This is a genomic window from Novosphingobium arvoryzae, from assembly GCF_014652615.1.
Classification (GTDB): Bacteria; Pseudomonadota; Alphaproteobacteria; order Sphingomonadales; family Sphingomonadaceae; genus Novosphingobium; species Novosphingobium arvoryzae.
Map to the genome: position 1 here is coordinate 56,908 of NZ_BMZD01000008.1, position 48,277 is coordinate 105,184.

Below are 48,277 nucleotides of genomic sequence, written 5' to 3' on the forward strand. Positions count from 1 at the left end.
CGCGCTCGATGCACTGGCAGTGCGGATCGCCTGGGCGCGGCGGGCTGGGCGGAATGTTGCCGCGCACTGCGTGACCGAAGCGGAGCTGGCGTTGTTCATCGCCGCGCTGGATGATGCGGGCGGCGCGCGCGCGGGCGACCGGATCGAGCATGGCGGGATGATTCCCGCCGTGTTCATCCCGGTGATTGCCCAGGCCGGGCTGACGGTGGTGACGAACCCGGCCTTCATCCACGACCGGGGGGATCGCTATCGCGCCGCGCTGGACGCGGGGCAGTGGGAAGATCTCTATCGTGCGGGCAGCCTGCTGGCGGCGGGCATTGCGCTGCGCGCCGGATCGGACGCGCCCTATGCCAGCATCGACCCATGGCTGGGAATGCGCACGGCGCGGGACCGGTTGACCCGCGCTGGCCTGTCGCTGGGGCGGGGAGAGGCGATTGGCGCGGCTGCCGCGCTAACGTTGTACGCACGAGGGGACATCGCGGTTGGCGCGCCCGCCGACCTGATCCTGTGTTCGGGCGAGTTGGCCGATGTGCTGGCCGACCTCAGCGCCGAGCGGGTGCGGGCAACGATCATCGGCGGAGCGGTGGCCTTCAATCGCGATTGAGCAGCATCGCCCCCGCGATGAACCCGCCGCCCATGCCGCAGACAGCGGTCTTGGCATTGGCCACCTGCCGCGCGCCGGTTTCGCCCCACAGTTGCTGGCAAGCCTCGTGCAGCAGGCCGAAACCGTGGAGCCGCCCGCCCGACAACTGCCCGCCGCCCGTGTTCGTCGGGAACCGCCCGCCGGGGCCGATATTACCGGCGGCGATGAAGTCCTTTGCCTCGCCGTGGCCGCAGAACCCCAGCGCTTCGAGCCACAGCGGCACAAAAATGCTGAACCCGTCATAAAGCGCCAGCACATCGACATCGGCGGGTTTGAAATCGGTCCGCGCCCACAGGTCCGCTGCGGCATCGTGCGCGCCCATGGTGGTTAGGTCAGGCCGCTGGTCCCAGGTTTCAGCCGAGCGCAGCGCCGATCCCAGCGCCTCGATCCGCAGCGGCGGACGGGCGCAGTCGCGGGCGGCGTCGGCGGCGGAAACGATCACCACCGCCGCGCCGTCAATCGGCACGTCGCAATCGAACAGCCCCAGCGGGGAGGAGATCATCCGCGCGTCGAGGTAGTCGGCCATGCTCAGCGGCTTTTGCATCACGGCGGCGGGGTTCATCAGCGCGAACTGGCGCTGGCCGATGGCGACCATGCCCAGATGCTCGCGCGTCATGCCGAATTCGTGGAAATAGCGCGTGGCCATCCAGCCCGCCCAGTTCGATGCCGACATCGCGCCGACCGGGACCAGCCAGCTGAGCCATCCGCCGATCTGCGGCTTGCCCGCCCCCGCGATGCTGGCGCGCCGCCCGGCGCTTTGCGAAGAGCTTTCGGTCAGCGCGCGAAAGCACAGCACGTGCCGGGCCTGTCCGGTCATCACCGCCATCGCCGCGACCATGATCGGGGCCATTTGCGCGGGGCCATCGGGCACGGCGCTGTGCCAGCGGGTCTTGAGGCCCAGTGCGCCGCGCACCTCGCCCGTGCCGAGCGGCGACATGCCGGGGGAATTGTCCGCCTTGCCGGGATAGGTGCAGATCCCGTCGATATCGTCGCGGGTCAGCCCGGCGCTGGTCATGGCCTGCTGGGCGGCCTCCAGCAGGTGATCCATCGCTGGGCGGCCGGTGTTGCGGCCGATGGTGGACATGCCGGTGCCGGTGATGGTGGCCTTGGTCATGGTCATGCGCCTGCTCCCAGCGGTTGCCAGTGGGGCAGCCAGACATCGCCCGCCGCCTCGAACCGGATCTGCATCCGCTGGCCGATACCAACGCTTTCGGGATCATCGGTCAGCACCGGGGCGGTGACTCGCACGCCGGGGGCGCCATCCACATCGACCACCGCCAGCGCGAACGGCACGGCCATATCGGGCATCCACGGCTGGTGGTTGACGGTGCAGGTATAGACCGTGCCGGTCCCCGCCATCGCTCGCGCCGCGACATTGCGCGACAGGCAGGCGGGGCAGACGATCTGCGGCGGATGGATCGCGGCGTTGCAATCGTCGCAGCAGGCGATCATCAGTTCGCCGCGCTCGCCTCCGGTCCAGAAAGCGGTATTCTCCGGCGTGAGTTCGGGCAGGGGGCGCAAGCGGAATCTCCCAATGATCGCTTTATTGACGTTTCGTCAGTTTTCTGCCCGAAAGCACGGTCAGGTCAAGCGCTAACTGCTGCTTTGGCCTTGCAACATATATAACTAGGTTTACCTTAAAGCGGTAAAGCTGACTGAGAGAGATTCCCGATGAGCGCGCCTGAAACCGATCCCTATGCCTTCAAGCCGGAAGACGATTGCTATCACCAGCTGTCGGACGATCCCTATGAAACGGAAACCAACTGGTGGTCGTTCAACATTCCGGCGCGCAAGATCGGGTGCTGGATTCACACGCCCTACTATCCCAACCGCAAGACGGTAACCTGGCGCATCTTCGTGTGGGACGATGCCGGGTACGATCCCACCCGCATGGCCTATTACAAGAAGGTCGAGGAGGCGCCGATGCCGGACAATCCGGACTTGCGCGACATCACTTTCCCCGGCGGCGGCTACACGCTGAAAATGCTGGAGCCGGGGATGAAGTACCATCTGCAATATGCCGATCCGGATCGGGATTTCGCGCTCGATTTCGTGTTCACCGGCGTGCATCCGCCGCGCCGGTTCGAACCGGGCGAGCCGCCGTTCATCCAGACCCCGCACTATGACCAGCTGGGCCGGGTGCAAGGCACGATGCGGCTGAACGGCGAGGATATCGCCTTCGATTCATGGAGCGTGCGCGACCGTACGTGGGGGCCGCGCGGCGGACCCTATGCGCAAAGCAAGAAGCAGAACTATGCCACCGATCTGGACCGGGTGAAGCACCCCGGCGGCGCGCGCTGGCGCGAGATCGAGCGGGAACGCGGGCGCGGACGCATCCAGTACATCTTTGGCCATGCCGATGGCGACAGCGGCTTCCTGGGCTTTGCCCGCCCGCAGGATGGCGATGCCGATGGCTGGAGCCCGATGAACGGAGGCTATCTGCTACGCGATGGCACGTTCGGCAACCTTGCCAAGGAAGGCAGCCGGATGCGCTCGTTCCGCAATCCCGAAACCGGCTGGTGCAGCCACATGCAGGTCGAACTGGTCGACACGCTGGGCCGGACGATGACCGTCGAAGGTACCGCGATCAGCCGGATGAGCGAGGCCGGTTACGGCACCAACCAGCTGATGCGCTGGGACTACGACGGCAAGATCGGCTGGGGCGAGGATCAGGACGTCTGGAACGGCCGCCATTTCCAGCGGATGCTGCAAGCGCTGCGGGCGTGGAAGTGACGCCTGGTTGTTGCCTGGCCGGGCTCTGCCCGGCCAATGAAAGGACGTAACAATGACGAGTTTGCAGCAACGCGTCGCCGTGATAACCGGCGGCGCGCGGGGGTTTGGCAAAGCCTTCGGGCACGCGCTGGCCGATCAGGGGATGAAAGTCATCCTGGTTGACCTCGATCTTGCGGCGGCCCGGCTGACCGCGGCAGAGATCGGGCCAAACGCCGAGGCGGCGGCCGGCGACGTCTCTGACGAGCAGGCCATGCATGACCTGATGCAGGATATCGCCAAGCGGTATGGCGGCATCGACATCCTGATCAACAATGCCGGAATACATTCGGCCGAGGCCAACAAGCCGATTGGCGAACTTGGCACGGCCCGGACGCGGCGGATGTTCGAGGTGAACATCTGGGGCGTGATCTATTGCACGCTTGCCGCGCGGCCATTCATGGCGGGCCGGGAAGGCGCGGCAATCGTCAACATCTCGTCGATGGCGGCATATGGCTCGCAAATGGCGTATGGCGTGTCGAAGCTGGCCGTGCGCGGGCTGACGGTCTCGTTTGCGCACGAACTGGGTGGGGACGGGATCCGGGTGAACGCACTCGCGCCGGGCCTGATCCTGACCGACACCATCCGCAACGAACTGTCCCCGGACGTCATGGCTCATGTCAAAGGGATGCAGATCGTGAAACGTGACGGCGCTGAACAGGACATTGTCAGCGCGATGCTATGGCTGGTTTCGCCGGGCGCTAGCTTCGTGACCGGAGAGACGATCCGGGTCAGCGGCGGGGCCACGTTGCAGGTCTGATCGGCGGCGGGCGCGGAAAGGCCGCGTCAGCCCGGCGCTTTCCGTCCCGGCAGTGCCAGCGATACCAGCACCGCGCCGAATGACAGCGCAGTGATCGCGTCCAGCGTCACCTGATAGGCGAACGGCGAGGGATAGGTTTCCCGGCCGTTCGTCACGCTGTCGATCGCCAGCAGGGTGGCGACCAGCTGCGATCCGATCCCCATGAACAGGCTGCGGATCACGCCCAGCATTCCGGTGACTTCGCTGGTGCGCTGCGGCGGGGCGGCGGCGGCGATGATCGTCGGCGCGACCGCGAACAGCATTGTCGTGCCGAACGAGATCACGATCAGTTCGGCGATGATGATGCCGACGCTGCTGGCGTCGATCAGCACCATGACCCAGCCCAGCGTGGTGATCAGTCCGCCTGTTACCATTGCAAACCGCCCGCCCCCGCGCCCGGTCAGCCAGCCGCCCAGCGGCCCGGCGAGGACCGAGGTGAGGTTGGACGGCAGCTTGGCAAAGCCCGCCACGGTGGCAGTGAGGCCCAGTCCGGCGACCGTCCAGGTGGGGGCTTGCAGCAGCAGCGAGAAGAACACTGTGATCTGCAAGGTTCCCATTGCGATCAGGGCGCTGGCCGCGCAGCACACGGCGATCGGGCGGCTCGCCAGCGCGCGGACGTCGATCAGCGGATTGGCGCTGCGCAGGCTGAGCTGCACCCACCACGCGCACAGCGCGATACCCGCCAGCAGCAGGCCCACGGCCTCGGCGCTGGCCCAGCCCCAGGCCTTGCCGCCCATCAGGTAGAGCAGGACCAGCGTCACGCCGGGTGCGAACAGCAGGCCCGACAGCCAGTCGATCGGCTCGCCCGAAACGCCGGTGGGCGAAACCGGCACCAGAACCCGCACGGCCAGCCAGGCCGCCGCGCAGAAGCTGGCACTGGCGGCGAAGATGCCGTGCCAGCTGAAGTGGTCAACAATCACGCCGCCCGCGATCAGTCCTGCCGCCGTGCCGACCGAAGCGCCCGAAATCATCAGGCCGATGCCGCTCGGCACGCGATCCGCGGGCAGGTTTTCGCGGACCAGCCCGATGCACAGCGGCAGGATCGTGGCCGTCACGCCTTGCAGCACCCGGCCTGCCAGCAGCATGGCGAACGAGTTGGACAGCGCGCTGATCAGCGATCCGATCGCGCCCCCGGTCAGCACGATCAGCAGCACGCGGCGGCGGCCATAAAGGTCGCCCAGCCGACCGACCACGGCCGACGCTGCCGCCCCGACAATCAGGAACCCCGTAACCAGCCAGCCGACCATCGCCGGATCGCGGAACTGCGCCACCAGCACTTTCAGCGCGGCAAGGATCATCGCGCTTTCGAACGCGCTGGCCATTTCGGCGACCCACAGCGCGGCGATCAGCCCCCAGGGCATACGCGCGGCGGTCAAGCGGAGGCCCCGGCAACGGCCTTTGCGCCTTCGGGCAGGCCTGCCTGCGCGGCGCGCACTTCGATCAGATCGACGCTGATGTCGCGCGGCAGCGCCAGCGCGGCGACCAGCGCGCGCGCCATCGATTCGGGCGTGGCGGGTGAGCCGCTCATCGCGGCGTGGCCGGTGCTGAGGATCTTGGTATAGAACGCGGCCTTGGTTTCATCGGACCAGCTAGCCCCGCCCGCTCCGCCGGAGACAGAGCCTGACCGCAGGATGCCCACGCGGATGCCGTCGCTGCGCAGTTCTTCGCGCAGCCCTTCAGACAGCGTCTCGACCGCCGCCTTGGTGGCGGCGTAGAGCGCCAGCATCGGGAAGGGCAGGCGCACCGATTCGCTGCTGATTGTGAAAATCTGGCCCTGCGCGGCGCGCAAGTGCGGGATTGCGGCGCGGATGATCCACGCGACGCCCAGCACATTCACATCGACGTGCGCGCGGATGATCTCGTCCGACCCGGTGTCGAACGCGAAGGGGTGATAGATCGCGGCGTTGTTCACCACCACGTCAATCCGGCCAAAGTGCGCGGCAGCAGCAGCGATGGCGGCGCTGGCCTGGTCTGACGAGGCGACATCGCAGGGGATGGCCAGCACCGCATCGCCCAGCTCGGCCGCCAGCGCGTCAAGCTCTGCCGAAGCCCGGGCAAGGCACGCAACCTTCATGCCTGCCGCCACCAGCGCCGTCACAAAGTGCCGCCCCATGCCCTTCGACGCACCGGTGACGATCGCGACTTTGCCTGCCAGTTCGTGCATTTCCCAATTCTCCCAAGTGGTCCGGCGGGGTTCGGCCCCGCTCGTCCAGTTATTGACGTTACGTCAATTCCTTGCCTTATGGCAAGCAATCGGCGAAGAGATTTCAACCGGGCCGGGCATTCCGGCCCCCGGAACAGCAACGACCATGACCGCACCTGCGCAAACCAAGTCCAGACCTGCGCCGCGTCCTCGGCCTGACGCCTACAACCATTACGGCCAGAAGATCGGCTCGAAGGGGGAGCGCACCCGCCAGCTGTTGATCGATGTGACGGTTGACCTGCTGGAAACGCACGGCTTGCGCGATGTGTCGGTGGTGGATGTGGCGCGCGCGGCCAATACCTCGCCCGCCACGTTCTATGTCTATTTTCGCGGCGTGCCAGAAGTGGTGCTGGCAGCGCTGGAAACCGCCTCGCAAACCTCGCCCGAACTGGAAGCGCTGCTGGGGCAGGACTGGCTTGCGCCGGGTGCAGCCCAGCACGCACTGCCGTTTGTGGAGGCTTATACGGCGCTGTGGAATCGCCACCGCACGATCTTTCGCGTCCGCAATCTGGCGGCGGAGGAGGGCGACGACCGGTTCTACAAGGCCCGGATGCAGGCGGCGACGCCGATGATGGGGGCGCTGACCGAGCAGATCGCGCGGGCACAGGCGGCTGGCCTTGCCCCGTCCGACCTGTCGGCGCGGGCCTGCGCCGGGACGATCCTGATGATGCTGGAGCGCCTCGCCGCGATCGGCCCTATCACGCATGAAGATCAGGGCATTGGTTACGCCGCGCTCAAGTCGGCGGCGGCCTATACCGTGGCGTTCATGCTGGGGGCGCGGGGCTGACGCTCAGCCCGCAGCAGCCTCGGCCAGCATTTGCTGCATATTGAGCGCGCCGGTGGCCAGCCCGCCGGACAGCCCGGCATCGACCGCCAGGCACACGCCCGATACAAAGCTGGCGGCATCGCTGTTGAGCAGGATCAGCGGCAGGGCCTGCTCCTCCGGCGTTGAAAAACGGCCCTTGGCCTTGGCAAAGGCGCCCAGCACGGCATCGCCCGCAACCTTGCGGAAATCGTCCAGCATCGGGGTGTCGATCGGGCTGGGCATGGTGCAGTTGATGCGGATGTTGCGCGCCATCAGGGCGGGGGCGCTCTGCTGGGTCCAGGTGTTCACCGCTTCCTTCGACAGGGTATAGGGATCGCCCGCCGTTGCGGCATTGGCCAGATACCAGGCGCGACCTGCGGCGATATCGGCATTGCCCATGAATTCGGCCAGCAGCGGCTGGCGGGCCAGATAGTTCATGCCGCCCAGCGACGATACGGTGACGATCGCGCCGCCCGCGCGGATGCGGGGCAGCCATGCATGGGTCCAGTGGCGGATACCCAGGAAGTTGACCGTGACGACATCTTCACCCGGAAACGTCTGCGGCAGGCCGGAAATGTTGAACAGCGCGTCGATTTCGCCGCCGATCCCGGCCACGCCCGCTTCGATGGAAGCCGCGTCTTTCAGATCGACTTGCGTGAACGAGGCGAGGCCTGCGACGGGGGAAGGGCGGATATCCGCGCCGTGCACTTCGGCGCCCAGCGCCACCAGCTGGCGGGCGCAAGCCTCGCCCGTGCCGGAAAAGCACCCCATCACCACCACACGTTTGCCCGCATAGCCCAGGATATCGGCGGCCATCTGTCTCTCCCAACTGTCGTCGTTGTCTCGGTTGGAACGGACGGTAACGCCGGAGGTCGCGTGGCTCAATCAAAAATTGACGTATAATCAATTTGTGTGGCGGTGCGCTTCTCGGCGTTGATCTGGGTCAAGGAAGCAGGCGCGGCGCCCAACCTATGCACAGGCATCCAGATACAAGGATGTATCCGAATGAACGTGCGTACCCAGCGCCTCAGCCGCAGCGAGAGCCAGGCGCAAACCCGCATCCGGCTGGCGCAGGCGGCGCGGCATGAATTCGCGCGCCGCGGGGTGGCAGCGGCCTCGATTGACCGGATCAGCGAAAGCGCCGGCTACTCGCGCGGGGCGTTCTATTCCAACTTTGCCGACAAGCATGAACTGCTGCTGGAATTGCAGGCGCAGCATCAGGCGGCGGAAATCGACGCGTGGCAGGCGCTGCTGGATGCGGAGGGTTCGCTCGCGGAAGTGCTGCCCGCGTTGCAGCGCCGGTTCGATGCCTTCGCGCGCAATGCAGATGACTTTCTGTTTCAGGCCGAGTTGCAGCTCGAAGCCTTGCGCAACCCGCAAGTGGCCGAACGCTACCGGGCATTTTCCGCCGAGATTGCTACGCGCACCCGCCAGCTGGCGCAGGCCTTCATTACCCGCGCGGGTGGCTGCCGGGTGTCGGCGGATGTGCTGGGCATATTGCTGCAATCGCTGGCGCACCAGCTGATTACCGAGGCGCGGCTTGGGGCTGGTGCAGCGGAACCGAGCGCCGGGGAACGGATGGTCGCGATCCTGACCGAACTTTTGGGAACCACGCCGGACGCCGCTTGAACGCGGGCCGGCAGGAGAGGAGCAGATACCATGACAAGTGCAGCACTGGACCATCCAGCCCACGTACCGGCTGACCGGGTGATCGATTTCGATCTTTATGACTTCCCGGTGGAGGGACTGGACTACCAGCGCTCGATGCGCGAAATCCTGCAATCGCGGCCTGCCGATGTGCTGTGGACCCCGCACAACGGCGGTCACTGGATCGCGCGGACGCACGATACCGTGGCCAAGGTGCTGGCGGACAGCGATCACTTTTCATCGCGCCGGATCATGGTCGGCCCTTACGATGACAGCCGCCCGCCCCTGGTGCCGCTGCAACTCGATCCGCCGCACCACGCGCCCTATCGCGCCCTGTTGCAAGCCGCGCTGTCGCCCAAGGCCGTGGGCAAGCTGGGCGAACGCGCGCGCGAGCTGTCGATCGAGTTGATCGACGGCTTCAAGCACGATGGCCACTGCGAGTTCATCGGCCAGTTCGCCCAGCATCTGCCGATTGCGATCTTCATGGAAATCGTCGGCCTGCCCGCGTCCGACCGGCCCTATCTGACCGAAGTCGCCGAAGCGGCAATGCGCGGCGGAACCGAGGCAGAGCGCAATGCGGCCGGGGCCAAGCTGATGGCTTACGGCATGGCCAAAGTGGCCGAGCGGCGCGCCAATCCCGGCACTGACCTGATCAGCACGATCGTGCAGGCCGAAGTCGATGGCCAGCCGATCGCGGACTTTCCCCTGACTGGCATGATTCTGCTGCTGCTGCTGGGCGGGCTCGATACGGTGGCATCGACGCTTGGGTTCTATGCCCAGTTCCTGGCCACGCACCCCGAACACCGCCGCCTGCTGGTGGAACAGCCGGAGCTGATCCCCAACGCCAACGAGGAACTGCTGCGGCGCTTTGCCATCGCGATCCTGGCGCGCGAGGTGAAGGCCGATGTGGAACTGGGCGGGGTCACGCTGAAGGCGGGCGACATGATCATGGCGCCGACCCCGATGGATGGGCTGGACGAACACAAGTTCGCCGATCCGCTGACCGTGGATTTCCACCGGGTCAAGCCGGGGGCCAACGCCACGTTCGGCGGCGGGGTGCACCGCTGCGTCGGGTCGGTGCTGGCCCGCACCGAACTGCGCATCTTTCTGGAGGAGTGGCTGAAGCGGATCCCCGATTTCGCTATCAAGCCCGGCACCAATCCCCGCGTCAGCGCGCGTTCGGTGGCGACGATCACCACCCTCGAACTGGTCTGGGACCCGGGGAGCGTCAAATGAGCGAGGCGGGAAAACGCCGCTACCTCTGTTTCTATTGCGGCACCGTCTATGACGAGGCGCTGGGCTGGCCGGACGAGGGCATTGCCCCCGGCACCTTGTGGGAGGACGTACCCGATGACTGGGTCTGCCCCGAATGCGCCGCGTCCAAGGCGGACTTCACGCTGGATGAGGACTACTGAGCTCTACCGGCGCTTGGCCTCGCCCAGCGGGACCAGCGGATAGAGCAGCTGTCGCGCCCAGTGATGCTCGCCGCCGGGCAGGCCATAGCGCCAGGGGCGGCCTTCCGGCACGTGCAGCGTGCCGAACAGGCGGTCGTAGAAGCTCAGCATGGTGCAGAAGTTGCGATAGGTCTTGCCGTCCTTGCCATAGCCGTGATGGGTATGGTGTATTCGCGGGGTGACGAAGATCAGTTCCATCGCCCGGGTCAGCCGCCCGCCGCCCGGCACACGGGCAATGATCGCATCATCCCAGCGCCAGTCGCTGTGGGTCAGCGCGTTCCACGCCATGATCGTCAGGTAGAACGCGGCTGTGGCAGCCGGCATGCCCAGGTAAAGCCCCAGCGCCGCGCACCAGGTGTAGCTGTGGATCAGCGGCCAGACCAGGTTGGTCCGGTACATCAGCGTAACATTGACATAAGGCGCGCTGTGATGGGTGCGGTGCATTCCGTGGAGCAGCGGATGGCGCTTTGAATCGTGCGCCCAGCGATGGATCCAGTACTGGCAGAATTCCGCCACCAGCAGCAGGCCGATGAACCCGGCCCAGACCGGCGCGCCGGCCAACAGGCCCTTGCCGGCCGGGATCAGCAGACCGATCACCGTCGCGGTCAGCCAGGCCATCCCCACCCGGGTGATTTGGCTGGAGGCAATGACCGACAGCATGATCGCGATGTCGCGCGGGCGGTGAACCTTGCGGTGCCGCCCGGTCAGCAGTTCGATCACGAAGATGCCGGCGACAAGGACCAGGATCCAGTGCTGTGGTTGCATGGCCATCAATCTCCCCGTTTTGTTGTCACGCGAACATCGCGCAACGACAATCATTCGTCTAATGCATAATTATAGACGATATCATGCAATTAGCGCATGATGCGGTCATGAATCTCAAGCATCTTCGCCACGCCGTCGGGCTTGCCGATTTCGGCAGCTTCACTGCTGCGGCCGATCGTCTCGCAATTTCCCAACCAGCACTCAGCCGGTCGATACAGGCACTCGAGCATTCACTTGGGCTTACCCTGTTCATCCGCGAGCCCGGCCGGATTGTGCTGACCGAGGCAGGTCAGGATGTGATTTCGCAGGCTCGAATGGTGTTGCGTCAGGCTTCGAACCTGGAACAGGCGGCCAGGCAGCTAGCCAGCGGTGAAGCCGGACGAGTCCGGATAGGGCTGGGTCCGATGTTCAGCCGACTGGCAGAACCGTTGCTGGTGGAGTGTTGGAAGCCCGGCCAAGAAGTTGATTTGCAGATCCACATATTGCCGGTGGAACGGCTGGTTTCAGGACTGCTGGCTGGAGAGATCGACTTCTTCGTTGCTGACGGGCGCGCGGCTGCGGGGCAGCCAGCTATTCAGATCGACAGGATTGGCAAGGCGCGGACCGGCTATTTTGTGCGATCCGGGCATCCGCTGGCCGGCTGTGCTGACTTGTTGGTTGAAGACTTGCGGCCCTTTGTCCGGGCTACTCCTAACTTGCCGCGCACCAGACTTGATTCCGATGACGCCATTCGCGCATCAACCGATGCCCAGACTGGCCGCCTCGCCTGCGAAAATCTGGACCTGTTGATCCGATTCGCGATTTCAAGCGATGCGGTACTCCTGGCGATCGAAGGTGCGATTGCCGAGGAGTTGCAGCGCGGCCAATTGGTGGCCCTGAACCTTCCGGAATTGCAGGACTGGCATGCCCAGATCGGACTTGCCAGTCTTGCCGGGCGCGATTGGTCCGCCCTGTCCATCCGATATACCAAAGCACTGCGGAAATTGCTGGATCGCAGCTGGCTTCAGAATTGACTGAATGCACACTAGCCGCGCATCACCCAGCCGCCATCGACGTTGAGCACCTGTCCGGTCATCCAGCGTCCGGCTTCGGACACCAGCAGCAGCAGCGCACCGCACAGCGCATCGGGCGTGTCGCGCAGCTGGATCGGCGCGCGCGAGGCGATGGCCTGGACCAGCGGGCTGTCTTCCGGGGTCAGGGCCAGGCCCGCATCGGTCTTGGTCATGCCCGGACCGATGGCGTTGACGCGAATGTTCTGGCGGCCAAGCTCGGTCGCCAGCGTGGTGGTCGCCCCGTGCAGCGCGATCTTGGTGACGCCGTAATAGGACTGCGCGGGATAGGCCCCGGCGGACACCTGGTTTACGATGGCCCCGCCGCCGCGTTCCGCCATGAACGGTGCGACCACCTGCGCGCAGTTGATCGCACCCCAGACGTTGACCGCCATGCCCTTGTCGAACCGGGCGCGATCGGTCTGCATCAGCGGCTTGTCGACGATTTCCACCATCAGTGCGGCGTTGTTGACCAGGATGTCGATCCCGCCAAACGCCGCCTTGGCTGCTGCCGCCATCGCTTCGACCGAAGCGGTGTCGGTTATGTCGACTTGCACGGCAATCGCCTTGCCGCCCAGGCCGGTGATCTCGTCCGCGACCTTTTGCGCGCCTTCGCCATTGAGGTCCGCGACGACCACGCTGGCGCCCGCGCTGGCGAGAGCAACCGCATAGGCCCGGCCGATGGAATTGCCGCGCCCGCCAGCTCCAGTGACGATCGCCACCTTGCCATCGACGCGGAAGTTTTCGTTGGTGAAGTCAGCCATGTTTCCGGCTCCTTACTTGGGGAAGATCGGCGCGCCGACGCCGATGGTGACGGTCTTGTAGTGCAGGAATTCGTCGATCCCGGCCTTACCGCCTTCCTTGCCGAAGCCGGAAATGCCGACCCCGCCAAACGGGGTGTGCGAATTGATCTGGAAGCCGCCGTTGATATAGACGCCGCCTGCATGCAGCCGTTCGGCCAGGCGGTGGGCGCGCTGGATGTCGTTGGTCTGGATATAGGCGGACAGGCCATATTCGCTGTTGTTGGCGATGGCGACTGCTTCGTCTTCGGTGTGGAACTTGAGGATCGCCACGGCTGGCCCGAAGATTTCGACCTGGGCGATTTCGTGGTCGGGATCGACATCGACCATGATCGTCGGTTCGATGAAGTTGCCCTTGGCGAGGGCGCCCCCGGCGCGCTTGCCGCCCATCAGGAACGTGCAGGCCTTGTCCGCCGTCGCGCGATCAAACATGCCGGTGATGCGCTCCACGGCGGCGGCGCTGATCACCGGGCCGACCATCACGCCGGGTTCCATTGGATCGCCGACTTTGAACTGCTGGGCAATGGCGACCATCTTTTCGACGAATTCGTCATAGACGTCGGCCTGGACGAGCTGCCGGGTGGGGAGGGCACAGCCTTGCCCCGCCAGACAGCCGATGGTCCAGAATACCGCGCGCTCGGCGGCGGCTTGCAGGTCGCAATCAGGGAACACCAGGCTGGCCGACTTGCCGCCCAGTTCCATCACGCTTGGCTTGATCTGCTCGGCTGCGGCGGTGAGGATCTTGCGCGCGGTGATCGGCCCGCCGGTGAAGCTGATCTTGCGCACGCGCGGGTGGCGCACGATGGCGTCCCCCGCTTCGCCCGTTCCCGGCAAGACCGAGATCACGCCATCGGGAATGCCCGCTTCCTTGCAGCACTGCGCGAACAACTCGGGCGCGAACGGGGTGATTTCGGCGGGCTTCAGGATCACGCAGTTACCAGCGGCGAGGGCGGGGGACACTTTCATCCCCATGCCGATCAGCGGGCCGTTCCAGGTGTTGATGATCCCGACGATCCCGATCGGTTCGGGTACGGAATAGGAAAATTCGCCGCGCGTATCGAACGTGCTCATCAGATCGCCGGTCAGCTTGTCGCACCAGCCCGCGTAGTAGCGCATCCAGCTTACGGCGGTTTCCACCCCGCGCGCGCCCTGCATCAGCGGGGTGCCGCCATCCAGCGCAGCCATTTCGGCGAACTGCTGCTGCTTTTCCATCAGCAGGTCGGCCAGCTTGTAGAGCATCGCCCTGCGCGCCTCGGGCGAGGTCCGGCGCCAGCCTTCACGCGCGGCTTCAGCCTTGGCGACTGCGGCTTCTACTTCAGCGGGACCGGCCAGCGGAACCTCCGCCAGTGCCTCGCCGCTGACCGGGTGGATGTGGGTGCGGGTGCCGCCTGAACCGCTGGTTCGCGTCTCGTGGCCAAGGTGAAGGTGGACGGTGGGAATGGCGATAGTCATTATTTCGGCTCCCATTCAAGGTGCAGGGCTTCAAGCGCCTGAACCGATCCGCCGCGAAAGCGCAGCGGGGCCTGTTCGGCGATGCGGAAGTGGCCGATCTTCTCGGCCCAGGTGCGGTAGAACGTGACCATTTCGAGCCGCGCGAGGTGGATGCCCAGGCACGTGTGAATGCCCGACCCAAATCCGGCGTGGCGGCAGTGCGGGCGGTCCAGCCGCACTTCGGCGGGACAACTGGTCAGCTTTTCGTCCCAGCCGACGACGTTAAGCGGCACCAGCACGGAGTCCCCGGCGTAGAACTGCACGCCGCTTACCACCGTATCCTGCGTGATGTAGCGGGGCGTGGACACGAAAGTGTAGCGGCGCATCAGTTCCTCGACGATGGCCGGGATCGCGTCATGGTCCTCGATCATCCGGGTGCGCAGCGCCGCATCATTCGCCAGGTGGCGCATGCCAAAGGCGAGCGCGTTGACCACCGTGTCTAGCCCCGCCAGGAACATCAGGAACCCGATCGAGATCAGCTCGTCCTGCGACAGCTTGCGGCCCTCGAAATCGACGTGGACGAGCGTGGACACCAGGTCGTCCTTCGGCTCCACCCGGCGCGCCTCGATCAGTTGAGTCAGCGCACCCAGAATCTGCATGGTCAGTTCCATGCGGCGCTGGTCATCGACCTGCGCGTCGAAGTATTCGACCACGGTGGCGCGGAAGAAATCGAACTGGTCCAGCGGGAACCCGAACATTTCCATGAACACCGACACCGGAAAGCGCGAACCCAGCGCGTCGACGAATTCGCAGCCGCCCTTGTCCGCGACATCGCCGATCAGCTTTTCCGCCCATTCGGTGATGCGCGGCTCCAGCGGTTCGATCGCCTTGCTTTCGAAGTACGGGCGCAGCAGCTGGCGATAGGGGCGATGCTCCGGCGGATCGAGCGATTCCGGGATCATGCGCGGCTGGTTGGGGTTGGGGGGGATGGACAGGAACTTGCTGGAAAACCGGTCGGGATGCCGCAGCACCTCAATCGCTGCGTCCGCACAGTTCACCACCCAGTGGCCGCCGTTGCACGGTGTCCAGAATACCGGCGGGGCCGTTTCCTTAAGGCGCCAGTATCCGGCGTGCACGTCGGCCAGAATGGCCGGATCACGCACATAGTCGAATTCGAAGACCGGTTCGCGTACCGGTCCGCCCACAGCTTCTCCCATCGAGTCGTTCTCCTGACTTGCGCTTAAGTAAACAGCGGTATACATATCATGTCAATGGCCGACGCCGATCCCCGCCCCCAACGCGATGCAGCGCGCACCCGCGCAGCAATTCTGCATGCTGCGCAGCAGGCATTCTCGACCAAGGGCTATACCGATACCGGCGTGCGCGAGATCACGGCCGCTGCCGGGGTCAATCCCGCACTGGTCAGCCGCTACTTCGGGTCGAAGGAAAAGCTGTATGAAGCGGCGCTTTCGGCACTGCTTGATGCGCGGGTGGTCCTGGGATTCCCGCGCGATCAATTTGGCGAAGCGGTGGTGCGGATGTTGCTGGCCCCCGCGCCGCAGCAACGCAATCCGCTGCCGATGATGCTGCTGGCCAGCGCCGATCCGACCGCGCGCGCTATTACCGACCGCCTGCTGACCGAACTGTTCCTGGAACCTCTGGCCGCTTGGTACGGGCCAGTGCGTGGCGCGGAAAAGGCGGCCTGCTTTTCGTTGCTGGCATCGGGGTTGACGCTCTACCGGCAGGTCTATCCGCTCGCCGCGCTGGACGGCGCGCTGTCGGATGAAACGCGCGCTTGGCTGGTGCAGGCATTCCAGTCGCTGATCGATTGAGAAAGAGTTATTGCACTAGGTGATATATCTCGGCACAATTGCCGCATGGGATATCTGGATGCATGGGCAGCGCGGCTTGCGGGCCGGCGGGGAACTGGCGGGGCCAAGGGCGCTGCGGCGGGGCGGACGCGCTGATGTCCGCGATGACCGATACGTTGCGCGCGATCATGGCGCTGGACCCGGACCGGGCCGAGATCGACTTTGAAGGCCGCGATTATTCGTGGGGCGATCTGGCCCGCACCGTGGCGGGAATCGAGGCCGCGCTGGCGGGCATGGACCTGCCGCCCGACGCGCGCGTGGGGGTGATGCTGCGCAACCGGCCCGGCCATATCGCGGCGATCCTGGCAGTGCTGGCGACGGACCGCTGCCTTGTCTCGCTCAACCCCGCACTGCCTGACGACAAGCTGTTCGCCGATGTCGAAACGCTGGGCCTGCCGGTGATCGTGGCAGACGAAGGCGATGCGGCGCGTCCCGGCATTGCCGCCAGCTTTGCCCGCGCGGGCACGGCCGTGATCGTGATTGGCGCGCGGCTGGAGGGGGTGCGCTTGCTGCCCGGGTGCGAGCGCCCAAGCGCCGCAGCGCAAACCTCGCCCGGCGTGGCGATCGAGATGCTGACGAGCGGCACCACTGGCGCGCCCAAGCGCGTGCCGCTGACCCGCGCCTCGTTCGAGGCCAGCTTTGCCGGGTTCACCAAGTACGAGCGGAACCGCGAATTTGCCGACCGACCGCAGCTTCGCTCTGGCGTGACGATGGTCAACAATCCGCTGACCCATATCGGCGGGATCTATGGCTGCATCGGCGCACTGCTGGCGGGCCGCAAGATCGGGCTGCTGGAAAAGTTCACGGTCGCAGGTTGGGTCGATGCGATCCGCCGCAACCGGCCCAAAGTGGCGGGCGCGGTGCCATCGGCGCTGCGCATGCTGCTGGAGGCCGACGTCGATCCTGCCGCGCTGTCCAGCCTGTCCGCGGTAATCAGCGGCACCGCGCCGCTGCCGCCCGAACTGGTCGATGCGGTGCTGGACAAGTACGGCATCCCGGTGCTGGCCAATTATGGCGCGACCGAATTTGCCGGGGCGATTGCCGGGTGGAGCCTCGACGATTTTCGCGCCCACTGGCAGGCAAAGCGCGGCGCGGCGGGCCGGGTCCACGCCAACGTGGCCGCTCGGATCGTCGACCCCGAAACGGGCGCGCCGCTGCCGCTCGGCAGCGAGGGCCTGCTGGAACTCAAAGGCGATCAGCTGGGGCCGGTCCACCGCATCGACGGCGGCGCATGGCTGCGCACGACCGACCGGGCCGTGCTGGATGCGGACAATTTCCTGTTCATCCGGGGCCGCGCCGACAACGCGATCATTCGCGGCGGGTTCAAGGTCCACCCCGACGACGTGGTGAAGGCACTGCACCAGCATCCGGCAGTGCGCGAGGCTGCCGTGGTCGGCGTAGCTGATGACCGGCTGGGTGCGGTTCCGGCCGCCGCGATCATCCTGCGCGACGGGGCCGAAGCGCCGGACCTGGACGCGCTGAAAGCCTTCCTGAAAGAGCGGCTGATTGCCTATCAGGTGCCGGTGCATTTCCGGTTCGTCGCGGATTTCCCGCGCACCCCGTCGATGAAGCCATCGGCGCCCGGCCTGCGGGCCTTGTTCGAGGAGCAGGCGGCATGAGCGAATTCGCGGGCAGGCGCGTGATCGTCACCGGCGCCGGACGCGGACTGGGGCGCGGCATTGCCGAAGCCTTTGCCGCTGCGGGCGCAAAAGTGATGATCGGCGCGCGCACCATGTCCTATGCCGAGGAAGCGCTCGCCGCGATCCTCGATGGGGGCGGCATGGCCGAACTGTTCCAGCTGGACGTCAAGGACCATGCGCAGTGCGACGCGCTGGTTGCGGCGACGGTGGCGGAGTTCGGCGGGGTGGACGTGATCGTCCACTGCGCGGCGGACATTCCCCACGGCGGGCTGGGCCACGTCAGCGATGACGCGATGGAAGCCGGGTTCGCCAGCATCGCCAAGGCGGCCTGGTGGCTGCTCCAGGCGGGACGCCCGCATTTGGCGCAGGCCCCCGGCGGCGGGCGGTTCATTGCGATCGGATCGGTCAACGGGACAGCCTCGGTCGTGCCGAACATGACCGCCTATGGCATGGCCAAGGCGGCGCTCGATGCGTTCGTGCGCGGTGCGGCCTGCGATGTGGTGGGCGAGGGGATCACGGTCAACGCGGTCAATCCCGGCCTTGTCGCCAGCGCCCGGGCGCGCGCCGTGCTGGGGGATGACGGGCTGGAGGCGTACGGCGCAACCGTCCCGGTCGGCCGCGCGGGCACGCCGGCGGACGTGGCGCGCGCGTGCCTGTTCCTGGCTTCGCCAGCGGCGGATTACATCACCGGCACCTCGATCAAGCTGGACGGCGGATCGACCATCGCCCCGGCGGGTAGCCGCAATGAACTGCTCCAGCAGCGGCTCAAAGCGCAGCAGGAGCATTAGGCGATGGACCTTGGCATCGCGGGCAAAGTGACGCTGGTGACCGGCGGGTCGCAGGGGATCGGCCTGGCCTGCGCGCAGCGCTTCGCCGCCGAAGGCTGCAAGGTGATGATCGCGGCGCGGACGCAGGCGAATATCGATCTGGCGGTCGCGGAAATCGGCCATGGCTGCGCGGGCATTTCAGCGGATTGCACCACGCAGGATGGCATCGCCCGTGCGGTGCAGGCCTGCATCGATGCGTTCGGCGCCGCGCCCGACATCGCGATCTTCAATGTCGATTCCGGCCCCAAGGGTGCGTTTCTGGACGTCGATGATGATACGTTCGCGGCGGCCAACACCAACAACGTCATGGCGTTTCGGTGGCTGGTGCAGGCGGTGTTTCCGCAGATGCGCGCGCAGGGCTGGGGGCGGATCCTGACCATCGGGACCAATTCGGTGAAGCAGCCCCACCGCAAGCTGCCGCGCGCCGCGCAGAATACCTACAGGGTTGGCGCGCTGGCGCTGTCGAAGACTCTGTCGGCGGAGCTGGGGCCGTTCGGCATCACCGTCAACACGTTGGGCACCGGGGCGATTGCCACGCCGCAGTTCCGGCAGGTTTTCACGAAAATCGCGGCTGACAAAGGCCAGACTTACGACCAGCATATCGCCGAGCGCGTGGCCGAATGGCCCGTGCGGCGGATGGGCACGCCCGAGGACATGGCCGATGCGGCCGCGTTCCTCTGTTCGGCCCGCGCCGGTTACATCACCGGGCAAGTGCTGGTGGTGGACGGCGGGAATATCGAGGCACTGCAATGAACCAGCACAGGAGTACCCCATGAAGCTTGATAACACCATCGCCGCCATCGTGACCGGCGGGGCATCCGGCCTTGGCCGCGCGAGCGCCGAAGCGCTGGCGGCGCTTGGCGTGAAAGTCGCCATTTTCGACGTCAACGAAGCTGGCGGCGAAGAAGTCGCCAAGGCCATCGGCGGCGTGTTCTGCAAGGTCGACATCACGTCCGAGGACAGCGTCGTGGCCGGGTATGAAAAGGCCCGCGCCGCTCACGGGCAGGAACGGATCGTGGTCCACTGCGCGGTGGTCACCGGCGGGGGCAAGACGATCTCGTTCGACAAGACCACCGGCGGCTACAAGCGCAACCCGACCGAAATGATCGCGCGTTCGGCGGAAGGCATCTTCACCGCCAGCTACCGCATTGCCAGCCACGCCGCGCTGGGCATGGCCAATTCCGACCCGCTGAACGAGGACGGTGAACGCGGCTGCATCATCATGACGTCGTCCGCTGCATCGCAGGATGGCCAGATCGGGCAGGTCGCCTATGGCGGCGGCAAGGGCGCGGTCAACGCGATGGTCCTGCCGATGGCGCGCGATCTGATGGACGTCGGCATCCGGGTCAACGCGATCCTGCCGGGCATTTTCGCCACCCCCCCGATGCTGGCGGTGCAGGATAAGGCCCCGGCGATCTTTGCGGGCCTTGAAGCATCGGTGCCGTTCCCCAAGCGCCTCGGCAAGCCGCCGGAATTCGGCTCGCTGGTGTGCGAGCTGGCGCGCAATACCTATTTCAACGGCCAGTGCATCCGCCTCGACGGCGCGATCCGCATGCCGCCGAAGTAAGGAGCCAGACCCATGGACCGGCCGCAGCAGTTTGCCTTTGCCCGCCAGTCAGCGGGCCATGCCCCGCTGCGGCGGCCGGGTTCGATCCGGCGCACGACCTCGATCGATTCGGATTGGCCAGACGGGTTCGGCCAGCCGTGGGACATGGTCGGCCGCGCGCGCGATCTGCTGACGCCCGGCGATGACGGCGAACCGCAAGTGCTGGCCAGCGCGGGCTTCCGCATCACGGCCTCTCCGATCCGCGAGATCCTGGCGATCGAGACGGTTCCCGCGCATCCGCGCGTGCCCGAGCTGGTCGGCGTGCGCGCGGGCGGGGCCAGTCGGCAGGTGCTGGCGGGCAAGCTGGGCGATGCGCGCGGGACGCCGCTGTTCCAGCTGCTGGATGACTATGCCGGGGCCAGCCTGGTGGCGGGCTGGATCTGGTCGCAGTGGCGCGGCGACTGGGCCAGTGCCCCGCAGCGCAGCGCCCAGCCATCCACCGCCGGGCGCAAGGGCGTGATGGACAACATCTGCACCGGGTTCACGGTCGGCGGCAGCAGCTTCAAGGCGGATGGCACGCCCGACAACGTCAACCAGTCGTTCACGGCGGTCGGCCCGCTGGAAAACCCCGACGATCCGCTGGGCTGGCATTCGATGCCGTTCCAGGAAGGCCCGCAAAAGCGCCGGGCGCGGCGAATCGACCTGTGGCGGGAAGGCGGGCTGATCAAGGTCGATGCGGGCTTTCAGGACAGCGGCAGCAATCCCGATGGCGGGCGCACCGCTATCCACGAATACCGCGTCTTTGCCGAGATTAACCCGGAAACCGGCCAGTTGCTGGCGCTTCAGGCGCTGCCGCTGATCCTGCCCTATCGCGAATGCCCCGGCGCATCGGTCAAGGCAACGCGCATGGTGGGGCGCAATGTCGCGGAATTCCGCGATGCCGTGCTGGAAACCCTGCCCGGAACGCTGGGCTGCACGCACCTCAACGATGTGCTGCGCGCGCTGGCCGATGTGCCCGCGCTGGCCCGACTGTTGCCGTAAAGCCATAGCGGCCTGCTTTTGGTTGTTCCCTCTTGTGTGTCCTAGTGGACCTAGTTATACAACTCGCACCCGAGTGGCGCGAACCGCTCCATGGGAGGAGAGCCTGAAGATGAAAACTGCCTCGAAGCGCCCCATCGCGCGTATGCTCGGCGGAGTTGCCGCTACGGCAATCGCCATTTCCAGCAGCACTGCGTTTGCCCAGTCGGCTGATGAAACAGCCGATGACAACAGCATCATAACTGTAATCGGCGTCACCAAGCAGGAATCCAACATTCAGGAAACGCCGATCGCGATCACCGCGTTTTCCGGCGAAAAGCTGGAAACGCAGGGCGTCCGCGAAGTAGGCGAAGTGGCGAAGTTTACCCCCGGCTTCAACATCCGCGCGGGCAGCAACAATGCCACCACCTTCGCGCTGGCAATGCGCGGCCAGGTCCAGAACGACGTGATCGCCTCGCTCGAGCCGTCGGTCGGCGTCTATATCGATGAAATGTACGTGGCCCGTGCCTATGGCCTGAACGTCGAAATGCTCGATGTCGGCAATGTCCAGGTGCTCAAGGGGCCGCAGGGCACCCTGTTTGGCCGCAACACCTCGGCCGGGGCGATGCTGATCCAGACCAACGATGCCAAGTTTGGTGAAACCAGCGGGCTGGTCAAGGCGACCTATGGCCGCTTCAACGAATGGAACGCCACCGGCGTCATCAACATGGGCCTGGGCGAGAATTTCGCCGTACGCGGCGCGATCAGCTATGGCGAACGCGACGGGTTCAAGCGCGACCTCAACACCGGCAAGAAGTGGAACGGCAAGAAGACGCTGCTGGGCCGCGTGAAAGTGGCGATGAAGCCGTCCGAAGCCGTCACCGTCAGTCTCTCGGGCGACTGGTACGACGGTTCGCTGGATGGTGAAGGGCGCCAGGGCCTGTTCCTGGGCCTCAACCCGCTGCTGTTCGCCGCCCAACTGGGCGTGGCCGGATCGCAGGCGCAAGTTGCCGCGTTGCAGGGCATTGCCGATGCGCAGCTGGCCGCGTTCAAGGGCAACCCCGATCTGGTGACCGTGACCCCGGCCAGCAGCACCCCCGGTGCGCCGACGCAGGGCGTGTTCCTGGATGTGAACACGCAGACCTATATCGGCAAGGTGTCGATCGAAACCGGCATTGGCGAGCTTAAGTGGATCAACGGCTATCGCCGGGTGCGGAGCGACAACCTGCTCGATCTGGATGGCTTCGTGCTGCCGCTGCACTTCACCGGCGGCACGCAGGACCTCAAGCAGTATTCCAGCGAGTTGCAGCTGACCGGTTCGCTGTTCGACGACACCATGAAGTTCGCCACCGGCATGACCTATTTCACCGAATCCGGCACCGACCGGTCGATGTCATCGGTGCTGGGCAACCCGGTCTGGGCGCGCTTCCTGGGCGATATCAAGAACAAGTCGTTCGGCATCTATGCGCAGGCCAGCTATGCCGTGACCGACGCGCTCAACCTGACGGGCGGGATGCGCTGGTCCTATGACAAGAAGGGCATCAAGACCTACTCCGGCAACGTCCAGAACCGCACCGGCACGCTGCTCTCGTGCTCGCCCGCCAGCGTTTCAGTGACCACGAACTGCGAGCGCGGCCGCGACGATAGCTGGCGCAACCTGTCCTACACCATCGGGCTGGACTACAAGGTCAACGACGATGTGATGATCTATGCCAAGCAGAGCCGCGGCTATCGTGCCGGGGCGCAGCAGCTGCGGTCGCTCACGCTGGCCGATACGGCCCCGGCCCAGCCGGAAATCGTCAACGAACAGGAACTGGGCATCAAGACCGAGTTCATGGACAAGAAGGTTCGCTTCAACATCGCGGGCTATCACAACCGGGTGAAGGACGCGCAGCGTTCGGTCATCCTGGCGGTGGGCGGCACCAGCCAGACGATCCTGGAAAATGCCGACATGGAAACCTGGGGCGTCGAGGCCGACCTGACCGTCCGCGTCGCGCCTGGGCTGGACCTGTTCGCCAACGGTTCGCTGACCGATCCGAAGTACACCAAGTACAACGGCTTCGTCGTGGTCGGCGGCGCGCTGACGCCGAACGACAAGAAGGACAGCCGGATCGTCAACGTCGTCAAGGAACAGTTCCTGCTGGGCATGAACTACAACGGCGATGTCGGGTTCGGGCGGCTCAAGCTGAACGCGACCTATGCCTGGCAGGGCGACATGGCGCAGGATGGCAACACCCTGGCCCGCTATACCGCTCCGGCCTCATCGCCCGGTGGGCAGGGCTTTACCGCTGCGCAGGCGGCGCAGCTGATGGAAGTCACGACCACCCGCAGCCACGGGATCGCCAATGCCCGCGCGGCGGTGGCGTTCGGTCCGGACGAAAACTATGAAATCGCCGTGTGGGGCCGCAACGTGTTCAACACGCGCCGGACCGGGTACGTCCTCTACCTTGGCGGGCTGAACTATGTCGGCGCATCGTGGAACGATCCGGCGACCTATGGCGTGACCGCGACGGTCAAGTTCTAAGCATCCGGGCAAGTCCAACAGGACTGCCAAACTGTGGGGGAGGGGCGAGGAATTGTCCTTCCCCTTTTTCTTTGGGGAGAACGGATTTGACCGGCATTGTCTCGCCCGCGCGGCGCAACTTGACGCTGGGCCTGCTGATTGTGGTGGCGATCCTCAGCTATGTCGACCGGCAGGTCTTCACGCTGTTTCAGGACGATATCAAGGCGGAACTGGGCCTGAGCGACGGGCAACTGGGCCTGCTGACAGGGATGTCGTTCGCGCTGTTCTATACCATCGCCTCATTCCCGATTGCGCGTTACGCGGATCGCGGCGACCGGCGCCTGACGATCGCGGTCTGCGTGATCGTGTGGAGTGCGGCTACGGCGCTGTGCGGGATGGCGCAGAATTTCTGGCAGATGGTGCTCGCCCGGATCGGGCTGGCCGCCGGGGAGGCCGGGGCTGGCCCGGCGGGCAACTCGCTGCTGACCGAGATTTTCCCGCTGGAGCGGCGCACGACCGTGATTTCGGTGATGTTGGCGGCGAACGCGGTTGGCATTTCGGGCGGACTGGCGCTGGGCGGCTGGCTGTCGCAATACTTTGGGTGGCGCGCGGTTTTCCTGATCCTGGGCCTGCCGGGCATTCTGATCGGCCTAGCCGTATGGGCATTTTGCGCGGAACCCCGGCGCGGGGTTGGCGCGGTAACGATCCCGCCGCAGCAGATCCCGATGCGGGAAGTGCTGCGGACGATGGCGGGCAATCCCTCGCTGCGCTGGGTTGCCCTGCTGCTGACGATGGTGCCGCTGACGGGCTTTGCATTTATCCTGTGGGGCGCGTCGTTCTTTCAGCGGGTCCACGGCATGGGCAAGGCTGAGACCGGGTTCTGGCTGGGCGGGGCGATGGCGGCGGGATTGGTGATCGGGAACCTGATCGCCGGATGGGTCAGCGACCGCTATGGCAAGGCCAACCCCCGCTTCAACGGCTGGTTCGCGGGACTGGGATTGATCGCATCATTTCCGTTCGGGGTGGGTTTTGCGCTGTCCGCCAATCCTTATGTCGCGCTGGCCTGTTTCGTGGTGGTCAAGTTCATGATGACGCTGCACCTGGGGCCGATCATCAGCCTGTGTTACGCGCAAGTGCCGGTGGCGATGCGGGCGATGATGTCGGCGACGATCGGGATGGTGATCGGGCTGTCTGGCATGGGGATCGGCGGCACGGTTGCCGGCTATGTCAGTCAGGCTTTTGCAGCGGACTATGGCGACAGATCACTGCAACCGGCGCTTGCGCTGATTTCGCTGTGCTTGCTGGTCGGTGGCTTTGCGGCAATCATGGCAGGACGCACGGCGAAGCCGCTGGCCGAGGATGCCTGACCCCCAAAAGAAGCCCCGCCTGCCAAAAAAAAGGCCCCGCCGAGAAGTGTTCCGGCGGGGCCAGGGTGGGAGAGAAGGTTAACCGGATCAGGCGGCGGCCGACAGTTCCGCGCGGCGCGCCTCGACCTTGGGCTGCAGGTTGGCGCGGCTGAACAGCCGGGCCGCATTGCCGCCCAGCACTGCCACCAGTTCATCGGTGGTGACATCGGGATTGGCGGCGACCAGACCATCGATCACCTGCTTCGAGAACGGGAACGTCCCTTCGGCATGGGGATAGTCGGTGGCGAACAACAGCGCGCCGATGCCCACGCCCTTGCGGATCGCCATCGATGAATTGCCGTCGTTTTGTAGCGCGCAGTGAACCTGATCGCGCACGATCTGGCTGGGCAGGCGCGACAACTTGGGTTCGATCGACGGCGCATGGCCGTTGTAAACCTCGTCCATCCGCTCGGCCAGGCCCCACAGCCAGCCCGCGCTGTGCTCGGCAAACAGGATGTGCGCGCCGGGATTGCGATCCAGCACGCCGCCCGCGACCAGCTGGGTGATTACGTCGACCGCGTCGTTCATCTGGCGGGTATAGTTGTACAGCGCGCCGCCCGGCCCCTTGAGCGCGCGGATGTTGATGTCGCCCACGCCGGTGTGGAATACCAGCGGAATGCCCAGTTCAGCGGCCAGCGCGAAGATCGGATCCCAGCGGGCATCGTTGTAGTTGTTCAGGCCTTCCCACAGGCAGAACGCGGCAAAACCCTTGTCCGCCGCACGCTGGCATTCGGCCAGGGCATCGTCGAAATCGATGCAGGGGATCATCGCGGCGGGGATCAGCCGGTCGCGCACCGGGGCGGTATAATCCCACGCCCAGTCATTCCAGATCTGGCAGGCGGTGCGCTGGCCTTCGCGGTCGGCGATGCGGGGCAGCATCAGGCCCAGTGAGGGGAACACCAGTTCGGCATCCACCCCGTCGCGGTCCATGTCGGCAAGGCGCAGTTGCAGATCGCGCGCGCCCCGGCGCTGGGTGTCGACCGCGCAATCGGACACGAAGTTTTCCCTGGCATCGGTGCATGAACGGTCCGCCGCCTGGGCGTTGAAGGCGGCATCGCCTTCGCCGGTCTTGTGCTGGTGAAAGTTGGTCCAGATCTTCAGGATCACCTGCTCGCCAATCCGGGTGATGCGCATATTGCCGTCGGCTTCGCTGTGGATCACGAACTGCTTCAGGTGTTCGGGCATCTTGCTGATGAACAGGTCCGGCGGTTCGGCCACGTGGGCGTCACAGCTGAACACGAACGGGCGAAGCTTCTCGGTCATGGCAATCCTCCTGCGGGTCGGGGCGACAGGCGCTCGCCCTTGCCTGAGCAGAATGTCAAAAGAGGTATCTATTTTATTTGATGAATGTCAAAAAACGTCCTGATTACACTATCAATTGTGCTTTTAAGGTATTTTTATCGACTTCGCGGAAGGCCCAGAGCTGTTTCCGCGATCACGCTGCGCTGCACTTCGCTGGTTCCGCCATAGATCGTTGCCTGAATGCCGCTGCGGGCCTCGGATTCCACCACTGCCAGCGCCGGGATCGCGGTGTCGAGCGAATGCGGGGCGAAACGCTCAACCAGTTCGGCGCAGCACCCGGCCCAGCTTTCGGTGCCGAACAGCTTGCACATCGGCCCGTACCAGCGCTGTGACTGGCCCGCATCGCCTGCCCAGATCGCGCGGAGCGACAAACATTCCAGCAGCGCGACATGGGCATCGAAGCGCCGCCGCGCATGGCGTATCGCGGGAAGGTTCTCCGGAATGCCAGGCAGCAGCACCAGCGTGTCGAACCCGGCACGCAGTTCTTCCTGCACCAGCCCCATCGCGCCGAGGTAGTAATCGCCCTGGTTGTGCTCCAGCGACATCGTCGCCGCCAGCACCTTGGTGCCTTTGCCCGCCTCGCCCAGCAGATAGCGGTCGGGAACGGGAAAATCGGAATAGAAGGTGATGTTGGTGCGTTCGCCCGCCAGGGTCTGGACCGGGGCCAGATCGAACCCGCCCGCATCCAGCGGCGCGACGAACAGCGTCAGCCCGGCATCGGTGCGGGTTAGCAGCAGGACGTAATCGGCAATGTGCGCGCTGGTGGTGAAGACTTTCTGGCCGTTCACGATCCACTGGCCGCCGTCGTGCGCCGCGCGGGTTTTCGCGCCGAACACGTCCGATCCGCCCGACGGTTCCGACAGGCCCAGGCACGCCAGCGCCTCACCCCGGGCCAGCCGGGGCAGGATTTCCGCCTTGGCCGCGTCCGTTCCGAACATCATCAGCAGCTTGCCGATCGAATCCGACACGACCAGCACCGAAATCGGCCAGCCAGCCCGGGTCAGCACGCGGTGGACGGCAGAGGTGGCGATGGCGCTCGCGCCCGATCCGCCCCATTCCACCGGCCAGTCGGGAAACAGCAGGCCCGCATCCGCCAGCTTGCGATGCAGGTCGGGCTGGTGGTTGTCGAGCGCGGCGGCGAAGGCGCGCTTGTGTTCGGCGGTGAAATTGTCCGCCAGGAACTCGCGGGTGCGTGCTTCCCAAGCATTGGCTTCGGCGTCCTTGGTGAAGCTCATCGATACCGGCCCGGTCGCGGCGGGCTGGGGCAGCGGTGCAGTCAGCACCCGGTCGGGATCGCCGCCGGCATAGAGCGCCGCGCGGGCACCGCGATAGAGCGCGGGCAGGGGGGAATCCTCGCTCACGCCGTAACCGCCGAACACGCGCATCGCGGTCTTGATCGCGGGCACGCAGGCGCGCGCTGCCCACCAGAACGCCTGCGTGTCAAGCCGGCCAGCCTCGGCCAGTCGCTCAGCCCTGGCGCAGATCGCGCGCCAGACCAGCAGGCGGGTGCCGTCCACTTCCGTCGCGGCATTGGCAAGCGGATGGGCCACGCCCTGATATTCACCGATGGCGCGACCGAACACCATGCGCTCCCTGGCATAGGCGGCGGCCTCGTCCAGCGCACGCTGGGCCATGCCGACGCAGGCGGCGGCAATCAGGATGCGCTCATCAGGAAAGGCGACAATTCCTTCGCGCCCGGCGGCCTCGGCAACCAGCGCCGCGTCGAGCAGCGAACCGCCTTCGTCCAGCAGCGCCTCGATCCCCAGTTCCCGCAGTACCGCATCGGCGGAGCGCTCGCCGCGATCGGCCAGCGCTCCGCCAACGGTGTCGATCATGGCCTGTTGTTCGCTGGATAGCGCAAGATTGACCATGATCGCTGTCTCGCAGGACTTCAGGCAGCCAGCGCGGCGCTGGTCTGGACGACCGGGTCGATCCGGAACAACCGCGCGGCGTTGAGGCCCAGCACATCGCGGCGGACAGCGTCCGGCACGTTCAGCCCAGCGAACAGATCGTCCACCACGCGGCGGCTGATCGGGAAGGTCCCTTCGGCGTGGGGATAGTCGGACCCCCACATCACGTTCTTCGCGCCCGGCAGGCCAGCGGCGGCGGCGGCGATGCACGAACGGTCATGCTGGAAGCTGGCCCAGACCTGATCGTCGATGATCTGGCTGCACAGGCGCGACAGCTTGGGGAACACGAAGTTCGAATGGGCCTCGGCCACTTCGTCCATCCGCTCGGCCAGTGCGACCAGCCAGCTGGCACCGCTTTCGATGAAGGCCACCTTGGCCCCCGGATTGCGGTCCAGCACCCCGCTTGCAACCAGGTACATCGCGCTTTGCTGCGCGTCGGTCATCTGGTTGGTGTAGTTGATGATCCCCGCGCCGGGGCCGCGCTCGATCACCACGGTTTCAAGTCCGGTGCCGGTATGCATCACGAAGACGATGCCCAGCTGCGCACCCTTGGCGAAGACCACGTCCCAGCTGGGATCGTTGTACTTCGGCAGGTTGGGCGGGGTGACGGCGGGCAGCATCGCGGCGGTGAAGCCCTTGGACGCCAGGTATTCCAGTTCGGCCACCGTGTTCGAGAAATCGAGCACCGGCAGCATCCCGCAGCGCACGAAGCGGCTGGGGTGGCTGCCCAGGAACTCGTTGTTCCAATCGTTGTAGAGCCGCGCCGATGCGGCCTCTGCCTCGGCGCTGTCGAGTGCGTAGAGCCACAGGCCCAGGCTGGGGAAGCAGATTTCGGCGTCGACGCCTTCCAGCTCCATGTCTTCCAGCCGGCCCGCGATCTCGCGGATGCCGCGCCGTTCGTTGTCGCCCAGCGCCTTCTCACGGTGCTGGCCCACGCGCAGGCGATAGATCACCTTGTCCTCGGTTCCGGTGATCAGGAAGTCCCCCTCCTTGCGGCTGTGGATTGCGTGGCGCTTGAGGCTGGCGGGCAGGCCATCGAGGAAGATCGACGGCGGCTCCATGATATGGCTGTCGGCACTGAACACGAAGGGCTTCATCGTCTATCTCCCGATTCGTCATCGTTTATGGGTAAATGAGTACCTAGTTATACAACTCAATGCAAGAGATTGGCTGGACCTTTCGCGATTGCAAGATTAAAGAGGTATCTGATAGGGGGCTGGCATGGAACAGGTCGGTAACGCGGAAACTCTGGTGGCACGCACCGCGCGCGGGCTGGCGCAGATCAGTCTGGACGCGGAAGCGGGGGCGTTCATCGGCTCGGAAGATGACCTGCTGGCGCGGCTGGGGGTCAGCCGCCCGACCTTGCGCCAGGCCGCCAAGATTGCCGAGAATGACCGCCTGATCAGCGTGCGCCGGGGGATCAAGGGCGGGTTCTATGCCGCCCGGCCCGATGCGCAGGACGCGATCCGCACGCTGGCGCGCTATCTGCGGCTGAACGGCGCGACGCTGAGCGACATCATGGTGGTTAGCCGCCTGGTGTCGGAAGAGGCCGGGGCGCGGGCCTGTGCCTGTGACGATCCGGCGCTGCGCGCCCGGCTGGTCGGGTTTGTCGCCGGGATCGACGCGAACGACACGCCCGCGGAACTGATCCGGGCGGAAAGCGAACTGGTCAGCGTGATTTCGGAAATGAGCGGCAATCCGGCGATCCAGCTGGTCATGGCAATCGGCTTTTCGTTCGGCATGGAAGAGCAGCGCGTTGCCTTGTACCGCGACGAGGACCACCGCGCCACCGCGCGGACCCTGCAACGCCAGCTGTGCCGCGCGATCCTTGACCGGGATGAGGAAATCGCGCGCGTGATCATGCGCCGCCGCTCTACGACCATGCTGGAATGGATCGTGCAGGCCGAGCGCGAATCCGCCTGAGGCAATTGCGGCGATTCCTGCAAGCCACTGGACAGGGGCTTGACGCGGTCATATCAAACCTAGTTATATAAGTTTTGAAACGGGATTCGAAGGAGAGGATCAGCGATGGCCTGGGCAAATCAGGACAAGACCGCGATCGTCGGCATCGGGGCCACGGACTATTACGTCCGGGGCAAGAGCTGGCCGCGCACGATCAACGACATGGCGGGGGAAGCGATCCTCAAGGCCTGCGCCGACGCGGGGATATCGGTCAAGGATATCGACGGCTTCTCCTATTACTCGACGGCGGGGGCGGGCTATCTCGACAAGTTCGATACCGCATCGCTGATGGAAACGCTGGGCATGCCCAACGTCTCGTTCTCGGCCACGCTGACCAGCGGCGGGGGCGGTTGCCCCGGCGCGATCGGGCTGGCCACGGCCGGGTTGGTCAACGAAGACTGCAAGTATGCCGTCACGGTGATGGCCTTGCAGCAGCTGCCGCAGCACCGGCTGGGCGTGGTGTTCGGAGCCTCGGCCCCGAACCCGGAAAACAGCTTCCTCCAGCCTTCCGGGCTGGTCGGGCCGGGCCATCTGATGAGCGTGCTCGCGCGCCGTCATATGCACCTTTACGGCACGACGCAGGATGCCTTTGGCGAGATCGTGATGGCCACCCGCGCCAACACCCACAACCGCCCCAAGGCGGTGCGTAAGGCGCCGCTGACCAAGGAAGAATACGATGCCTCGGTGATGCTGGCCGATCCGCTGCGGCGGCTGGATTTCTGCCTGGAAACCGATGGTGCCGTGGCGGTGATCACCACCACGATGGACCGCGCGAAGGACTGCCGCCACAAGCCTGCGGTCGTTCACGCCTGTGCCCACGGTGGCCAGCGCGAATGGGGCCGGGCCTTCGCCTGGATGGGCATGCCCGATCCGCACTTCGCCAGCTCGGGCCACAAGTTCACCGCCGACCGCGTCTGGGCGCAGTCGGGCCTTTCGGCCAAGGACATGGACGTGGCGCTGATCTATGACCACTTCAGCCCGATGGTGCTGATGCAGCTGGAAGATTACGGGTTCTGCGAAAAGGGTGAAGGGAACGACTACGTCCTGTCCGGCAAGATCCGCTATGACGCGGCGACCGGCAAGGGCGTGAACGGCGGCGTGCCGGTCAACACCCATGGCGGCAACCTCAACGAGGCCTACATCATCGGCATGACGCATATCGTCGAGGGCGTCGAGCAGGTGCGCGGCACCGCGATCAACCAGGTGAAGGATGCGGAATTTGCGCTCGTTTCGGGCGGTCCTGCTTCGCTTCCGGTGTCCAGTCTGATCCTGAGGAGCGCGTAAGATGAGCGAGCCCATCCAATACGGCCCGGCGCTGCTGCTGCCGGGTCAGCAGATTCGCATCACCACCAATCCCAACACCGAACCCTTCTGGGAAGCGGCCAAGGAGCACAAGCTGACCGCCTGCCAATGCGCGGCTTGCGGCCATTTCCGGATGCCGCCCTCGGCCTATTGCCCCGAGTGTTCGAGCCAGGAAGTCAACTGGCCGACGCTGCCCGGCACCGCCACAGTATTCAGCTATGTGGTGTGCAACAAGAACCCGGCGAACGGCGAGGATTACATCTACGTGCCCGTCGTGGTCGATCTCGATGGCGCACCGGGCGCGCGGCTCAATGCCAACGTCACCGGCTGCAATGCCGAGGACGTGCACATCGGCATGAAGGTAGTGGTCGAATGGACGGAGATCCAGGACGGCTGGGTCCTGCCCAACTTCCGCAAGGCGTAAGGACAGGGCGGCCATGCTGAACGAGCTGCGGATCGTCGAAATTGGCGAAGGCCAGGCGGTGCAGGTCGCTGGGCTGATGCTCGGCGCGCTGGGGGCAGATGTGCTCAAGGTCGAGCGTCCGGGCGGCGATCCGTCGCGCGGACAGGCCCGCTTTGCCAACTGGAACCGCGGCAAGCGCAGTCTTGAACTCGATCTGGCGACGCCCGCAGGGCTGGCGGAGCTGGACCGGCGGCTGGCCGGGGCCGATGTATTGCTGCACCAGTTCACCCCGGCGCGTGCCAAGGCGCTGGGGCTGGACGACGCGGCGCTGGCCGCACGCTTTCCGCGCCTTGTGACTAGCGGGATCACCGGCAGCCCGTTCAATCACCCCGATGTCGAGCGTTCGGACGACGAATTGCTCGTGGCTGCGCGGTTTGGCGCGCTCTACGAGAATGACGGCTACCGCGCCGGGCCGATTGTCTGGCGCTTTAACGCGGGCAGCTGGTCGGCAGCGCATCTGGCGGCGGCGGGCATTCTGGCGCGGCTGATCGCGCGGCTGCAATCGGGCAAGGGCGGGGCAGCGCATACCTCGCTGTTCCAGGGCCACATGGTCATGCTGTCGCTGATCTGGGCGCGCAATTCCGCCGGGCCGATGCCCAACAACAAGCCTTATCCGCTGGCGGCGCGGCCGATCGGGCAGCAGCTTTACGAATGCCAGGGCGGCGACTGGCTCCAGATCATGGACCCGCCGCGCCAGTACGACTACGCCAATATGCCCACGATGTGGGAAGTGCTGGCCGAAGGGGTGGAGATCGATACCGAGGAAGGCAAGATCGAAGCCTTCAAGCGCCGCCCGCTGGAAAGCTGGCTGGCGGACTTGCGCGCCGACGATATCGCCGCCGAACCGGCCTATCCGCTGGGCGGGATGCTGCGCCACCCGGAAGTCGTCGCCAATGGCTATGTGGTGGAGATCGACGATCCGCTGCTGGGGAAGACTGTCCAGCCGAACGTGCCGTTCCACACCGATGCCGATCTGCCCGCGCCGCGCCCCGCACCGCGTTTGGGCGAAGGGGGCGGTGCCGACTGGACCCCGCCGCCTGCCGCCGTGGGCGAGGGCGGCCAGCCCGCCGAAGTGCTGAGCGGCGTGCGCGTCGTCGATTTCGGGATGTTCCTGGCCGGACCCATGGGCCCCTCGATGATGGGCGACATGGGCGCCGATGTGATCAAGGTCGAGGCACTGACGGGCGATCGCATCCGCTTCATGCACCGCTATTACCAGGCTGCCTCGCGCTCGAAGCGCAGCATTGCCCTGGACCTGACCAAGCCCGAAGCCCAGCCGATCCTGGCCCGGTTGCTCCAGTGGGCCGAAGCCGTACACCACAATATGCGGTTCAAGGGCGCGGCCAAGCTGGGGCTGTCGGACGAAGGCATCCGCCAGCACAACCCCGACGTCGCGTTCAACTACGTCAGTGCCTATGGCCAGAAGGGGGAGCGCGGCAACTGGCCGGGCTACGATTCGATCTTCAACGCGATTGCCGGGTGGGAGTTCGAGAACGCGGGGCATGGCAACAAGCCGATTTTCAACCGCCCCGGCACGATGGATGTCAGTTCGGCGCAGAGCGCGTTGGTTGAACTGATGGCCTCGCTCTATGCCAAGCGGTCGGGTCAGCGCGGCTATACCACGCAGACCTCGCTGCTGGGCATTTCCGCGATGACTCAGGGCGAAACGCTGATCCTGCCCGATGGCTCGCTGGCCGAGACGTATCACCTCGATTCCGAGCAGACCGGCTTTTCTCCCTATCACCGCATTTTCGAATGTCAGGACTGCAACTGGATCGCGGTCGCCGCGCACACCGATGCCCGCCGTGCCGCACTGCGCAGCGTGCTGGGCGAGGATGAAGCGGGGTTCGCCGCCGCCGCCGCCGCGCGGAGCGCCGCCGATCTGGTCGGCGCGCTGGATGCGGCGGGGGTGCCGTGCGATCACGTTACGTTCGAGGCGGCCGAGGACCAGTTCTTTGCCAGCCCGGTCAACCGCGACCTCGGCCTGATCTCGGTGCTGGAGCAGCCGTTGTACGGCACGGTTGAACAGCCGGGCGCGTTCTGGAACTTTGGCGATATCCCAGTGGTGTTTAAGCACGCCGCGCCCACCATCGGCCAGCACACGGATGAGATCATGCGCGAACTGGGCTTTTCGGGTGCGGAAATTGCCCAGTTCCGCGCGGATAAGATCATCGGTTGATCCCTTCCCCAAGCGGGGGAGGAAGTTACTTCTCCCGCTTGGGCAGCCATTCCCGCACGGGCTGGAATTCTGGCATCCGCAAGCTCCGCCGCAGCCAGTTCGCGCCATCCAGCACGAAGGCATGGCCGGAACAGAACGCGGCGTAATCCGAACACAGATAGGCCGCCGCCCAGCCTAGTTCGTGGGTCTGGCCGACGCGCAGCGCGGGCTGGCGATTGTCGAGGTTGTTGGCATCGGCAAAGCGCAGGTGCGCTGCCCGGTCCTCGTGCGGGAACAGGCCCGGCACCAGGCAGTTCACGCGGATGTCATAAGGCGCCCATTCGACCGCATGGGTCTGCGTCAGGTTGGTGACGGCGGCCTTGGCGGCGGCGGAGGGGCTGGTGCCGGGGCCGCCGGTCCAAGAATAGGTCGCGCCGATGTTCAGGATCGATCCGCCGATCCCGTCGGCAATCCGCCGCCGTGCGAACTCGGTTGAGCAGATCCAGGTGCCGTCCAGCACGATCCCCGTTACCGCGCGCCAGGCGTTGAGGCTGAAATCTTCCGAGGCTCCGGCCAGGTTTCCGGCGGCATTGTTGACCAGCTGGGTGATCGGGCCGAACGCGTCCTCGACCTCGTCAAAGCAGGCTTTCACCGCTTCGGGATCGCGGACATCCAGTTGCACGCCGATGGCGCGGCCTCCGGCGGCCTCGACCGCCTCAACCCCCCGCGCGCGCTTGTCCGGATCGCGGCTGGCGATGGCGACCGCGCCGCCGAGCCGCCCGAACTCGGCGGCAATCGCCTTGCCCAGGCCCGATCCGCCGCCGGTGATTACGGCAACGTCATTGGTGAACGTGCCTTCGGGCAACATCCGGGTGCCGCGCGGCGGGGCGGGGCGGATGCCCTTGTAACGGTCGGTCATCTCATTTCCCCTTGTAGGCGGGCTGGCGCTTTTCGCGGAGCGCGGCGCGGGCCTCGGCATAGTCTTCGGTCTTGAACAGCGCAGTCTGCGCCAGCAGCTCCTGCGCGATGCCGTTGCGGACCGCTCCGGCATGACCCTGGTCGATCATGGTCTTGGCCATGGCGAGCGCGATCGGCGGTTTGGCGGCGATCTTTCTGGCGATGTCGAGCGCCCGCGCGTCCAGCTCCTCCGGCGCGACTACGAAATCGACCGCGCCCCAATCAAGCGCGGTCTGTGCGTCGATCCGCTCGCCGGTCATCACCATGTACTTGGTTCGGCTGGGGCCGATCAGCGCAGTCATCAGCTGGGTGCCGCCGGTATCGGGCAGGATCCCGTAATGGATTTCGGGCAGCGCCATTTTCAGCGTCGTGTCGGACACGCGAATGTCGCACGACAGCGCGGTTTCGCACCCGCCACCGATCACCGCGCCTTTCAGCGCGGCGATGAACGGCTTGGGGCTGTCGAGCACCACCAGCCGCTTTTGCTGGTGGCGCAGCACGAAATGATAATCGCTTTCATCGCGCGCGCGGTGGCCCAACATCGTAATGTCGCGGCCCGAGCAGAACGACTTGCCCGCGCCTTGCAGCAAGACGGCCCGCACCGCGTCATCCGCCAGCGCGGTATCGAGCGCCACCTTGTAGAGGTGGGCAGCTTCGTCATCCATCGCGTTGTGCACTTCGGGGCGGTTGAGCGTGATCACGCCCACGCCGTCGATCACTTCATAGAGGACTTTGTCGGTCATGCGGCTTCTCCCAGCAGAATGTCACGCCGCACGGGCGCGATGAAGGACAACAAGTGCGCGCGTTTCAGGCAGAGGTGTGGCGCTGCTTCATCGGTCATCCCTATGCCGCCGTGGACCTGCACATTGGCGCGCGCGTTTTCGAGGGCGGCCTGATCGGCCAGTTGCTTGGCCGCAGCGATATGGAACGCGGCCCCCGGATCGCCCGCATCCAGGGCCCCGGCGGCGTAATAGAGCTGCGAGCGGGCGACCTCGCAGCGCACTGCCGAGTCTGAACAGATGTGCTTCAGCGCCTGGAACCAGCCAATCGGCCGGTCGAACTGTTCGCGCAGCTTGGCATATTCAGCGGCCATGTCGCGCGCGGCATCCGCGCAGCCCACGGCGAACGCGGCGGCCAGTAGTTGCAGGTGCAGCCCTGCGTCCGGTCCGCCGATGGGGCTGAACGGCGGCGCGGGATCCAGGTGGGCGAGCGGCACGGTCAGGTCCAGCCCCGGCTCTCCGCCCAGATCGGACGGCAGCGGCGTGATCGCGGCAAGGCCGCCGACCAGCCCCAGCGCGTGGGTCGCACCGGGGGCATCGAACACCCGCACCAGTCCGCCGGTCAGATCCTTGTCCAGCAGCGCCAGAGCGGTCTTGCCCGGCTGCCCGGCCCAGCGCGCAGTGACAGCGGTGGAGAGCAGTGCGATGGGGGCCAGGTGGCGGCCAAGTTCGGCAAGGACCAATGCTTCGGTCGCATGGTCGAGATCCATGCCGGGTGCGGTCATGCCGGTCCAGCCCATCGCTTCCAGCTGCTGCCACAACGCGGGCGGGCGGCTGCGCGCGCCGTCCAGCGGCAGGTTGTCGGCGCACCATTTGGCGGTTGCGGAAATGAAGCTTACCTGTTCGTCGTTGGGGGTCAGGTCCATGGGGCTTACCTCGATTTCGGCAGGCCAAGCAGGCGCTCGGCGATGATGTCGCGCTGGATCTGGGCGGTGCCGCCCGCGATCGTCGCGGCAAATCCGCGCAAGTATTCGGCCACCAGGTTGTCGTCGCCGTACCGGAAATCGAGGATGTCATCCCCGGCCAGCAGCAGCGCCATGCGTTCCAGTCGCTGGCCCAGTTCCGATGTGAACAGCCGGATCACCGAGCTTTCAGCCCCCGGCTGGCCGGTGCGCACCACCTGGCTGATGTTGCGATAAGTCATCGCCCGCAGCGCGGCGACTTCGGCGCGCAATTGCGCCAGTTGTTCGGCGATCCGGTCATCCTTCAGCGCGCCGGTCTGGCGGGCGCGTTCCAGCAGCTCCTCGACCTCTTCCGACTGCTTGACCTGATCGGCGATGAACCCGGTCCCGCGCTCGAAACTGAGCGTTGACATGGCCACTTTCCAGCCGTTGCAGAGCCCGCCGACGACATTGTCCAGCGGGATGCGCACATCGTCGTAGAACACTTGCGCGAACTCGGTCTGGCCCGACATCTTGCGGATCGTGCGCACTTCGATGCCGGGGGCGTGCATCGGGCAGATCACCCACGACAGACCCTTGTGCCGCTGCGATCCCTCCTCGGTCCGTAGCACCAGTTCCTGCCAGTCGGCGACGTGGGCAAAGCTGGTCCAGATCTTCGAACCGGTGATGACCAGTTCGTTCCCCTCGATCCGGCCGCGCGTCTTGATCCCCGCCAGATCGGACCCGGCGCCGGGTTCGGAAAAGCCCTGGCACCAGATCGCCTCGCCCCGCAGGATGCGGGGCAGGTGATATGCCTTTTGCGCATCGCTGGCGTTCAGGATCAGCGTGGGGCCACCATGGTTCACGCCGACAAAGTTCGCTCCGATCCAGGGTGCATTGGCATTGGCATATTCTTCCAGCCAGATCACCTGCTGGACGATAGACAGGCCGCGCCCGCCATATTCGGTCGGCCAGTTGATCCCGGCCCACCCGGCATCGAACAGCCGCCGCTGCCACGCCTTGTCGAAATCCAGCGCATCGGCTGCGTCCATCGGGCGGCGCTGGTCCGGTACGTTGTCGTGCAGCCAGTCGCGGCATTCGGCCCGAAACTGCTGCTCTGCGGGGGAAAAGGTGATGTCCATCGGGATCAGGACTCCGGCATTGACGGAACGGTTTGCAGCGGACCACCCTCGCGTACACGCACGTAGGCGACGATCTGGGTGGGGTTTGAATGATGATGGAACAGGCCAGCACGATGCCGGCGCAATTGCAGGACGAATGGCGCCGACTGGGCCTGTGGGCGGACCGTTCGCTGGGTCAGGCGATGACTCAACTGGCGGCGGCGAAGCCCGATGTGCCGCTGCATTTCTTCGGCAGCGAGGGCGAGCGCGTGTCCACGCTGGGCGCGGTCCATGCCGAAGGGCGGCAACTGGCCGGATCGTTCCACGCGCTGGGCCTGCGCCCCGGCGATACCATCGCGATGCAATTGCCCAACTGCCTTGAGAACGCCGCGCTCTATCAGGCCGCCGCGCTGCTGGGGTGCCGGTTGCTGCCGATCGTCCATATCTTTGGCCCACATGAACTGGGGCAGATCCTGGCCGATAGCGGCGCGAAGGCGCTGATCGTGCCGGACCAGTGGCGCGGAATCGATTATCTCGACCGGCTGGCCCGCCTGCCGCACCTGCCCGCGCTGGCGCACCGGATCGTGCTGGGCGGCAACGTGCCCGCCGGCGCCATCGCGCTGGCCGATCTGCCGCAGGGCGAATGCCCTGACGTATCGGTCGAACCCAACGACTGCGCGCTGCTGCTCTACACCTCGGGCACCACGGCCGCTCCCAAGGGCGTGCAGCATACCTCGCGCAGTTTGCTGGCCGAACTGGCGGCGCAGATGAAGGGCAGTGCGGCAGACGAATTCGGCCTGTCGCCCTGGCCGTCGGGGCATATCGCCGGGACGTTGGGAGTGCTGGGGCATTCGCTGCTGGGCCGCCCGATGGTCCTGCTGGAAAGCTGGGACGCGGCGCTGGCGGCGGAGCTGGTGGAACGGTTCCAGGTCCGGCAGATGTCGGGCACGCCGTTCCACCTGTCGGGCCTGATGGAAGCGGCGCTGCGCGACAGCCGGAACATCACCAGTTTCAACCAGTTCCTGATCGGCGCCACCATCGTCCCGCCCGCGCTGGTGGCGGCAAGCGAGGCGGCGGGCATCCATTGCTGCCGGTGCTATGGTTCCACCGAAATGCCGACCATTTCGCAGTGCGGCCCCGGCGATCCGCTGGACAAGCGGCTGAACACCGATGGTCGACCCAATCCGGGCGTCGAAGTGCGGATCGTCGACGACAGTGGCCATGACGTAAACCCCGGCAGCGAAGGTGAAATCGCGGCGCGCGGGGCGGAGCGGTTCACCGGCTATACCGACTCCGCGCTCAACGCGGCGAGCTTCCTGCCGGGCGGCTGGTTCCTGACGGGCGATATCGGCCGGATCGACGCGGACGGATTTCTGGCGATCACCGACCGCAAGAAGGACATCATCATCCGCGGCGGCGAAAACATCTCCAGCCGCGAGGTGGAGGAACTGCTGCTGCAAATGCCCGGCGTGCGCGACGTGGCGGCCATCGGTTGGCCGGATGCGCGGCTGGGAGAGCGGGTCTGCGTGGTGCTGATCGCCGATCCGGCGGCGGCGCTGACCCTCGAATCGATTGGCGAGCATTTCCGCCAGCTGGGCGCTGCGCGGCAGAAAACGCCCGAAAAGCTGGTGTTCGTCGATGTCCTGCCGCGCACGCCCACGGGCAAGGTGCAAAAGGCCGAATTGCGGCGCGTGCTGGCCGCGCGGACCGCGCAGGACGGGGCCTGAGCGCGGCGTGACCGCCCTCCTGACTGCCCGGACTGTCGTGCCGTCGTTCAACGCTCCGCTCCTTGCCGCGGGCGGTCTTTTGCCGTTCCCGCCATCAGGCCCGCTATCGGGCTTGATATATATTACCTAGTTATATAACTCGATATGCGTTGTGGGATAGGACTGGCCGTGCTGTCAATGCTGAATGATAACGCGCATCTCGCCGCTACCGTTCGGTTGCCGCGTGGGACGCCAACGTGACGGGCGCGGAAGCGTGCCAGCGCGAACTTGATCGCAATCGCAGCCAGTCCGCCATCAGGCGGATCTGAACCAAAACCACTGGGAGCAAGCCAACATGGCGCTGAAAACCCGTATTACCGAGCTGCTCGAAATCGAACATCCCATCGTCCAGGGCGGGATGATGAACGTCGGCTTTGCCGAACTGGCCAGCGCAGTGTCCAATGCGGGCGGGCTGGGCATCATCACCGCGCTCAGCCAGCCCAGCCCGGATGCGCTGCGGGCGGAGATCGAGCGCACCCGCGCGATGACCGCCAAGCCGTTTGGCGTGAACATGACCGTGTTTCCCACGATCAATTCGCCCGATTACAAGGCCTATGCCCAGGCGATCATCGATGGCGGGGTAAAGATCGTTGAAACCGCCGGCACGCCGGCCGTGCGCGAAATCTGGGAACAGCTCAAACCCCACGGCATCAGGATCCTGCACAAGTGTACCGCCGTGCGCCATGCGGTGTCGGCGGAAAAGGCCGGGGTGGACGTGATTTCCATCGACGGGTTCGAATGCGCCGGGCACCCCGGAGAGGATGACATTCCTGGCCTGATCCTGATCCCGGCGGCGGCGGACAAGGTGAAAATCCCGATGCTCGCCAGCGGCGGGTTCGGCGACGGGCGCGGCCTTGCCGCCGCGCTGGCGCTGGGGGCCGAAGGGATCAACATGGGCACGCGGTTCTGCGCCACGCTGGAAGCCCCGATCCATGCCAACGTGAAGCAGGCCTATATCGACAATGACGAACGCGGCAGCTTCCTGATCTTCCGCAATTTCAAGAACACCGCCCGCGTCGGCAAGAACGCCGTGTCCGAAGAGGTCGTCCGCCGTCTGGCGCAGCCCGGCGCGAAATTCGAGGACGTGCGCGAACTGGTGGCGGGAACGGCAGGCAAGGAATTGCTGGAGACTGGCGATCTGTCCAAGGGTGTATTCTGGGCCGGGATGGTGCAGGGCTTGATCCACGACGTGCCGACCTGTCAGGAACTGGTCGGCCGAATCGTCGCCGAAGCGGAAAGCATCATCCAGGAGCGCCTCGCGAGCATGACTGGCCAGGCACCGCGCTAAGTTTCAGGAAAACAACACCATGAATCAGGTTGGCACCACCGAAGTCGTTGACGGCATCGGCATTCTCACCATCGATTATCCGCCGGTCAATGCGCTGTCGGTCCACACCCGCATCGCGCTGGATGAAGGGTTCCGTCAGTTCGCAGCGGACGACAGCGTCAAGGCGATCGTGCTGATCTGCGCGGGCCGGACCTTCATCGCGGGCGCGGACATTTCCGAATTCGGCAAGGCGATGGGCGGACCGAACCTGCAAGAGGTGTTCGACATCATCGAAGGCGGCACCAAGCCGGTCGTCGCGGCGATCCACGGCACGGCGCTGGGCGGCGGGTATGAGCTGGCGCTGATCTGCCACTACCGCATCGCCGTTCCCTCGGCCAAGGTCGGCCTGCCCGAAGTCGCGCTGGGCCTGCTGCCCGGCGCGGGCGGCACGCAGCGCCTGCCGCGCATCGTCGGCATTCCCGCCGCGCTTGACCTGATCACTGGCGGCGCGCCGGTTCCGGCGAAAAAGGCGCTGGAACTCGGCATGATCGACGCGCTGGCCGAGGAGGGCAAGCTGCGCGAGGACGCGATTGCCTTTGCGCAAAAGCTGGTGGCCGAAGGTGGCCCGCTGCTGCGCGTGCGCGACCGGCAGGACAAGGTGGAGCCCTATCGCGGCAAGCCGGAAATCTACACCGAATATCTGAAGAAGAACGCCCGCGCGTTTCGCGGGTTCAAGGCGCCGTTCAACATCGTCAAGGCGATCGAGGCGGCGGCCGAGCTGCCGTTCGAGCAGGGGATCGAGCGCGAGCGCGATCTGTTCGGCGAACTGATGACCAGCACCGAAAGCGCGGCGCAGCGCTATTACTTCTTCGCCGAGCGCGAAGGGGCCAAGGTGCCGGACCTGCCCAAGGACACGGCGGCGCTGCCAGTGCAGTCGGTCGGCGTGATCGGCGCTGGCACGATGGGCGGCGGCATCACGATGAACTTCCTCAACGCCGGCATCCCCGTGACGCTGGTGGAACGTGAGCAGGCCGCGCTGGATCGCGGCGTGGGCGTGATCCGCCGGAACTATGAAAACACCGCCGCCAAGGGCCGGATGACCGCCGAACAGGTGGAACAGCGCATGACGCTGCTCACCCCGGCGCTGGAACTCGACGCGTTGAAGGACGTCGATCTGGTGATCGAGGCCGTGTTTGAGGACATGGGGATCAAAAAGGACGTGTTCGGCAAACTGGACAAGATTGCCAAGCCGGGCGCGATTCTGGCCAGCAACACCTCGTTCCTCGATCTGGACGAGATCGCCAGCGTCACCAGCCGCCCCGAAAACGTGGTCGGGCTGCACTTCTTTTCGCCCGCTAATGTCATGCGGCTGCTGGAAATCGTGCGCGGCGCCAAGACGTCTGACGCGGTGCTGGCGACCGCGCTGAAAGTCGCCCGGACCATCTCCAAGGTGCCGGTCGTCAGCCGCGTCGGCCCCGGCTTCATCGCCAACCGCGTGATGAGCCCGCGCAGCCGCCAGGCGATGGAACTGGTGCTGGAAGGCCCGACCCCGCAGGACATTGACCAGGCGATCTATGGCTATGGCTTTGCCATGGGGCCGTTCGCGATGGGCGATCTGGTGGGGCTGGACGTGATCGGGCGCGGCTCGAACGAGCGGACGCTGAACGGTGATCTCGTCAAGCTGGGCCGGCTTGGGCAAAAGCAGGGCGGGGGCTTTTACGACTATGACGACAAGCGCGTCGCCAGTCCCAGCCCGGTCGCCGCGCAAGTGATCGCCGATTACGCCACCTTCAAGGGCGTCGAGAACAAGGGGCCGCAAAGCGCGGAGGCGATCGTCGCGCGGCTGCTTTATCCGGTGATCAACGAAGGCGCCAAGGTGCTGGAAAAAGGCGTTGCGATCCGCGCCAGCGACATCGATGTGGCCTGCATCCTGGGCTACAACTGGCCGGTCTATACCGGCGGGCCGATGTTCTGGGCCGATACCGTGGGCCTGCCCAAAGTGGTCGAAGGACTGCGCGCGATGGGGATCGAACCGGCGAAGCTGCTGGTGGAAAAGGCCGCGTCGGGCGGTAGCTTCACGCGCGGTTGAACGGAGGTGGACCGGGCGGGAGCAGGGCGAAAACTTCCTGCTCTCGCCGGTTGATTTATATCACCTAGTTATATAACTGAATCCCAACATTCACGCACCCGCCAGCGGGGAAAGGATCTTAGGACATGGGTGAGGCATATATCATCGACGCGGTGCGCACGCCGCGCGGCATCGGCAAGGTGGGCAAGGGCTCGCTGGCCCACCTCCATCCTCAGGCGCTGGGTGCGGCGGTGCTGAAGGCACTGGCGCAGCGCAACAGTTTGAACACGGCCGAAGTCGATGACGTGGTCTGGTCCACCGCACTCCAGAAGGGCCGGCAAGCGGGCAACCTTGGCCGCACATCGGCGCTGCTGGCAGGGTTTGACGTGCGTGCCAGCGGCATGACGCTGGACCGGGCGTGCGGTGGCTCGATCACTTCAGTCGCGCTGGCGGCAAGCCAGATCGCGTCCGGTTTTGAAGACTGCGTGATCGGCGGCGGCACCGACATGATGAGCCAGCACAGCGTGATCTTCCAGGAAGAGGCCGCCGCCGGTCTGGCGCTCGGGCCGGGGGCGGGGAACCCCGATCTCGTCGCGCTCCACCCGCTCAGCCACCAGGGCGTATGCGGCGATGCGATTGCCGCGATGGAGGGGATTACCCGCGCCGATGTCGATGCGCTGGGGCTGGAAAGCCAGCGCCGGGCGAAAGTGGCAATGGACGAGGGACGCTTCGAGCGCAGCGTGGTGCCGGTCTACAACAACGACGGCTCGCTCGCGCTGGCGAAGGATGAATTTCCTCGTCCGGAAACGACCGCAGAAGGTCTGGCGCAGTTGAAGCCCAGCTTTGACGGGATTGCCGACATGGCGGCGGACAAGGATGGCACGACGTTTCGCCAGATGATCCAGCGCAAGTATTCGGACCTTGAATGGACCGGCATCCACCACGCCGGGAACAGTTCCGGCGTGGTCGATGGTTCCGCCGCTGTGCTGCTGGCGTCAAAGGCCTATGCCGACAAGCAGGGCTGGACGCCGCGCGCGCGGATCGTGACGGCAGTCAACGTGGGCGATTGTCCGACCCTAATGCTGAACGCTCCGGTCCCTGCGGCCCGTAAGGCGCTGGAACGGGCCGGCCTCAGCGTCGCGGACATCGATGTCTGGGAAATCAACGAGGCGTTCGCGGTCGTCGCGGAAAAGTTCATGCGCGACCTCGGCATGGACCGCGCGAAAGTGAACGCCAGCGGCGGAGCTATCGCACTGGGCCATCCCATCGGCGCGACCGGGGCCCTGCTGATCGGCACCGCATTGGATGAACTGGAACGCACCGGCGGACGGTACGGCCTGATCACCATGTGCGCGGCGGGCGGCATGGCCCCCGCCATCATTATCGAGCGGATCTGACCAACGTCTGGTCAATAAGCTTATAAAAGTGATTGTCCAAGGTGGAGGAGTGCGTCGAGATCGAGTGGCCGCGCTGGTGCTGCCCATCTTCGCCGTCGGTCTAATTAAATCGCTCATTACGCTGGACTTAGGTGTCAGTCTGAAGCGAATGTACATCATCACCACGAGGCGGAGGACCTCGGGTGACGAATGAAAGTACCGGAACGGATTGGCGGGTTTGCGTGGGCAGGGCATGGCCGCACACTACCCGCCACGCGGTCTATGCTAGTGGTGCAATCCCTTTGCCATCGCCCCCTTTCTGACGAACGTAAATGATATCCGCGTCCAACTGATTGGGTAACGGGCTTCAAGCTTGGAAATTCCAGCCCTTGCACTTATTCCGCTGGACTGAAGCGTCCATTCCGCCATGTGCTGCGGCTCGAACTGTGAGCGCTGCTTCGCGCCGCCAGTGACGCCCCGGATGCTGCGGTCATCCGGGCTGTAGGCGGTGGGAGCACCGCTGAAGGGTTGCTCCCAAACGGAGCACCCATGAAAAGACCTACCACACCATCCGCTCAGTCCGACCGAGAAGAGCAGACACAATCCTCCCCTGCTGCCCGCCAGCTAACTCGCCTGCTTGACCTCGATGCCGAGCTCGGCGCGCTGTCCGTTATGTCGCTCGCCCAGATGCGCGCCTTTTGGCAGCAGATTACCGATAAGCCTGTGCCGCAGGTGCGCGGCACTCTGCTGCAACTCGCCATTGCATCGGAACTGCAGGTCGCGGTGCACGGCGGCCTGCCACGTCGGACTGAACAGCGGCTAGCCAACCTCGCCGGCAAATCCTTGTCCGACCAAAAGCCGGCGCCCGGTATGCGACTGGTTCGCGAGTGGAATGGAGTACTGCACACGGTCACTATCGATGAAGATGGTCAGGTCCACTGGAATGGCAAGACCTGGCGCTCGCTGAGCGAAGTTGCCCGGGCGATCACCGGCACCCGCTGGTCGGGACCTGCGTTCTTCGGACTCAAGCAGCGGGCGCGTGCAGCATGAAGGCTGTGCGCTGCGCAATTTATACGCGAAAGTCGAGTGAGGACGGGCTCGAGCAGGACTTCAACTCGCTCCACGCCCAGCGCGAGGCTTGCGCCGCTTATGTGCTGAGTCAGGCAAGTGAGGGTTGGGCTTTGCTAGCCGACGAGTACGATGATGGCGGTCTGTCCGGCGGCACGCTCGAGCGGCCTGCACTCCAGCGTTTGCTGGCGGACGTGGAAGCGGGCAAGGTCGACATCATTGTCATCTACAAGCTCGACCGCCTGACCCGCTCGTTGCTCGACTTCGCCAGACTGGTCGAAGCGCTCGACAAGGCCGGCACCAGCTTTGTCTCGGTGACCCAGTCGTTCAACACGACCACCAGCATGGGGCGCCTGACGCTCAACATGCTGCTCAGCTTTGCCCAGTTTGAGCGCGAAGTGACCGCCGAGCGGATCCGCGACAAGATCGCTGCCTCCAAGGCCAAGGGGATGTGGATGGGCGGGGTCCCACCTTTGGGCTACAAACCGCATGGGCGCACCCTGCTGGTCGTCGAGGATCACGCTGAACTCGTCCGCACGATCTTCGAACGCTACCTTGCCTGCGGCAATGTTCGCCTTCTGGCCAAAAGCCTCGAAGCCGATGGATTGATTGCTCCCAGGCGCAAGGCAGGGACTGGCCGCATCCACGGCGGTGCGGCGCTTGCTCGCGGGCAGCTTTATGCGATCCTGCGCAATCCGATCTATATCGGGCGGATCCAGCACCGCGGCTTGCAGCACAAGGGGCAGCACGCCGCGATCATCGACCTTGAACTCTGGAACAAAGTACAGGCCCACCTCTCCGGAAACGTGCGCGGTACTCGAGGGGCGCCATCGCCGAGCGTCAGCATCCTCGCCGGCCGGATCGTCGATGCGCAGGGTGCGCCGCTGATCGCCACTCATGCGAACAAGGGGGGCAGGCGCTACCGCTACTATGTCAGCAAGGCGCTCCACCATGGCGAGCGCCATGCGGCAGACGATACGATGCGGATTCCGGCAGCGGAGATCGAGCAGGTGGTGGCGCAGGAATGTTCAGCACTGCTCAAAGATCCACTGCACCTTGTCGAACTCGCGAGCCTCAACCTCGCGCCTGCGCAGTTTGAAATGCTCCTCAAACGAAGCAAGGACTGCGCGGCTGCGCTTGAGGCCGGTCAACACACCATGCTCGCCGACATCATCTATCAGGTTCGGGTCGAGCCTGATGGCCTCAGCATCGAGATATCCCTTGCGGCGTTCGCTGCCATCCTTGGCCTCCCTCCATGCGATGCCAGTCCGCCGCGGATCAGGCTCGACTGCCAGGTTCGGCTCACCCGGACCGGCCGGGCCCTGCGCCTGATTGATGACAAAGGCGCGGCTGCCACGGCTGACGGCGTGGACCTCACACTGGTTCGCCTGATTGTCAAAGCCCGGGGTTGGTGGGAGCGGATCTCCCGAACCGGGATTGACCCATCCACGCTCGCGGTGCTCGAAGGGGTGACCCGTTCCTACATCACGCGCGTTTTGCGGCTTGCATTCCTCTCGCCCGCGGTGGTCGAGGCGGTACTGGATGGCCGCCTCAGAGCCGGGATCGACAGCTCGGCCCTGCTCTACATCCGCGCCATCGATCCTTCATGGGAAGATCAGGAGCGCCGGTGCATGTTGCGGAATTGACTGGTGGCGCTAACAATGCGGCCATAATCGGCTTCAATCTGTCTGGTCGAAAGCCGTCGTTCGTTCACCGACGACCTATGTATGCCAACTCTCGGGTAGCGCCTAGGTGGGCGTGCGGGCCTTTGCAGACACCACCATTCGCTTGGGCGAGGATTAAAAACAACTCGCATGACTAAACTGCCAATAGGCGACAGTTTAGCCATGTGATCGATTCTAGGGAGCCTCCGACGCCGCACCAAACACCCGGCGCTGGAGGAATGAAATGTCTGCGGTTTCAAGCGATGCCGGTTGCGACTCAGAAGAGATCGAGCGTTTCGACGTTATAATCGTCGGCGCGGGGATCTCGGGCATCGGCAGCGCAACCTTGCTGCGCAAGCACTGCCCGGACTTGAGCTTTGTTGTCCTCGACGCGATGGAATCGTTCGGCGGCACCTGGCTGATGCACAAGTATCCCGGCACCCGTTCGGACAGCGATCTGTTCACTTTCGGCTATGGCTTCAAGCCGTGGAAGGGTGATCCCATCGCTTCGCGCCAGCAGATTCTGGACTATCTGGGCGGGGCTATCGAGGATGCCAATCTTGGGCCGCACATCCGTTATGGCCACAAGGTCCAATCCGCCGAATGGTCGAGTGAAGCGGCAAGCTGGACACTGGCAGTCGAGCGCAGTGATATAGAAGGCTTGGTCCATCTGCAGGGGCGCTTCCTGTGGATGTGTCAGGGCTACTACCGCCATTCACACGGCTACACGCCTGACTGGCCAGGTCTCGCCCAGTTCCAGGGGCAGGTTGTCCACCCGCAGCACTGGCCAGACGATCTCGATCTCAGCGGCAAGCAGGTGACGGTGATCGGCTCGGGTGCCACGGCCGCCACCTTGATCCCGGCGCTGGCTGATAGCTGCGCGCATGTCACCATGTTGCAGCGCACGCCGACCTACTTCGCGGCTGGTCGCAATGCCGACAGCCTGGCGGACGAACTGCGCAAGCTGGACACCTCGAAGAACCGGCTGTTTTTGGCTTGACGGCGGCGCGAGGGGTCTGATGGCGGCTTTTGAGACGTGAGGGTTGGCCTTTTCGGCC

General features: G+C 65.4%; 43 protein-coding genes (1 of these 43 cut by a window edge). 27 read left to right on the forward strand and 16 right to left on the reverse strand.

The features are described 5' to 3' along the window. A protein-coding gene (locus IE113_RS14010) for an amidohydrolase family protein (RefSeq protein ID WP_189542557.1) crosses the window boundary here: on the forward strand, window positions 1-604 show its 3' portion. It extends 734 nt beyond the left edge of the window; 604 of the gene's 1,338 nt are visible here — the last part of the coding sequence; the start codon falls outside the window, past its left edge; it ends in the stop codon at window positions 602-604. Here the strand turns inward: IE113_RS14010 and IE113_RS14015 are convergent. After that, window positions 591-1,763: a thiolase family protein gene (locus IE113_RS14015; protein WP_189542559.1), complete on the reverse strand. Its 1,173-nt coding sequence runs from the start codon at window positions 1,761-1,763 to the stop codon at window positions 591-593. The genes IE113_RS14010 and IE113_RS14015 overlap by 14 nt on opposite strands. Beyond that, window positions 1,760-2,164, reverse strand: coding sequence for a Zn-ribbon domain-containing OB-fold protein (locus tag IE113_RS14020; RefSeq protein ID WP_189542561.1), 405 nt, complete (start codon window positions 2,162-2,164; stop codon window positions 1,760-1,762). The genes IE113_RS14015 and IE113_RS14020 overlap by 4 nt, the downstream gene beginning before the upstream one ends. A 150-nt stretch (window positions 2,165-2,314) precedes the next feature. Here IE113_RS14020 and IE113_RS14025 point away from each other — a divergent pair, with 150 nt between their 5' ends. Both IE113_RS14025 and IE113_RS14030 read left to right on the forward strand, forming a co-directional pair. Next, complete coding sequence (locus IE113_RS14025) at window positions 2,315-3,376, forward strand: DUF7064 domain-containing protein (RefSeq protein WP_189542563.1); 1,062 nt, start codon at window positions 2,315-2,317, stop codon at window positions 3,374-3,376. A gap of 52 nt (window positions 3,377-3,428) precedes the next feature. Next, on the forward strand, window positions 3,429-4,172 hold the full coding sequence (locus tag IE113_RS14030; RefSeq protein ID WP_189542565.1) for an SDR family NAD(P)-dependent oxidoreductase: 744 nt from the start codon (window positions 3,429-3,431) through the stop codon (window positions 4,170-4,172). Between the two features lie 26 nt (window positions 4,173-4,198). Here IE113_RS14030 and IE113_RS14035 read toward each other — a convergent pair whose 3' ends face one another. Both IE113_RS14035 and IE113_RS14040 read right to left on the reverse strand, forming a co-directional pair. After that, window positions 4,199-5,587, reverse strand: a complete 1,389-nt coding sequence (locus IE113_RS14035; protein WP_189542567.1) for an MFS transporter — start codon at window positions 5,585-5,587, stop codon at window positions 4,199-4,201. Then, the gene (locus IE113_RS14040; RefSeq protein ID WP_189542569.1) at window positions 5,584-6,375 is read right to left on the reverse strand and encodes an SDR family oxidoreductase; all 792 of its coding nucleotides are present in this window, start codon (window positions 6,373-6,375) and stop codon (window positions 5,584-5,586) included. Before IE113_RS14040 ends, IE113_RS14035 begins: the two co-directional genes overlap by 4 nt. Window positions 6,376-6,520: 145 nt before the next feature. Between IE113_RS14040 and IE113_RS14045 the strand changes: the two genes are divergently transcribed. After that, window positions 6,521-7,201, forward strand: coding sequence for a TetR/AcrR family transcriptional regulator (locus IE113_RS14045; protein ID WP_189542571.1), 681 nt, complete (start codon window positions 6,521-6,523; stop codon window positions 7,199-7,201). Window positions 7,202-7,204: 3 nt separating this feature from the next. On the opposite strand, the gene IE113_RS14050 is transcribed toward IE113_RS14045, so the two are convergent. Then, a complete protein-coding gene (locus tag IE113_RS14050; RefSeq protein WP_189542574.1) occupies window positions 7,205-8,035 on the reverse strand; it encodes a coniferyl-alcohol dehydrogenase in 831 nt (276 codons plus the stop codon). Window positions 8,036-8,224: 189 nt separating this feature from the next. Here IE113_RS14050 and IE113_RS14055 point away from each other — a divergent pair, with 189 nt between their 5' ends. The 3 genes from IE113_RS14055 to IE113_RS14065 are packed head-to-tail and all read left to right on the forward strand — an operon-like array spanning window position 8,225 to window position 10,281. After that, a complete protein-coding gene (locus IE113_RS14055) occupies window positions 8,225-8,848 on the forward strand; it encodes a TetR/AcrR family transcriptional regulator (protein WP_189542576.1) in 624 nt (207 codons plus the stop codon). A 30-nt stretch (window positions 8,849-8,878) separates the two neighbouring features. Continuing rightward, on the forward strand, window positions 8,879-10,102 hold the full coding sequence (locus tag IE113_RS14060; protein ID WP_189542577.1) for a cytochrome P450: 1,224 nt from the start codon (window positions 8,879-8,881) through the stop codon (window positions 10,100-10,102). Then, on the forward strand, window positions 10,099-10,281 hold the full coding sequence (locus tag IE113_RS14065) for a rubredoxin (RefSeq protein ID WP_189542578.1): 183 nt from the start codon (window positions 10,099-10,101) through the stop codon (window positions 10,279-10,281). Before IE113_RS14060 ends, IE113_RS14065 begins: the two co-directional genes overlap by 4 nt. Before the next feature lie 3 nt (window positions 10,282-10,284). On the opposite strand, the gene IE113_RS14070 is transcribed toward IE113_RS14065, so the two are convergent. Then, window positions 10,285-11,091 carry a sterol desaturase family protein gene (locus IE113_RS14070; RefSeq protein WP_189542580.1) on the reverse strand — a complete coding sequence of 269 codons (807 nt, stop codon included), beginning with the start codon at window positions 11,089-11,091 and terminating at the stop codon, window positions 10,285-10,287. 77 nt (window positions 11,092-11,168) lie between these two features. Here IE113_RS14070 and IE113_RS14075 point away from each other — a divergent pair, with 77 nt between their 5' ends. Beyond that, on the forward strand, window positions 11,169-12,098 hold the full coding sequence (locus tag IE113_RS14075; RefSeq protein ID WP_189542582.1) for a LysR family transcriptional regulator: 930 nt from the start codon (window positions 11,169-11,171) through the stop codon (window positions 12,096-12,098). An 11-nt stretch (window positions 12,099-12,109) separates the two neighbouring features. On the opposite strand, the gene IE113_RS14080 is transcribed toward IE113_RS14075, so the two are convergent. From IE113_RS14080 to IE113_RS14090, 3 genes are read right to left on the reverse strand one after another with little or no spacing between them, the layout of a single operon-like run. Continuing rightward, on the reverse strand, window positions 12,110-12,898 hold the full coding sequence (locus IE113_RS14080; protein ID WP_189542584.1) for an SDR family oxidoreductase: 789 nt from the start codon (window positions 12,896-12,898) through the stop codon (window positions 12,110-12,112). 12 nt (window positions 12,899-12,910) lie between these two features. Continuing rightward, window positions 12,911-14,386: an aldehyde dehydrogenase family protein gene (locus tag IE113_RS14085; RefSeq protein ID WP_189542586.1), complete on the reverse strand. Its 1,476-nt coding sequence runs from the start codon at window positions 14,384-14,386 to the stop codon at window positions 12,911-12,913. After that, entirely contained in the window at window positions 14,386-15,582 is a 1,197-nt protein-coding gene (locus tag IE113_RS14090; protein ID WP_189542588.1) for a cytochrome P450, read from the reverse strand. Before IE113_RS14090 ends, IE113_RS14085 begins: the two co-directional genes overlap by 1 nt. A gap of 54 nt (window positions 15,583-15,636) precedes the next feature. Between IE113_RS14090 and IE113_RS14095 the strand changes: the two genes are divergently transcribed. The 8 genes from IE113_RS14095 (at window position 15,637) to IE113_RS14130 (ending at window position 25,136) form a co-directional block, all read left to right on the forward strand. Continuing rightward, entirely contained in the window at window positions 15,637-16,197 is a 561-nt protein-coding gene (locus IE113_RS14095; protein ID WP_189542590.1) for a TetR/AcrR family transcriptional regulator, read from the forward strand. 134 nt (window positions 16,198-16,331) lie between these two features. Continuing rightward, entirely contained in the window at window positions 16,332-17,855 is a 1,524-nt protein-coding gene (locus tag IE113_RS14100) for a class I adenylate-forming enzyme family protein (protein WP_189542592.1), read from the forward strand. After that, window positions 17,852-18,664 (forward strand): SDR family NAD(P)-dependent oxidoreductase, encoded by an 813-nt coding sequence (locus tag IE113_RS14105; RefSeq protein WP_189542594.1) that lies wholly within the window; start codon window positions 17,852-17,854, stop codon window positions 18,662-18,664. Before IE113_RS14100 ends, IE113_RS14105 begins: the two co-directional genes overlap by 4 nt. A 3-nt stretch (window positions 18,665-18,667) precedes the next feature. Continuing rightward, the gene (locus IE113_RS14110) at window positions 18,668-19,456 is read left to right on the forward strand and encodes an SDR family oxidoreductase (protein ID WP_189542596.1); all 789 of its coding nucleotides are present in this window, start codon (window positions 18,668-18,670) and stop codon (window positions 19,454-19,456) included. 19 nt (window positions 19,457-19,475) lie between these two features. Then, window positions 19,476-20,270 carry an SDR family oxidoreductase gene (locus IE113_RS14115; RefSeq protein WP_189542598.1) on the forward strand — a complete coding sequence of 265 codons (795 nt, stop codon included), beginning with the start codon at window positions 19,476-19,478 and terminating at the stop codon, window positions 20,268-20,270. Window positions 20,271-20,282: 12 nt separating this feature from the next. Next, a complete protein-coding gene (locus tag IE113_RS14120) occupies window positions 20,283-21,290 on the forward strand; it encodes a DUF2889 domain-containing protein (RefSeq protein WP_189542600.1) in 1,008 nt (335 codons plus the stop codon). A gap of 109 nt (window positions 21,291-21,399) precedes the next feature. Beyond that, window positions 21,400-23,790, forward strand: a complete 2,391-nt coding sequence (locus tag IE113_RS14125; protein WP_189542602.1) for a TonB-dependent receptor — start codon at window positions 21,400-21,402, stop codon at window positions 23,788-23,790. An 86-nt stretch (window positions 23,791-23,876) separates the two neighbouring features. After that, a complete protein-coding gene (locus IE113_RS14130; RefSeq protein WP_189542604.1) occupies window positions 23,877-25,136 on the forward strand; it encodes an MFS transporter in 1,260 nt (419 codons plus the stop codon). A gap of 87 nt (window positions 25,137-25,223) precedes the next feature. On the opposite strand, the gene IE113_RS14135 is transcribed toward IE113_RS14130, so the two are convergent. The 3 genes from IE113_RS14135 to IE113_RS14145 all read right to left on the reverse strand — a co-directional run bounded on the left by IE113_RS14135 (window position 25,224) and on the right by IE113_RS14145 (window position 29,484). Then, the gene (locus IE113_RS14135; RefSeq protein ID WP_189542605.1) at window positions 25,224-26,438 is read right to left on the reverse strand and encodes an amidohydrolase family protein; all 1,215 of its coding nucleotides are present in this window, start codon (window positions 26,436-26,438) and stop codon (window positions 25,224-25,226) included. A 134-nt stretch (window positions 26,439-26,572) separates the two neighbouring features. Further along, entirely contained in the window at window positions 26,573-28,312 is a 1,740-nt protein-coding gene (locus IE113_RS14140) for an acyl-CoA dehydrogenase family protein (protein WP_189542607.1), read from the reverse strand. 56 nt (window positions 28,313-28,368) lie between these two features. Continuing rightward, entirely contained in the window at window positions 28,369-29,484 is a 1,116-nt protein-coding gene (locus IE113_RS14145) for an amidohydrolase family protein (protein WP_189542609.1), read from the reverse strand. Between the two features lie 124 nt (window positions 29,485-29,608). On the opposite strand from IE113_RS14145, the gene IE113_RS14150 reads away from it, so the two are divergent. The 4 genes from IE113_RS14150 to IE113_RS14165 all read left to right on the forward strand — a co-directional run bounded on the left by IE113_RS14150 (window position 29,609) and on the right by IE113_RS14165 (window position 34,293). After that, window positions 29,609-30,310, forward strand: coding sequence for a FadR/GntR family transcriptional regulator (locus tag IE113_RS14150; protein WP_189542612.1), 702 nt, complete (start codon window positions 29,609-29,611; stop codon window positions 30,308-30,310). A gap of 105 nt (window positions 30,311-30,415) precedes the next feature. Further along, window positions 30,416-31,633: a thiolase C-terminal domain-containing protein gene (locus tag IE113_RS14155; RefSeq protein WP_189542614.1), complete on the forward strand. Its 1,218-nt coding sequence runs from the start codon at window positions 30,416-30,418 to the stop codon at window positions 31,631-31,633. Window position 31,634: 1 nt separating this feature from the next. Next, complete coding sequence (locus IE113_RS14160) at window positions 31,635-32,075, forward strand: Zn-ribbon domain-containing OB-fold protein (RefSeq protein ID WP_189542616.1); 441 nt, start codon at window positions 31,635-31,637, stop codon at window positions 32,073-32,075. A 13-nt stretch (window positions 32,076-32,088) separates the two neighbouring features. Next, the gene (locus tag IE113_RS14165) at window positions 32,089-34,293 is read left to right on the forward strand and encodes a CoA transferase (protein WP_189542618.1); all 2,205 of its coding nucleotides are present in this window, start codon (window positions 32,089-32,091) and stop codon (window positions 34,291-34,293) included. Between the two features lie 25 nt (window positions 34,294-34,318). Here IE113_RS14165 and IE113_RS14170 read toward each other — a convergent pair whose 3' ends face one another. The 4 genes from IE113_RS14170 to IE113_RS14185 are packed head-to-tail and all read right to left on the reverse strand — an operon-like array spanning window position 34,319 to window position 38,031. Beyond that, window positions 34,319-35,191, reverse strand: coding sequence for an SDR family oxidoreductase (locus IE113_RS14170; RefSeq protein ID WP_229822520.1), 873 nt, complete (start codon window positions 35,189-35,191; stop codon window positions 34,319-34,321). Between the two features lies 1 nt (window position 35,192). Further along, window positions 35,193-35,972, reverse strand: a complete 780-nt coding sequence (locus IE113_RS14175; protein ID WP_189542620.1) for an enoyl-CoA hydratase/isomerase family protein — start codon at window positions 35,970-35,972, stop codon at window positions 35,193-35,195. Then, entirely contained in the window at window positions 35,969-36,874 is a 906-nt protein-coding gene (locus IE113_RS14180) for an acyl-CoA dehydrogenase family protein (protein WP_189542622.1), read from the reverse strand. The genes IE113_RS14175 and IE113_RS14180 overlap by 4 nt, the downstream gene beginning before the upstream one ends. A gap of 5 nt (window positions 36,875-36,879) precedes the next feature. Continuing rightward, entirely contained in the window at window positions 36,880-38,031 is a 1,152-nt protein-coding gene (locus tag IE113_RS14185) for an acyl-CoA dehydrogenase family protein (RefSeq protein WP_189542624.1), read from the reverse strand. 89 nt (window positions 38,032-38,120) lie between these two features. On the opposite strand from IE113_RS14185, the gene IE113_RS14190 reads away from it, so the two are divergent. From IE113_RS14190 to IE113_RS14220, 7 genes are all read left to right on the forward strand, one after another. Then, the gene (locus IE113_RS14190; protein WP_189542626.1) at window positions 38,121-39,737 is read left to right on the forward strand and encodes an AMP-binding protein; all 1,617 of its coding nucleotides are present in this window, start codon (window positions 38,121-38,123) and stop codon (window positions 39,735-39,737) included. A 334-nt stretch (window positions 39,738-40,071) separates the two neighbouring features. After that, a complete protein-coding gene (locus IE113_RS14195; RefSeq protein ID WP_189542628.1) occupies window positions 40,072-41,064 on the forward strand; it encodes an NAD(P)H-dependent flavin oxidoreductase in 993 nt (330 codons plus the stop codon). A 19-nt stretch (window positions 41,065-41,083) separates the two neighbouring features. After that, on the forward strand, window positions 41,084-43,132 hold the full coding sequence (locus IE113_RS14200) for a 3-hydroxyacyl-CoA dehydrogenase NAD-binding domain-containing protein (RefSeq protein WP_189542630.1): 2,049 nt from the start codon (window positions 41,084-41,086) through the stop codon (window positions 43,130-43,132). A 125-nt stretch (window positions 43,133-43,257) separates the two neighbouring features. Continuing rightward, window positions 43,258-44,508, forward strand: a complete 1,251-nt coding sequence (locus IE113_RS14205) for an acetyl-CoA C-acetyltransferase (RefSeq protein WP_189542632.1) — start codon at window positions 43,258-43,260, stop codon at window positions 44,506-44,508. A gap of 528 nt (window positions 44,509-45,036) precedes the next feature. After that, the gene (locus IE113_RS14210; RefSeq protein WP_189542634.1) at window positions 45,037-45,537 is read left to right on the forward strand and encodes a DUF2924 domain-containing protein; all 501 of its coding nucleotides are present in this window, start codon (window positions 45,037-45,039) and stop codon (window positions 45,535-45,537) included. After that, the gene (locus IE113_RS14215; protein WP_189542636.1) at window positions 45,534-47,201 is read left to right on the forward strand and encodes a recombinase family protein; all 1,668 of its coding nucleotides are present in this window, start codon (window positions 45,534-45,536) and stop codon (window positions 47,199-47,201) included. Before IE113_RS14210 ends, IE113_RS14215 begins: the two co-directional genes overlap by 4 nt. Window positions 47,202-47,463: 262 nt before the next feature. Further along, on the forward strand, window positions 47,464-48,219 hold the full coding sequence (locus IE113_RS14220; RefSeq protein WP_189542638.1) for a flavin-containing monooxygenase: 756 nt from the start codon (window positions 47,464-47,466) through the stop codon (window positions 48,217-48,219). Window positions 48,220-48,277: the final 58 nt, after the last annotated feature.

Bases quoted from the DNA above. Each gene is read 5' to 3' on its own strand.
- IE113_RS14015 (WP_189542559.1), bottom strand. From the start codon at position 1,763: ATGACCATGACCAAGGCCACCATCACCGGCACCGGCATGTCCACCATC.
- IE113_RS14025 (WP_189542563.1), top strand. From the start codon at position 2,315: ATGAGCGCGCCTGAAACCGATCCCTATGCCTTCAAGCCGGAAGACGAT.
- IE113_RS14030 (WP_189542565.1), top strand. From the start codon at position 3,429: ATGACGAGTTTGCAGCAACGCGTCGCCGTGATAACCGGCGGCGCGCGG.
- IE113_RS14040 (WP_189542569.1), bottom strand. From the start codon at position 6,375: ATGCACGAACTGGCAGGCAAAGTCGCGATCGTCACCGGTGCGTCGAAG.
- IE113_RS14045 (WP_189542571.1), top strand. From the start codon at position 6,521: ATGACCGCACCTGCGCAAACCAAGTCCAGACCTGCGCCGCGTCCTCGG.
- IE113_RS14050 (WP_189542574.1), bottom strand. From the start codon at position 8,035: ATGGCCGCCGATATCCTGGGCTATGCGGGCAAACGTGTGGTGGTGATG.
- IE113_RS14055 (WP_189542576.1), top strand. From the start codon at position 8,225: ATGAACGTGCGTACCCAGCGCCTCAGCCGCAGCGAGAGCCAGGCGCAA.
- IE113_RS14060 (WP_189542577.1), top strand. From the start codon at position 8,879: ATGACAAGTGCAGCACTGGACCATCCAGCCCACGTACCGGCTGACCGG.
- IE113_RS14065 (WP_189542578.1), top strand. From the start codon at position 10,099: ATGAGCGAGGCGGGAAAACGCCGCTACCTCTGTTTCTATTGCGGCACC.
- IE113_RS14070 (WP_189542580.1), bottom strand. From the start codon at position 11,091: ATGGCCATGCAACCACAGCACTGGATCCTGGTCCTTGTCGCCGGCATC.
- IE113_RS14075 (WP_189542582.1), top strand. From the start codon at position 11,169: ATGCAATTAGCGCATGATGCGGTCATGAATCTCAAGCATCTTCGCCAC.
- IE113_RS14080 (WP_189542584.1), bottom strand. From the start codon at position 12,898: ATGGCTGACTTCACCAACGAAAACTTCCGCGTCGATGGCAAGGTGGCG.
- IE113_RS14085 (WP_189542586.1), bottom strand. From the start codon at position 14,386: ATGACTATCGCCATTCCCACCGTCCACCTTCACCTTGGCCACGAGACG.
- IE113_RS14090 (WP_189542588.1), bottom strand. From the start codon at position 15,582: ATGGGAGAAGCTGTGGGCGGACCGGTACGCGAACCGGTCTTCGAATTC.
- IE113_RS14095 (WP_189542590.1), top strand. From the start codon at position 15,637: ATGGCCGACGCCGATCCCCGCCCCCAACGCGATGCAGCGCGCACCCGC.
- IE113_RS14100 (WP_189542592.1), top strand. From the start codon at position 16,332: ATGTCCGCGATGACCGATACGTTGCGCGCGATCATGGCGCTGGACCCG.
- IE113_RS14105 (WP_189542594.1), top strand. From the start codon at position 17,852: ATGAGCGAATTCGCGGGCAGGCGCGTGATCGTCACCGGCGCCGGACGC.
- IE113_RS14110 (WP_189542596.1), top strand. From the start codon at position 18,668: ATGGACCTTGGCATCGCGGGCAAAGTGACGCTGGTGACCGGCGGGTCG.
- IE113_RS14115 (WP_189542598.1), top strand. From the start codon at position 19,476: ATGAAGCTTGATAACACCATCGCCGCCATCGTGACCGGCGGGGCATCC.
- IE113_RS14120 (WP_189542600.1), top strand. From the start codon at position 20,283: ATGGACCGGCCGCAGCAGTTTGCCTTTGCCCGCCAGTCAGCGGGCCAT.
- IE113_RS14125 (WP_189542602.1), top strand. From the start codon at position 21,400: ATGAAAACTGCCTCGAAGCGCCCCATCGCGCGTATGCTCGGCGGAGTT.
- IE113_RS14135 (WP_189542605.1), bottom strand. From the start codon at position 26,438: ATGACCGAGAAGCTTCGCCCGTTCGTGTTCAGCTGTGACGCCCACGTG.
- IE113_RS14140 (WP_189542607.1), bottom strand. From the start codon at position 28,312: ATGATCGACACCGTTGGCGGAGCGCTGGCCGATCGCGGCGAGCGCTCC.
- IE113_RS14145 (WP_189542609.1), bottom strand. From the start codon at position 29,484: ATGAAGCCCTTCGTGTTCAGTGCCGACAGCCATATCATGGAGCCGCCG.
- IE113_RS14150 (WP_189542612.1), top strand. From the start codon at position 29,609: ATGGAACAGGTCGGTAACGCGGAAACTCTGGTGGCACGCACCGCGCGC.
- IE113_RS14155 (WP_189542614.1), top strand. From the start codon at position 30,416: ATGGCCTGGGCAAATCAGGACAAGACCGCGATCGTCGGCATCGGGGCC.
- IE113_RS14160 (WP_189542616.1), top strand. From the start codon at position 31,635: ATGAGCGAGCCCATCCAATACGGCCCGGCGCTGCTGCTGCCGGGTCAG.
- IE113_RS14165 (WP_189542618.1), top strand. From the start codon at position 32,089: ATGCTGAACGAGCTGCGGATCGTCGAAATTGGCGAAGGCCAGGCGGTG.
- IE113_RS14170 (WP_229822520.1), bottom strand. From the start codon at position 35,191: ATGACCGACCGTTACAAGGGCATCCGCCCCGCCCCGCCGCGCGGCACC.
- IE113_RS14175 (WP_189542620.1), bottom strand. From the start codon at position 35,972: ATGACCGACAAAGTCCTCTATGAAGTGATCGACGGCGTGGGCGTGATC.
- IE113_RS14180 (WP_189542622.1), bottom strand. From the start codon at position 36,874: ATGGACCTGACCCCCAACGACGAACAGGTAAGCTTCATTTCCGCAACC.
- IE113_RS14185 (WP_189542624.1), bottom strand. From the start codon at position 38,031: ATGGACATCACCTTTTCCCCCGCAGAGCAGCAGTTTCGGGCCGAATGC.
- IE113_RS14190 (WP_189542626.1), top strand. From the start codon at position 38,121: ATGATGATGGAACAGGCCAGCACGATGCCGGCGCAATTGCAGGACGAA.
- IE113_RS14195 (WP_189542628.1), top strand. From the start codon at position 40,072: ATGGCGCTGAAAACCCGTATTACCGAGCTGCTCGAAATCGAACATCCC.
- IE113_RS14200 (WP_189542630.1), top strand. From the start codon at position 41,084: ATGAATCAGGTTGGCACCACCGAAGTCGTTGACGGCATCGGCATTCTC.
- IE113_RS14205 (WP_189542632.1), top strand. From the start codon at position 43,258: ATGGGTGAGGCATATATCATCGACGCGGTGCGCACGCCGCGCGGCATC.
- IE113_RS14210 (WP_189542634.1), top strand. From the start codon at position 45,037: ATGAAAAGACCTACCACACCATCCGCTCAGTCCGACCGAGAAGAGCAG.
- IE113_RS14215 (WP_189542636.1), top strand. From the start codon at position 45,534: ATGAAGGCTGTGCGCTGCGCAATTTATACGCGAAAGTCGAGTGAGGAC.
- IE113_RS14220 (WP_189542638.1), top strand. From the start codon at position 47,464: ATGTCTGCGGTTTCAAGCGATGCCGGTTGCGACTCAGAAGAGATCGAG.